Origin of the sequence: Clostridium sp., from assembly GCF_036643715.1 — a bacterium.
Taxonomy (GTDB): Bacteria; Bacillota; Clostridia; order Clostridiales; family Clostridiaceae; genus Clostridium.
In genome coordinates this window covers 108278-165948 of the sequence record NZ_JAVXRL010000001.1, presented here as the reverse complement: position 1 = coordinate 165948, position 57671 = coordinate 108278, and the positions used below count along the sequence as shown (strand labels likewise).

At 28.6% G+C, this 57671-nt stretch carries 51 protein-coding genes, 1 pseudogene and 1 other annotated feature (1 of these 53 cut by a window edge); of the genes and pseudogenes, 43 read left to right on the top strand and 9 right to left on the bottom strand.

The genetic code is table 11. The annotated features are described in order from the left end of the window. From RSF37_RS00790 to RSF37_RS00775, 4 genes are all read left to right on the top strand, one after another. On the top strand, positions 1-1249 hold the 3' portion of the coding sequence (locus RSF37_RS00790) for a tetratricopeptide repeat protein (protein WP_332562463.1). It extends 5 nt beyond the left edge of the window; only the last 1249 of its 1254 coding nucleotides appear in the window; the start codon falls outside the window, past its left edge; its stop codon occupies positions 1247-1249. A gap of 99 nt (positions 1250-1348) precedes the next feature. Continuing rightward, positions 1349-1792, top strand: coding sequence for a hypothetical protein (locus tag RSF37_RS00785; protein ID WP_332562462.1), 444 nt, complete (start codon positions 1349-1351; stop codon positions 1790-1792). Positions 1793-1910: 118 nt separating this feature from the next. After that, complete coding sequence (locus RSF37_RS00780) at positions 1911-2372, top strand: GNAT family N-acetyltransferase (protein WP_332562461.1); 462 nt, start codon at positions 1911-1913, stop codon at positions 2370-2372. Positions 2373-2410: 38 nt separating this feature from the next. After that, complete coding sequence (locus tag RSF37_RS00775) at positions 2411-4195, top strand: nitrilase-related carbon-nitrogen hydrolase (RefSeq protein ID WP_332562460.1); 1785 nt, start codon at positions 2411-2413, stop codon at positions 4193-4195. A gap of 53 nt (positions 4196-4248) precedes the next feature. Here RSF37_RS00775 and RSF37_RS00770 read toward each other — a convergent pair whose 3' ends face one another. Continuing rightward, on the bottom strand, positions 4249-4881 hold the full coding sequence (locus RSF37_RS00770) for a GNAT family N-acetyltransferase (protein WP_332562459.1): 633 nt from the start codon (positions 4879-4881) through the stop codon (positions 4249-4251). 122 nt (positions 4882-5003) lie between these two features. Here RSF37_RS00770 and RSF37_RS00765 point away from each other — a divergent pair, with 122 nt between their 5' ends. From RSF37_RS00765 to RSF37_RS00730, 8 genes are all read left to right on the top strand, one after another. After that, the gene (locus RSF37_RS00765) at positions 5004-5798 is read left to right on the top strand and encodes a MerR family transcriptional regulator (RefSeq protein ID WP_332562458.1); all 795 of its coding nucleotides are present in this window, start codon (positions 5004-5006) and stop codon (positions 5796-5798) included. A gap of 12 nt (positions 5799-5810) precedes the next feature. Continuing rightward, entirely contained in the window at positions 5811-6680 is an 870-nt protein-coding gene (locus RSF37_RS00760; RefSeq protein WP_332562457.1) for a protein kinase domain-containing protein, read from the top strand. Positions 6681-6707: 27 nt separating this feature from the next. Continuing rightward, complete coding sequence (locus tag RSF37_RS00755; RefSeq protein ID WP_332562456.1) at positions 6708-7490, top strand: GNAT family N-acetyltransferase; 783 nt, start codon at positions 6708-6710, stop codon at positions 7488-7490. A gap of 170 nt (positions 7491-7660) precedes the next feature. Next, on the top strand, positions 7661-8203 hold the full coding sequence (locus tag RSF37_RS00750) for a sigma-70 family RNA polymerase sigma factor (RefSeq protein ID WP_332562455.1): 543 nt from the start codon (positions 7661-7663) through the stop codon (positions 8201-8203). Positions 8204-8205: 2 nt separating this feature from the next. Further along, a complete protein-coding gene (locus tag RSF37_RS00745; RefSeq protein WP_332562454.1) occupies positions 8206-9519 on the top strand; it encodes a DUF4179 domain-containing protein in 1314 nt (437 codons plus the stop codon). A 13-nt stretch (positions 9520-9532) separates the two neighbouring features. After that, positions 9533-10030, top strand: a complete 498-nt coding sequence (locus RSF37_RS00740) for a GNAT family N-acetyltransferase (protein WP_332562453.1) — start codon at positions 9533-9535, stop codon at positions 10028-10030. A gap of 70 nt (positions 10031-10100) precedes the next feature. Then, positions 10101-10372, top strand: a binding site (T-box leader). 47 nt (positions 10373-10419) lie between these two features. Beyond that, positions 10420-11436, top strand: a complete 1017-nt coding sequence (gene trpS, locus RSF37_RS00735; RefSeq protein WP_332562452.1) for a tryptophan--tRNA ligase — start codon at positions 10420-10422, stop codon at positions 11434-11436. A 62-nt stretch (positions 11437-11498) separates the two neighbouring features. After that, positions 11499-12314 (top strand): nucleotidyltransferase domain-containing protein, encoded by an 816-nt coding sequence (locus RSF37_RS00730; protein ID WP_332562451.1) that lies wholly within the window; start codon positions 11499-11501, stop codon positions 12312-12314. Positions 12315-12360: 46 nt separating this feature from the next. On the opposite strand, the gene RSF37_RS00725 is transcribed toward RSF37_RS00730, so the two are convergent. Together RSF37_RS00725 and RSF37_RS00720 are read right to left on the bottom strand one after the other, a co-directional pair. Next, on the bottom strand, positions 12361-13047 hold the full coding sequence (locus RSF37_RS00725; RefSeq protein WP_332562450.1) for an MgtC/SapB family protein: 687 nt from the start codon (positions 13045-13047) through the stop codon (positions 12361-12363). A 131-nt stretch (positions 13048-13178) separates the two neighbouring features. Then, entirely contained in the window at positions 13179-13697 is a 519-nt protein-coding gene (locus RSF37_RS00720; protein WP_332562449.1) for a L,D-transpeptidase, read from the bottom strand. A 190-nt stretch (positions 13698-13887) separates the two neighbouring features. Here RSF37_RS00720 and RSF37_RS00715 point away from each other — a divergent pair, with 190 nt between their 5' ends. From RSF37_RS00715 to RSF37_RS00695, 5 genes are all read left to right on the top strand, one after another. Further along, on the top strand, positions 13888-14088 hold the full coding sequence (locus RSF37_RS00715; RefSeq protein WP_332562448.1) for a helix-turn-helix transcriptional regulator: 201 nt from the start codon (positions 13888-13890) through the stop codon (positions 14086-14088). Continuing rightward, positions 14088-14504: a hypothetical protein gene (locus RSF37_RS00710; protein WP_332562447.1), complete on the top strand. Its 417-nt coding sequence runs from the start codon at positions 14088-14090 to the stop codon at positions 14502-14504. The genes RSF37_RS00715 and RSF37_RS00710 overlap by 1 nt, the downstream gene beginning before the upstream one ends. Positions 14505-14614: 110 nt before the next feature. Beyond that, on the top strand, positions 14615-15964 hold the full coding sequence (locus tag RSF37_RS00705; RefSeq protein ID WP_332562446.1) for an FAD-dependent oxidoreductase: 1350 nt from the start codon (positions 14615-14617) through the stop codon (positions 15962-15964). Between the two features lie 181 nt (positions 15965-16145). Then, positions 16146-19241, top strand: coding sequence for an SNF2-related protein (locus RSF37_RS00700; RefSeq protein WP_332562445.1), 3096 nt, complete (start codon positions 16146-16148; stop codon positions 19239-19241). Between the two features lie 128 nt (positions 19242-19369). Further along, a complete protein-coding gene (locus tag RSF37_RS00695; protein ID WP_332562444.1) occupies positions 19370-20599 on the top strand; it encodes a polysaccharide deacetylase family protein in 1230 nt (409 codons plus the stop codon). Between the two features lie 54 nt (positions 20600-20653). Here the strand turns inward: RSF37_RS00695 and RSF37_RS00690 are convergent, their stop codons facing one another. After that, entirely contained in the window at positions 20654-21118 is a 465-nt protein-coding gene (locus tag RSF37_RS00690; protein ID WP_332562443.1) for a GreA/GreB family elongation factor, read from the bottom strand. 171 nt (positions 21119-21289) lie between these two features. Here RSF37_RS00690 and RSF37_RS00685 point away from each other — a divergent pair, with 171 nt between their 5' ends. The 10 genes from RSF37_RS00685 to RSF37_RS00640 all read left to right on the top strand — a co-directional run bounded on the left by RSF37_RS00685 (position 21290) and on the right by RSF37_RS00640 (position 29199). After that, entirely contained in the window at positions 21290-22003 is a 714-nt protein-coding gene (locus RSF37_RS00685; RefSeq protein ID WP_332562442.1) for a GntR family transcriptional regulator, read from the top strand. A 140-nt stretch (positions 22004-22143) separates the two neighbouring features. Further along, positions 22144-22566 (top strand): phosphonate C-P lyase system protein PhnG, encoded by a 423-nt coding sequence (phnG, locus tag RSF37_RS00680; protein ID WP_332562441.1) that lies wholly within the window; start codon positions 22144-22146, stop codon positions 22564-22566. A 2-nt stretch (positions 22567-22568) separates the two neighbouring features. Next, positions 22569-23168: a phosphonate C-P lyase system protein PhnH gene (phnH, locus tag RSF37_RS00675; protein WP_332562440.1), complete on the top strand. Its 600-nt coding sequence runs from the start codon at positions 22569-22571 to the stop codon at positions 23166-23168. Continuing rightward, positions 23169-24272: a carbon-phosphorus lyase complex subunit PhnI gene (locus RSF37_RS00670; RefSeq protein ID WP_332562439.1), complete on the top strand. Its 1104-nt coding sequence runs from the start codon at positions 23169-23171 to the stop codon at positions 24270-24272. Further along, complete coding sequence (locus RSF37_RS00665) at positions 24256-25119, top strand: alpha-D-ribose 1-methylphosphonate 5-phosphate C-P-lyase PhnJ (RefSeq protein WP_332562474.1); 864 nt, start codon at positions 24256-24258, stop codon at positions 25117-25119. The genes RSF37_RS00670 and RSF37_RS00665 overlap by 17 nt, the downstream gene beginning before the upstream one ends. Next, positions 25112-25957, top strand: a complete 846-nt coding sequence (locus RSF37_RS00660; protein WP_332562438.1) for an ATP-binding cassette domain-containing protein — start codon at positions 25112-25114, stop codon at positions 25955-25957. Before RSF37_RS00665 ends, RSF37_RS00660 begins: the two co-directional genes overlap by 8 nt. A gap of 13 nt (positions 25958-25970) precedes the next feature. Next, positions 25971-27155 (top strand): phosphonate metabolism protein PhnM, encoded by a 1185-nt coding sequence (gene phnM / locus RSF37_RS00655; protein ID WP_332562437.1) that lies wholly within the window; start codon positions 25971-25973, stop codon positions 27153-27155. Between the two features lie 12 nt (positions 27156-27167). Beyond that, a complete protein-coding gene (locus RSF37_RS00650; RefSeq protein ID WP_332562436.1) occupies positions 27168-27872 on the top strand; it encodes a phosphonate C-P lyase system protein PhnL in 705 nt (234 codons plus the stop codon). After that, on the top strand, positions 27862-28665 hold the full coding sequence (locus RSF37_RS00645) for a PHP domain-containing protein (RefSeq protein WP_332562435.1): 804 nt from the start codon (positions 27862-27864) through the stop codon (positions 28663-28665). The genes RSF37_RS00650 and RSF37_RS00645 overlap by 11 nt, the downstream gene beginning before the upstream one ends. A 192-nt stretch (positions 28666-28857) precedes the next feature. Continuing rightward, positions 28858-29199: a zinc ribbon domain-containing protein YjdM gene (locus RSF37_RS00640; RefSeq protein ID WP_332562434.1), complete on the top strand. Its 342-nt coding sequence runs from the start codon at positions 28858-28860 to the stop codon at positions 29197-29199. Positions 29200-29254: 55 nt separating this feature from the next. On the opposite strand, the gene RSF37_RS00635 is transcribed toward RSF37_RS00640, so the two are convergent. Beyond that, positions 29255-29899 (bottom strand): dUTP diphosphatase, encoded by a 645-nt coding sequence (locus RSF37_RS00635; RefSeq protein WP_332562433.1) that lies wholly within the window; start codon positions 29897-29899, stop codon positions 29255-29257. A gap of 238 nt (positions 29900-30137) precedes the next feature. On the opposite strand from RSF37_RS00635, the gene RSF37_RS00630 reads away from it, so the two are divergent. Next, positions 30138-31118, top strand: coding sequence for an FUSC family protein (locus RSF37_RS00630; protein WP_332562432.1), 981 nt, complete (start codon positions 30138-30140; stop codon positions 31116-31118). A 55-nt stretch (positions 31119-31173) separates the two neighbouring features. On the opposite strand, the gene RSF37_RS00625 is transcribed toward RSF37_RS00630, so the two are convergent. Continuing rightward, positions 31174-31494, bottom strand: a complete 321-nt coding sequence (locus tag RSF37_RS00625) for a hypothetical protein (protein WP_332562431.1) — start codon at positions 31492-31494, stop codon at positions 31174-31176. A 168-nt stretch (positions 31495-31662) separates the two neighbouring features. On the opposite strand from RSF37_RS00625, the gene RSF37_RS00620 reads away from it, so the two are divergent. The 4 genes from RSF37_RS00620 (at position 31663) to RSF37_RS00605 (ending at position 37656) form a co-directional block, all read left to right on the top strand. Further along, entirely contained in the window at positions 31663-35640 is a 3978-nt protein-coding gene (locus RSF37_RS00620) for an Ig-like domain-containing protein (protein WP_332562430.1), read from the top strand. A gap of 86 nt (positions 35641-35726) precedes the next feature. Further along, positions 35727-36386: a hypothetical protein gene (locus tag RSF37_RS00615; protein ID WP_332562429.1), complete on the top strand. Its 660-nt coding sequence runs from the start codon at positions 35727-35729 to the stop codon at positions 36384-36386. Between the two features lie 40 nt (positions 36387-36426). Beyond that, positions 36427-36993 carry a hypothetical protein gene (locus tag RSF37_RS00610; protein ID WP_332562428.1) on the top strand — a complete coding sequence of 189 codons (567 nt, stop codon included), beginning with the start codon at positions 36427-36429 and terminating at the stop codon, positions 36991-36993. Next, positions 36994-37656 (top strand): hypothetical protein, encoded by a 663-nt coding sequence (locus RSF37_RS00605; protein WP_332562427.1) that lies wholly within the window; start codon positions 36994-36996, stop codon positions 37654-37656. A gap of 64 nt (positions 37657-37720) precedes the next feature. Here the strand turns inward: RSF37_RS00605 and RSF37_RS00600 are convergent, their stop codons facing one another. After that, on the bottom strand, positions 37721-38641 hold the full coding sequence (locus RSF37_RS00600) for a deoxyribonuclease IV (RefSeq protein WP_332562426.1): 921 nt from the start codon (positions 38639-38641) through the stop codon (positions 37721-37723). 241 nt (positions 38642-38882) lie between these two features. On the opposite strand from RSF37_RS00600, the gene RSF37_RS00595 reads away from it, so the two are divergent. From RSF37_RS00595 to dhaM, 11 genes are all read left to right on the top strand, one after another. Beyond that, the gene (locus RSF37_RS00595; RefSeq protein WP_332562425.1) at positions 38883-39500 is read left to right on the top strand and encodes a hypothetical protein; all 618 of its coding nucleotides are present in this window, start codon (positions 38883-38885) and stop codon (positions 39498-39500) included. A gap of 243 nt (positions 39501-39743) precedes the next feature. Continuing rightward, entirely contained in the window at positions 39744-40535 is a 792-nt protein-coding gene (locus RSF37_RS00590; protein ID WP_332562424.1) for a sulfite exporter TauE/SafE family protein, read from the top strand. 40 nt (positions 40536-40575) lie between these two features. Continuing rightward, positions 40576-41199, top strand: a complete 624-nt coding sequence (locus tag RSF37_RS00585) for a DUF1847 domain-containing protein (protein WP_332562423.1) — start codon at positions 40576-40578, stop codon at positions 41197-41199. Positions 41200-41655: 456 nt separating this feature from the next. Beyond that, positions 41656-47496, top strand: coding sequence for an endo-alpha-N-acetylgalactosaminidase family protein (locus RSF37_RS00580; RefSeq protein WP_332562422.1), 5841 nt, complete (start codon positions 41656-41658; stop codon positions 47494-47496). Positions 47497-47574: 78 nt separating this feature from the next. Further along, positions 47575-51216, top strand: coding sequence for a sialidase domain-containing protein (locus tag RSF37_RS00575; protein WP_332562421.1), 3642 nt, complete (start codon positions 47575-47577; stop codon positions 51214-51216). A gap of 142 nt (positions 51217-51358) precedes the next feature. Next, complete coding sequence (locus RSF37_RS00570) at positions 51359-52522, top strand: class I SAM-dependent methyltransferase (protein WP_332562420.1); 1164 nt, start codon at positions 51359-51361, stop codon at positions 52520-52522. Positions 52523-52592: 70 nt separating this feature from the next. Further along, complete coding sequence (locus RSF37_RS00565) at positions 52593-53165, top strand: hypothetical protein (RefSeq protein ID WP_332562419.1); 573 nt, start codon at positions 52593-52595, stop codon at positions 53163-53165. Positions 53166-53295: 130 nt separating this feature from the next. Further along, positions 53296-53523 carry a small acid-soluble spore protein Tlp gene (gene tlp / locus RSF37_RS00560; protein WP_332562418.1) on the top strand — a complete coding sequence of 76 codons (228 nt, stop codon included), beginning with the start codon at positions 53296-53298 and terminating at the stop codon, positions 53521-53523. Between the two features lie 119 nt (positions 53524-53642). Continuing rightward, positions 53643-54641, top strand: a complete 999-nt coding sequence (gene dhaK, locus RSF37_RS00555; protein WP_332562417.1) for a dihydroxyacetone kinase subunit DhaK — start codon at positions 53643-53645, stop codon at positions 54639-54641. A gap of 30 nt (positions 54642-54671) precedes the next feature. Next, positions 54672-55295, top strand: coding sequence for a dihydroxyacetone kinase subunit DhaL (gene dhaL, locus RSF37_RS00550; RefSeq protein ID WP_332562416.1), 624 nt, complete (start codon positions 54672-54674; stop codon positions 55293-55295). A 28-nt stretch (positions 55296-55323) separates the two neighbouring features. Then, positions 55324-55713, top strand: a complete 390-nt coding sequence (gene dhaM / locus RSF37_RS00545; protein ID WP_332562415.1) for a dihydroxyacetone kinase phosphoryl donor subunit DhaM — start codon at positions 55324-55326, stop codon at positions 55711-55713. 61 nt (positions 55714-55774) lie between these two features. On the opposite strand, the gene RSF37_RS00540 is transcribed toward dhaM, so the two are convergent. Continuing rightward, positions 55775-56830, bottom strand: coding sequence for an amidase domain-containing protein (locus RSF37_RS00540; RefSeq protein ID WP_442878511.1), 1056 nt, complete (start codon positions 56828-56830; stop codon positions 55775-55777). Further along, a pseudogene (locus tag RSF37_RS14765) lies at positions 56816-57664 on the bottom strand (M15 family metallopeptidase); the annotation flags it as partial. The pseudogene RSF37_RS14765 and the gene RSF37_RS00540, both read right to left, overlap by 15 nt. Between the last annotated feature and the right edge of the window lie 7 nt (positions 57665-57671).

Genomic DNA, 57671 nt, shown 5'->3' with positions numbered 1-57671 from the left:
AATATTAAAGGGGATTGCTAGTATAGTACTATATATAATGTTAGGTGGTATATACATAGTTAGTTTGTTTACTGAGAATAAAAAGATATTTTATGGTGTAACTATATTAATACTATTTAATTTGATACATAGCATAATTAGAAATTGGCGTAAATTAAGGAAAAATAAAGACAAAAAAGTGCTTAGGATTGGAATAATAACAATAAACTGTATTTCGTTAATTCTAAGTGCTATGTGGATATATACTTTTAATAACATTGATGAATTTTATAAAATAATAAATGAAGAGTATTATGCTTCATTTGAAAATGATAAATACAATAGTGAATTTGTAGAAAGCAAACATGGAATTTATAAAATTATCCATAGAGAGAATATAGAATCAGCGTTACCAATGATTAATAAAATTTTAGATGAGATAGAATTAAAAAGTAAAAACATATTTGGAAGTGTAAAAGAACCAGTTACTATTAAATTTGATTATGATAATGATATTTTTAAATCTAGGCTTGATAATGGGAACCAGCTTGCTGATGGGTATTACGCACCTGGATCAAATACAGTTTATATGTATGCTGAGGATGCTTTGGAAATTTTATTTAAAGATAGTTTCTATAGAGGTACGTTATCTCATGAAATAGCACATCATTATTATTATAAATATATAAAAGATAATAATATTTCGGATGAAAAAATACCTCTCTGGTTTTCAGAAGGGGTAGCTGAATATATGTCTAGTGATGAAGTGTGTAATAATAATTATAATTTTAAATTCACTCAATTTACAAATATTGATGAATATGATGAATGGAATAGTATTGAAAGTGGAATGCAGTATGTTCAAAGTCTGTATACAATAAATAAGCTCGTTGATATAAAAGGTAAAGAAATAATTAAAAATATATTAGTTAATACAAAGGAAGATGGTTTTAGTAATTCATTTGAAAAAGCTGTTGGAATATCATTAAATGATTTTGAAAAAGAAATAAAAAAAGATATTGAAAGTAGTAAGGGTGATTGTAATACAGTTCATGAAAATGGATTTGAAGAATACTTTGATATAAAAATTGAAGGATTTGAAAATTATATAAAAAAGTATCCAAATGATATTGAAGCTTATACTATACTTTCAAATTTTTATTCTAATTATGGTAGAAAAGAAGAGGCTATTAAGCTTTTAGAGGAAGGAATTAGATTGAATCCTAATAACGAACAATTAAAGCATTTACTAAAATTACAACTAGAATAAAACATAAATTTATTTAGTATTAACTAGAAGTGGTATATAATATTACGTAAGATGGCAAGAATTCATTTATAATAAATGAAATAAGAGGAGATATAAATTATGAAAGTAAATTTAAGTGATGTAATAGAAGCAATCGAATTTGAGGGAGAATTATTAACTCATTATTATAATAAAGAAACAGGGATAATAATATATGTTGAAGATGAAAGTACTTCAAAGTATAAGGCGGAAGATTTTAAGAATATAGATAAATTTGAAGAATGGGAAAGAGAATTAATAATAGGGCTTAACCACTTAAAAGAACACCCAGAAGAATATATTCAGTTACCAAGTAATGAGGATATTAACGAAGATTCAATGATGATAAACTTTGTAAAATCATTAGGTGATGATATTGCAAGCAATATTCCTGAAGATAAATCTATGAGAAAGTATATTGAAGATTTAGGAAAGCTTAGTGAATGGTATGATTACAGAGAAAATGCTGAATACCAATTAGCAAAAGATTGGTGCATTAAAAATAACATACAGTTTGTAGAATAATATTAAAAGAATTACCTAATTAGAAGGTAATTCTTTTATTTTTTATATAGAGGTAGGTTTTAGTAGGACAAAAGTGGAACTTATATATGGGGACTTAATAGATTATGGGGAGATTAAAATGAAAATTAGAAGTTATCAATCAAAAGATTGTACAGAAATTATAGAGTTGTTTTATAATACAGTGCATTTTGTTAATTCAAAAGATTATAATGATAGACAGATTAATGTGTGGGCACCAAAAAATATTAGTAAAATTAAATGGGATAAATCACTTTTAGAACATTATTCTGTAGTAGTTGAGGAAAATGGAATTATAATAGGTTTTGGGGATTTGGGTAGTTATGGATATTTTGATAGGTTGTATGTTCATAAAGATTACCAAGGTATTGGAGTAGGAAAAACTATTTTAAATGAGATAGAGAAATATGCATATGAAAATGGTGTTAAAGTTATAGTGACTCATGCATCTATAACTGCAAAATCATTTTTTTATAAGTTTGGATACAAAGTAATTAAAGAACAATCAGTTGAACGGTATGGAGAAAGTTTAAATAATTTTGTTATGGAAAAAACTTTATAAATGTAGGTAGTAATATTTATAGAAGGAGATATTATAAAATGAATACTTTAAAAGTTGGATTAATTCAGCATAGAGCAATAGCAAACAATATAGATGAAAATTTAAAGTTAGGTTTAAAATATATAGATGAGGCAAAGAAGTTAGGTGCAGATATAGTGTTATTCCCAGAGATGTGGTCAAATGGCTATGAGCCACCGTTTAGTGATGCTTTTAATAATCCATTCAATGAAAATTATAAAGAAGAACGTAAAAAATGGATTGCTGAAGCTATTGATGAAGAGAGCAACTATATTAAATCATTTAGAGATATTGCAAAATCATTAGAAATAGGAATTGTTATAACGTATCTTTCAAAAGGGAGTTCTAGTCCACAAAATACAGCTTTAGTAATTGATAGAACAGGAGATATATTAATGAAGTACTCTAAGGTTCACACATGTGATTTTTCATTAGAAGCACTTCTTGAAGGTGGAACAGATTTTAAAGTCTGTGAGTTCTCTGGAGTGAATATTGGAGTAATGATTTGCTATGACAGAGAATTTCCTGAAAGTGCTAGAGTGTTAATGTTAGAAGGGGCTGATATTATACTTGTTCCAAATGCCTGTGATATGAATCTAGCAAGAATAAATCAGTTATCAACTAGAGCTTTCGAAAATATGGTTGGTGTAGCAATGACAAATTATCCTAAAGAAAATTGGGGTAACTCCTGTGCATATAGTCCAGTAGTTTTTGATGAGGATGGAAATTATGTTGATAATAAAATTGTTTCGGCAGGAGACATAGAAGAAAATATATTAATAGCACAATTTAATTTAGATAACATAAGAAAATATAGAAAAAGTGAGACTTTAGGCAATGCCTACAGGAAAGTTGAATCTTATAAGAAGCTATTAGATAAGACAGTTAAAGATCCATTTATAAGAGGCTTTTCAGAAATAGAAAGTATGGAAAATTGGAAAGAAATAAAGCAAATTGATAAAGGGTGGTCTAAAGATAAAAAGTTTTATATAAAAACAAAAGATAATGAAGAATTACTCCTTAGAATATCTGATATATCAGAATATGCTAAGAAGAAACGGGATTTTGAATTAATCAAAGATGTAAGTAGTAATGATATACTAATGTCTGTACCTATAGAGTTTGGAGTATGCAATAATGGAAAAGAGGTATATTCATTATTCACATGGATATGTGGAGAGGATGCTAATATTAAATTACTAACTCTCAGTAAAGAAGAACAGTATAATTTAGGTGTTAAAGCAGGATTATATCTTAAAAAAATTCATAAAATACAAGTAACAGATATAGATATAGACTGGTATACCAGATTTAATAAAAAAATAGACAACAAGATTTCAATGTATAAACATTGTGGGATTTTAGTAGATGGATCAGAACAAATAATAAGCTATCTTGAAAATAATAGACATTTGTTGAAGAATAGACCACAATGCTTTCAACATGGTGATTACCATATAGGAAATATGATTATAACACCTTTAAATGAACTTGGAATAATAGACTTTAATAGATGTGATATAGGAGATCCTTTTGAAGAATTTAATAGGATTACATGGTGTGCTGAAGTTAGTCCAGAATTTGCTTCAGGATACATTAATGGATATTTTAATAATGAAGTGCCAGATTTGTTTTTTAGATTAATGTTATTATATATTTCAAGCAACCAAATAGGAGCTATTGCATGGGCAAAGTCGTTTGGGAAAGAAGAAATAGATACAATGGTTGAACAAACTAAAAAATTACTAAAATGGTATGATGGATTTAAAAAATATATACCAAGTTGGTATATAAAATTTGATTAATGATAGTAAAGCAATAAAACCATAAGCTACTTTTAAATAGCTTATGGTTTTATTTAATTTAAATTATAGCCATAAAGAAACACATTAAGTTTAGCATCAACTGAATCAAAGTAAATCTCTTTTTCATTTAGACGACTAAAATTTTGACTATCATAAAATCCATAATTGCATCTAGTATCGGTATACAAGTAGATTGATGCTACATTCATACTTTTCATGTAATTAGATAAATAACTTACAAGAGTTTTTCCAACTCCAAAGCCCCTACATTCTTTTGATACTATAAATAATTGAATACAACCTTGAAATGAATCCTTTTTACCTTGAATAATTTCTTTATACGTCTTTGAAATTTTCGAGAATTCTTTAAGGACTGTTCTATTTTCCTTAGTAGATAGAACTAATTGGAGTCCGTTATAAGCAAGACTTAAAAAGTTATGAGGCTTCCTTAAACGATTCCTATCATTTTCAGCATTGCCTAAAATAAGACCAACGACCTTATTATTTTTCTCAGCTATTTTACTAAAGGAGCTATCAATAATACAATCTTGCAAGTAAATGGTCAAAACTACATCTAAAAACTTTTTATCTTTAATAAAATCATCAAAGCCAAAGGCTTCACAAATTAAATTTTTAATGGAATTATAATCATCTTTAACTAAATCTCTATACAATATTTCACTCATTTTTGCACAATCCTTTCAATTATTAATTGGTATTTTATTGAAAATACCTTATAATTATAATAAGGTGTACTCTAAGGGGAGAGTCAATAGTGTTAAATGAATAAATAAAGGAAGTAATTATAATGAAAAATTTATTTTCGATTGGAGAAGTATCTAAAATTAAAGATATTACAATAAAAACTTTAAGATATTATCATAAAGTAGGTATTCTTGTTCCTAGATATATTGATGAAGAAACTGGATATAGATATTATTCTATAGATCAATTTATTCATATAGATATTATAAAAGGGTGCAGATCTTTAGGTAACAGTATAGCTGAAATACAGGAAATTTTTAAAGACAGTAATACGGATACATTATTAGATTTCTTAAAAACTAAAAAAAATGAAGCAGAAGAGAATATAAATAAAATGAATGAGATAATTAAAAATATAGATATGATTAATGAAAGCGTTTATTATGCTAAAGAGATATTAAATAATGATGATATTACTAGTACACACTTTAAAGAACGATACATAGTAGTAGCTCCTTGCATGGAAGTCGAAGATTTTAAAGAGCTACTTTACTATTCAGAATTAGATAAAGTTATACAGCATAAAAACATAGAAATTTCTATAGATAGAGGTATACTGTATGAGATTAAATCAGATTACTCTATGGAACCAAAGTATGTTTTTAATGGGTTAGAAGGGGAAAATAGCATAGAGGAAGATAATAATATAAAAGTATTAAAAGAAGGAATATATTTAACTTTAACTTTTAGTAAAGAGAATGAGCAAGAGCGTATTGAAAAAATGCTCACTTATATAAAAGAAAATAATATTAATGCTAAAAATATTATAATAATTGATTTAATAAATGATTTTTTTAATACAGAATCATATAGTTGCCAAATCCAAGTGCTTATATAAAGGGGAGATTGAATGGGAAATGATTATATTAAAATACAGATTGATAAGGTATGTTTTAAATTAAAAGAAATGCATGATTTTGAATGGCTAAAAAGTTATGGGAAAGTATTTTGTGTATTTGATCAGCAGGATTCAGGTAATATATGTTTTGGCGTACAGAGAGACAATGAAAAAGTCTTTATAAAATATGCAGGAGCTAAAACTGTGGAATATGATGGAGATATAGAAAAGGTTATAAGTGAATTAATGAGAGTGAGTGAAATTTATAAAAACTTAAGTTGTGATCAATTAATTAAATTTAAAGATGAGTTTATAACTGAAGATGGATATGCAGTAGTTTTTGAATGGATAGAAGGTAATAATTTACATGAACATTGGACTTTTAATAAGTATCCTAAATATACACATGAGAAATCAGCATATTATAAGTATAAAAATTTAGATTTTAGTAAGAAGTTAAAATCTATAGATACAATATTTAGATTTCTTTGCAATGTTGAAGATAAGGGATATGTAGCAATAGATTTGTATGACGGAAGTATTATGTATGATTTTAATAAGGATATTACAAAAATATGTGACATTGATTTTTTTAGAAAGAAACCAGCTGTCAATAATATTGGTAAGGGATTTTGGGGTTCTGATAGGTTCAAATCGCCTGAGGAGTATGAATTAAATGCAATTATTGATGAGAGAACAAATGTTTTTAATTTAGGTGCTTTAATATTTGGTATTCTTGGAAGTGATACAGATTATTCATTTGAAAAATGGGAAGGTACAAAGAAATTATATGATTTAGTAAGCATAGCAACATCTTTAGATAGAGATAAAAGGTTTAAATCAGTAAGGGATTTTTATAATGAATGGAAAACATTATTATAAATTTAATGAAGAGGGAAGGTAGTATATATGATTTATAAAGTTGATAATAAAGTAAACAATAAAATAAAAGATAGATTATCAAATATATTTAAAGGAATGCATGATACGTGCATACTTTCAGCATTACAAGGATATATGGGAACTATTTGGGTTGATAATATAAAAGATCCAATGGCTGCACAAATTATTGTAGGAGATTTTGTATTTTATGCTGGAGATATTACTTCAGAAGAAGCTAAAGAGTTATTAGAAAATTTGCCTAATAATTCTTTAGTAATTGTTGAAAATGACAAATGGAAAGATAAAATAGAAAAAATTCATAAAGGACATATAGATAAATTTCAAAGGTATGCTTTTAAAAAAGATGTTGAAAGTCTTGATATTAATAAGATTGAAGCATTTATAAGTAAGTTACCAAAGGGATATGAACTTAAAAAGGTAGATTTTAATATAGCAAATAGTAAATCATTTAATGAATTATCAGAAGATTTTACTGCACAATTTAATTCAGTAGAAGATTTTATTAATAGAGGAACTGGATATTGCATTTTTCATGGTGAAAATGTTGTTTCAGGGGCTACATCTTATAGTATATATAATAATGGGATTGAAATTGAAATTGATACACATAAAGATCATAGACAAAAGGGACTTGCGACTGTAGTAGCTGCTGCATTGATATTAGAGTGCTTAAAGGATGGAAAATATCCTAGCTGGGATGCTGCAAATTTAAATTCTGTAAAGCTAGCAAAAAAATTAGGATATGTATTAGACAAGCCATATGATACTTATTATGTAAGTTATAAATAATGAGCATCAGAAGAAATTTGAATAACAGGGGGACTAAAATGAAACTTATTTTATGGTTTTCCATAGATAAGTTTCATTTTAATTTATTTGAGAAAAGATGAAATATTATATATAAATAATACGACTAATTAGTGAAGAAGAAAGTACTTTCGAAAAAATAGGGGGAAGATATGGTTACTAGAGAAAATTTTATACGGGGTTTAAAGAAGAAAAATTATAAGGCATTAGATTATGTAGTTGAAAATTATGCTAACCTTATATTTAAAGTTTCATATAGTGTTTTACAGAATAGAGAATTGGCTGAAGAGTGTATGAATGATGTTTTCTTGAAAATTTGGGATAATGCAATATATTTTAATAAAGAAAATAATCAGTTCGTTAAATGGATTATGGTAATTAGTAAATATACAGCTATAGATAGGTTAAGAAAAGAAATACGACAACCAGATAAAATTAATATAGAAACATTAAATGTAAGTGCTACAGAAAAATTGGATGAAAGCTTAGAAATAAAGGATGATTTATTTAAAGTAAAAAAAGAAATTGATAATATGAAGCCTTTAGAAAAAGAAATATTTCTCAGGAAATTTTATCTAGATCAAGATACGAAACATATAAGTGAAAGTCTTGGAAAATCGGAAAAATTTATTAATCTTAAAATATTTAGGGGTAGAAAAAAGCTTAGGGAAAAGCTAATAAATAAGGGGTGCTAATTATGAATCCAAAGGATATATTAGATAATTTAGATAACGAAAATATAGAGAAGATAGAAATGTCAAAAGAGAATTTATCAGAGATTGAAATTTATAGTATAAAGAAAAATATTAAAAAGAAACTTAAAAAAAGAAATAATAAGAAAAAGTTAGTAGCAAGTGCTGTAGCAATCGCATTAGTAGGGATAATAAGTACTCCAGCTATAGCAGATAATATACCTGTAATAAACAACATTTATAAGCAATTTGGATTTTTTCAGGGGTATGAAAAATATACAAATTATATAGGACAATCACAGGAGAGTAATGGGATTAAAGTAACAATAGAAAATATTATAGCTGTACCAAATCAATTAGAAGCTGTTGTGAAAATTGAAAGCAGAGAACCATTAAAGTTAAATCCAAAAGAAGATAATTTTATGTTTAACGTAAATATGGATATGAATACAATAAAGTCAGGTACATCAACTTCTTCAGGTTGTGACAGTTATTATATTGATAATAATACAATGATATTAAATTATAAAGAGACTTTGAGTGGAAGTACGTATCCTAAGAAAGGTGATTTAAGTCTCCAAATAAAAAAATTATCAGAAGATTTCAAAATAACGGAGTTAGAAATGACTTTTGATATAAAGGTTGATTTTACAACTGCTTTTAAAGATAAATATAATTTAGATATAAAACAGTATGTAAATGATTCAGTTAAGCTTAATAAGTTAAAATCTAATGCAATGGGTAGTGAATTAGAATTCACTGGTGAAGATGCAGAGAGTTTAAATGATGTATGGGGGCCAAAGTACTGTATTGAAGTGGATGGAAAAATATATACTAAGAAATTTGGAAGCAATATGGATTTTCCACAGTTAACTGCAGATATTATGAGGAATGCTAATAGTATAAACTTTATTATATCAGATATAAAAGAACCATTAAAATGGGGTGATGATTTAGATGATATACAGATTGAAATGGTACAGGAAGGTAATATTAAGTATCCAAAAATAATTACATCACAAAATGGATCAAAAGGTGAAATTTATAAGGTTGAATGGGAAGGTAATAAATTGAAATTTTATTTTAGAAGTGAATATGAGCCAATAAATATATTCCAAGGGTTATCACTATCAGCTTCTAATAATGATAAAGACAGGGACTTCAGTAGATATAGTAATAAGTATACTATAGAAAGAGTAGATGATGGATATGTTGCTATATTTGATGGTGTAGAGAAAAATAAAAATATTTTACTTGATTTTGGTGATCATATACCTTTAGATAATTATAAAGAGGCTAAAGTAATAAAAGTTAAATAGGAGATGGAAAAATATGATTATCCGTGAAATAAGAACTGAAGATGCTAATGACTATCTTAATATGATGTTAGGATTAGATAAAGAGACAAAATTTATGTTATATGAACCTAATGAGAGATCTAATAATATTGATCCAATAAAAAAGATGATAGAGAAAAATATAGAAGAAGAAAATTTGTTTAAAGTTGCAATTTACAATAATCAAATTGTAGGGTTTATATGCGCACAAAGAGGTTCGTTGAATAGAATAAGACATACTGCATATATTGTTCTAGGAATACGCAAACAATTTAGAGGAAAAGGTATTGGTAAAAGTTTTTTCAAAGAGTTAGACTTATGGTCAAAAGAGAATAATATAAAAAGATTAGAATTAACGGTAATGTGTAAAAATGATATAGCTAAGAACCTTTATGAGAAAAATGGATTTTTAATAGAAGGAATAAAGAAAAAGTCAGTAGTTGTTGATGGAGAGTATATGGATGAATTTTATATGGCTAAAATATATAAGTAACTTATATATGAACTTTATAATATTGTAATTGACAACTTCTACTAATAAAACTATAATAAGAAAAAATGTTAAAAATCTGATGATAAGGAAGAGTAATTAAATTAAGCTTCAATAAAGAGATCCTAGGATGGTGGAATCTAGGAAAGAAGAGATTTGATGAATGGGCCTTTGAGGAATGAAGAGAAATCTAGCAGAGAGAGAGAGAGTATCCGATTGGTGAGCCGCACCTTATAGCGGATAGAGTATGTTAGTACTTGATTTTGAGTGGTGTAGTTGATTTTATAATAATATTATTTTCTATACAATCTAGGTGGCAACGCGGATATTATCTCCGTCCTATTAATTTAGGACGGAGTTTTTTTTATATAAATAATTAAGGAGTGAGTTTAATGAAAAAAGAAATAATTTTAACAGGAGATAGACCAACAGGTAAATTGCATATAGGGCATTATGTTGGATCATTAAAAAGCAGAGTACAATTACAAAATAGTGAATTATATAATAGTTTTATAATGATTGCTGATCAACAAGCTTTAACTGATAATGCAAGAGATCCAGAGAAAATAAGAAATAGCTTAATAGAAGTTGCGTTAGATTACTTGGCAGTAGGAATAGACCCAAAGAAATCAACGATTTTTGTTCAGTCACAGATTCCAGAATTAAATGAACTTACTATGCATTATTTAAATTTAGTTACAGTTGCAAGATTAGAAAGAAACCCGACAGTAAAAAATGAGATAAAGGAAAAAGATTTTAATCTAAGTATACCAGCTGGATTTTTAATATATCCTGTAAGTCAAGCTGCTGATATTACAGCATTTAAAGCTGAAATTGTTCCAGTTGGAGAAGACCAAATGCCAATGATTGAGCAAACAAGAGAAATTGTAAGAACATTTAATGCTACTTATAAAACAGATATTTTAATAGAGCCAAGAGCAATACTTCCTAAAGAAGGACTTGGAAGATTACCTGGAATTGATGGGAAATCAAAAATGAGTAAATCATTGAATAATGCAATCTATTTATCAGATGAACCAGATGTGATTAAGAAGAAGATTATGTCTATGTATACAGACCCAAATCATATTAAAGTGACAGATCCAGGTGAAGTAGAAAATAATATTGTATTCGCATATTTGGATGCATTTTGCAATGATAAAGATAAACTTCAAAATATGAAGGAGCATTATAGAAGTGGTGGGCTTGGAGATATAAAAGTTAAAAACTATTTAAATGAAATATTACAAGCTGAGCTTGAACCTATAAGAAATAGACGAAAAGAGTTTGAGAAGGATAAATCATTTGTATATGAAGTATTAGAAAGTGGAAGTAATAATGCAAGAAAAGTAGCTGCAGAAACTCTTTCAGAAGTGAGAAGTGCAATTGGAATAGATTATTTTAAATAGATAGTCTTTTATGTTCTTTTTATATGAGATATAATTATTGTAAAATTAAGGGGGTATTTATAATGGATATTACTACAAATTTAAAAGATATGATTAGGGATTTTTCTGAGCTAGATGAAGTTTTAGGAATACTATTAGCGGGTTCACATGCTACAAAAACTAATGATGAAAATTCCGATTATGATATATATATTTATTTGGAAAATAAAATATCAGTTGAAAAGAGAAAAGAAATTACTAGTAAATACTGTAGCTATATGGAGAGTAATAATACTTTTTGGGAAACAGAAGATGATGGGATTCTAAAAGATTCTAACATACCAGTTGAAATTATTTATAGGGAAATAAAGTGGATTGAAGATTCATTAAATAGAACATTAGTAAAGTGCGAAGCAGATATAGGATATACAACTTGTTTTTGGTCAAATTTTATAAATTCTATTATTTTATATGATAAAAATGGGTGTTTAAATGAATTGCAACAGAAGTATAAAATAAAATATCCACAAAAGTTAAAAGAAAATATAATAAAAAAGAATTACCCATTATTAAAGCTACAAATGCCAGCATACTATTATCAAATAGAGAAAGCTTTAAAAAGAGATGATTTTATTAGTGTAAATCATAGAGTAGCTGCTTTATTTGCAAGCTATTTTGATATTATATTTGCTATAAATGATATGGCTCATCCAGGGGAAAAAAAGATTATTAAAATAATAAAAGATAATAGATTAAAGGTTCCAAATAATATGGATAAAAACATTAATAATATTTTAAGTTATTCAGCAAAGGGTAATTTATCTATATTATCTGAAATGGATATGTTAATAGAAAACTTAGATATGATGCTTAAAGATAATGGATTATATTTGTTTTAATACATGAAATAAGCCGATAACAAAGTGTTATCGGCTTATACAATAGTTATTCACTTAGAACTTTCCATCCTATAGAAACTACTCCAACTTCTAAGCTTAGAACTCCAATAATTCGTTCTATTATCATATCACTTTTTTCTATACTTATGATTTCTGCTTTAACTCGAACTTTACTTTCATTTTCAATTTCTATACTTTCAAGCTTTCTAAGGAGAATCTTTTCTTTAGAAACCATTTCCATAAGCATTGATCTTATATTAAACTCTTCATTTTCATCACACTTTATAGTTATTCCATAAATGTATTCATCATCTTCATCCTTATCTTTAACTCGATACATTTTCTTTGCAATTGGTCTTAAAATAATATTAGCTAAAACTATTATAAGTGCTGCAGTAGCTGCAAAAATAATTTGTCCTGAACTAGCAAGTACACCAACAGATGCAGTGCACCAAAGGGTGGCAGCTGTATTTAATCCTCTAACATTAAATCCTTCTCTTAGAATAACTCCACCACCAAGGAAACCAACACCAGTTACAACTTGACCTGCAATACGTGAACTATCACCACTACCTGCAATTGTGGCATACATTACGAATAAGCATGCACCAACACATACTAAAACATTTGTACGTATTCCAGCAAGAGTTTGCCTATATTGTCTTTCTAATCCTATTACAAACCCTAAAATAGCAGCTGATAATAGCCTTATAAGAAAATCAGTAAGTATCATAATATCACCTCTCAAAATAATTACTTATAATTAATTTACCATAAAAAGCAATAAAGATACTAGACATATGAAATAGATAAATTAAAAATATTATAAAGATGTAATAAATGTTAATGTGAATTTATAAGTAGTTAAGTTATTTTAACAGTAGTATGCAAAGGAATATTATCCCATATCCATTTTGCGTTTTCTAAAGATAGCCGTATGCAACCATCAGATATAGCTTTGCCTAGTCTTGGATCTTTTATGGAACCATCAAGGTTATAAATTATAGAATGAAATAAATAATTTCCTTTATATTGGGTATAGTATCTGCATTTATATCCCTTATTAACCCCAAAGTACAACCCTTTAACTCCTATATTAAAATTCCCTTTTGGAGTAGGTGTAGAAGGTTTACCTATTGAGCATAAATAACTGTGAACTAGAGTCCAGCTATCTTGTGAACCTTTAAATATGTTTGTTTTGAAATTTTTCGTATCTACCCAAATGAGATATTCAGTACTACTAGAAAGATTTGCTTTGTTAACAAAGGTTGTAGCGCTAGTTAAGTAGTTTTTATCACTTGCTAGTTTATCAGCTAGTATAGCTCTTTGATACTGTAATAAAGATTTAATGTTACGAATTTTATTGAAGAATATATTAGTCATGCAATTATCCTATAAATATTGTTTATATATACTATATTCAAGGAAAGTAATATGTGAGGATATAGTTATAATATTATTTAAATTCTAGCTATAAGGGTAAATAAAAAGGAAAGGGTACTTTACATTAAATGTAATTTATGATAATATATAGATGTAAAGTTAACTTTCCGTAAAGGGGGAGAAATATGTTTTGAAAAATAGGTTAGAAGAGATACGAAAGAAGAAAGGAATAAAACAAGAAGAACTTGCGAAAGCATTAGAAGTTTCAAGACAAACAATTGGATCACTAGAAAATGGACGATATAATCCATCAATTATATTGGCATTTAAGATTGCACGGTATTTTGGTATGAGTATTAAAGAAATTTTTATTTATGAGGAGGAAGAATAATGTTAAAGAAAAAATCAATCAATTTTATTTTGTTAGTTATTGGTTTATGTTTAGTTTCTGTAAGTTTATTCTTAAAACTAGAGGAGATGAAATCATTAGAAGGTATTATGATTGGCTTAGGTGCAGGATTAATTGGAATGAGTATTGCAAATATTTATATGAGACACTTAGAAGAAAGAAATCCTGAAATTTCAGAACAAAATAATATTGAATTAAAGGATGAGAGGAACATTATGATTCGAAATAAGGCAAAAGCAAAGGCAGCTGATGTTACTAAGTGGCTTATTATGGGTATTGCATATATAACAATAATTATAAATGCGCCTCTTTGGGTAACAGTTCTTACTGTAGCCGTATTTTTAATATACAATGTTGCTGGAGTATATTATATGAACAAGTATCAAAAAGAGATGTAATTTTCTAGTTTAAGCACAGCAATTTTAACAAAAAAATAAAGTAATCATATTTATATAATAGTATATAGATTTACTATAAGTAAAATATTCTATTACAAAGGATGATTGCAATGAAAATTGAAAAGGATTTGTGCTTTAATGGTGAAATTATAACACCTAATAATGATGAATATGAAGTTGATAGGCAAATTTGGAATAGAGCTATACAGAGATATCCAAAGGCAATAATATACTGCAAAGAAAAGGAGGAGGTTGTAGAAGCTTTAAAATTTTGTATTAGAAATAGTTTTAATTTTAGAATTCGTTCTGGTGGGCATAATTATGAAGGATTTTCAATCGGGAATGATATAGTGGTTATTGATGTAAGCAGAATGAAGAAAATAACGATAGATGAAGCTGAAAATAAACTGAAAGTAGAAGCTGGCGTACAAAATAGTGAGCTTTATGAATATGTAGGATCTAAAGGATATCCATTTCCTGGGGGTACGTGTCCAACTGTTGGAGTAGTTGGATATGCATTAGGTGGAGGTTGGGGATTGTCTTGTAGATTATTTGGACTTGGTGCAGATAGCTTAGTTGAAGCTGAAGTTATAGATTATGAAGGAAATGAAATAATTGCAAATAGAGATTGTAATGAAGAGTTATTTTGGGCATTAAGAGGTGCTGGTAATGGAAATTTTGGAATAGTTACAGCGCTTACTTTCAATCTTCCACCAAAATTTAATAATGTAACTTTATTTACTATGCACTATGAAAACACTTCAATAGTAGAGCAGGCAAATATAATGGATATATTCCAAAAAATATATATGACTTTAGATAGAAGAGTTAATATGAGGGCTAGTTTTTATAACTCTGTTAATGAAGGGATGGCAGTATATTTCTTTGGTCTATTTTATGGGGATGAAAGAGAATTAAAAGAGATATTACAACCATTTTTAGATATACCAAATTGTAATGCAACTTTTGAGAATACAACATTTTTAAATGCAATTAGGAAAGTTCAAGAGGGATATCCAGATAAGGAAAAATTTAAGTCTACAGGACGTTTTGTAAATGAGAGTTACTCAAAATATACCCTTATAAATCTAGCTTCCTTTTTAAAGGAAAGACCTGAGGGGGCAATATATACTGCAATTACTTTTTATGGGTTAGGCGGTGCGGTAAAAGACAAAGGTGAGCACGAGACTGCATTTTATTATAGGGATGCAAATTATATTATGGGTATACAATCTGTATGGGAAAATGATGTATATGCTGATATTAATAAAGAATGGGTAGCAAGTAAATTAAACTATATAATGACTATTACAGAGGGCTCATTTATAAATTTCCCATATAGTCCATTAAGTAATTTTGCAAGTGAATATTATGGATGCAACGTAGATGAATTGACATTAGTAAAAGGGAAATATGATCCATTTAATGTCTTTAAATATCCTCAATCGATAAGATATTAATATTATTAAAAGCCAAGGTAAATGTAATAAGAAAGTTATTACATTATATCTGGCTTTTTTATTTACTTATTTGCAAAAATAATAAGCAACTACTCTAAATGGTATAAGAACTCAAGTATATAGAAATAACAGTATGTATTATATGATATAATATTTTTATTAAAAAAAGGGGATGAGGATTTTGAACTTAGAAATTATTACAGAAAATTTATTAAAGATAAGTTCCCCTTTTACAAGAAAACAAGGTAAAGCTTTAGCGAAAGAAGCAGCTATAAAAGATTTGACTAGTAAAAGGATTGAAGGAACTTATCATATTTATGGAAGAGTATTAAATGATAATAAAAGTAATACATATAGTACACATATAAAAATTAATGCAGAAACAGATAAGATAATAGATACAAAGTGTACTTGTGAAGTATTTGAGGAGAATAGAAGACAAATAAGAAACTATGTTTGTAAACATATTATAGCAACAGGGTATACTTTTTATAATTTAGCAAAGAAAAAAGTCTGCACTAAAGCAAAAGTTGAAAATGTAGATAAAGACTTAAAAAAACTTAAAAGTAAGAGATTTTTAGCATTAGATTTAATGATTAGATGTATTAAAAATGATGGGATACCATCATACCAATGTGAATTTAGAATTGGAACTTTAAATACACATTTAATCATTGATATTAAGGATTTCATAAGTAGAGTGGAGTCTAAAAAGGGTATGAGACTTAACGGAGCATTTACTTATAATCCACTAAAGGATGAATTTCTTAATGAGGATAATAGTTTAATCGAATTTATAAAAGCAAACAAACAAAAAATTAGAGGGAAATACTTGAAGTTATATCAAAATGAAATAAGAGATTTTTTGAGTTTAATAGATAAAAATAAAAAAATTATATTTACTTATGATTCAATCAACTATGAAGTGAAAGTTAAGAAGGAAAATGTTCCCGTAGCTTTAACAGTTAAGTTAGATAATGAGGGGTTTGTTCTAAGACATCACAATAAGTTCCCAATATTATTAAGTAATGTTGGAGATGCTATGTTTTTTGATAGAAATATATATTTGCCAAGGAATAAACAGTTAATTTCCTATATTCCTTTCCATAAACAATTTCTAAAGAATAACAGTATAAGATACAAAGAATCACTAGAAAGTTTAAATGATTTATTAGCAAATTTAAAGGATATTACTAATAATATAGTATTAGATGAAAATACAAAAAAGTTTAAGTCAAGATTATTGAAACCTAGTTTTTATTTTTATAAGGAAAAAGGATATATTTATTGCAATGTAAAGTTAAACTACTGTAATTATATAATTGATTTGATTAAAGATAAGTCAGATAAAAGTTTTCTTAGAGACTATAAAAAAGAGAATTTAATTGATATGGAACTTGAAAAATTTAAGTTCATAAAAAAAGAGAAAGATTTTATGTTTATAGGTAATGATGAGGACATATATGAAGTATTAAGTTATGGAGTAAAAAGGTTAAAAGAGATTGGAATTGTAAAAGTTTCAAATGATTTTAATGATTTCAAACTAATAAATTCAGAGTCTATTATATCTGAACTAAATGAATTTGATAACTTCTATAGACTTAAATACAATATTTCAGATTTTACAATCAAGGAATTAAGAGAAAGTATTGATTCTATGAAAAATGGAGCGAGATTTTATAAAAATAAGAATTCTTATTTAGATTTAGAAGATCCAGGTGTAATACAGTTTTTAAATCTTATAGAGGACTTAGGGCTTAAGGAAAATGAAATTGATATTGATAAAAATAAAATTTTATATCTTCAAGAAAAACTAAAGGATAGAAACTTATCATTTATACGTGGTGGATCAATACTTCAAGAAATAGTTCAAAAGTTATTAGATAAAAAATATAAAAGGAAACTAGTCCCTAAAGCTCTAAATGCCAAACTTAGAAATTATCAAGTTGCAGGTTTTAAATGGATAAATGAAATAACAGAATTAGGTTTTGGTGGAATACTTGCAGATGATATGGGACTTGGAAAAACAATTCAAATAATAGCTTTTATAGTATCTCAAAAGAGAACAAAGACACTTATAATTACGCCAACATCAGTAATTTACAATTGGAAAGACGAGTTTGAAAGGTTTGCACCATCATTAAGAGTAGGATTAGTTCATGGAAGTAAAGATTCAAGGAAAAAAGTTTTGAAAGATTATAAAAAGTATGATGTAATTTTAACTACATATGGAACATTAAAAAATGATGAAGAAAACTATAATGATATGTCTTTTGATTACTGTATAATCGATGAAGCGCAAAATATAAAGAATCCAATAGCACAAGCGACGGTTTCAGTAAAGAGAATAAAATCAAGGTGTAATATAGCATTAACAGGAACTCCGATAGAGAATAATTTAATGGAATTATGGTCAATCTTTGATTTTATTATGCCAGGATATCTATTTACAAAGGAAAGATTTAAAGAAAGATTTATTATTAATGATAACATATGCGAATTAAAGGCTTTAATAGCACCTTTTATACTTAGAAGACTTAAAAAAGATGTATTAGATGAATTACCAAGTAAGGTTTTGAAGAAATATTTAGTAGAAATGAATTCAAAGCAAAAACAGATATACAAATCTTATGTAAAGGAAATTAAAGATAAGATTAACTATTCTAAAGACAAGGTTAATCTATTTTCGTATTTAACAAAATTAAGAGAGATATGTTTAGATCCATCCCTTGTAATACCAGATTATATAGGAAAGAGTGCTAAGCTAAATATAGTTAAAGAGTTAGTTAATGAATCCAGTTTAGATGGAAAGAAAATATTATTGTTCTCTCAATTTACTTCTGTATTAAAGAAGATAGAGGAGGATTTTAAATTAGAAGGAGTTAATTACAGTTATTTAGATGGAGGAACATCAGCAAAGGAAAGAGTGAGAAAAGTTAATGAGTTTAATGAAAATGAAGATATCAAGGTATTTTTAATTTCATTAAAGGCTGGAGGGGTAGGGTTAAACCTAACATCAGCAAGCGTAGTAATACATTTTGATCCTTGGTGGAATCCAGCTATTGAAGACCAAGCAACAGATAGGGCGCATAGATTTGGCCAAAAAAATGTTGTTGAAGTAATTAAACTTGTAGCTAAAGATACAATTGAGGAGAAAATTGTGCTAATGCAAGAGGAGAAAAAAGAGCTTATTCAAAGTCTAATGGACGGAAAAGTTATGGATGGAAAAGGCTTAAAAAGATTAAGTGAGGAAGAAATATTGAATTTATTTGAATAGTATATAAATGTTTGCAAAATGTAACATTTTTTTATTGAATTGTAAATCTTATGTAATTAAAAAAGATATTTATACAAATACTAACATTATACAATGAAAGTATAAATATTTTTTCATAGGAGGCTACAATGAAAAATCTTTTTAAAGTGTTGAGTATAATACTATTAGCTATGATTCCTGGAATTTTTATAGTAGTAAAATATAATGAGAAAGTTTATTATAATGAAGATATTTCAGTAAATAGTGAAATACTAGAGAAAAAGGAACGTATGTTAGATGAAGCAGAGTATTTAAAGAATGGATATTATATTGATGAGGCAATTAAGTTACTACTTTCAGATAAAGAAATTATAGATGAAGATATAAATTCAGTTGTAGAAGAATATACGAATTATAAAAAAAACTTTGTAAAATATGAAGGAACTATTAATCATATATTTTTCCATAGTCTTATTGTATATCCAGAGCTAGCTTTTGATAATGTAGGACATGATTCCACTGGATATAATATGTGGTTTAACACAACTAATGAATTTAAAAAAATGTTACCGCTTTTAAAAGAACAAGGATTTGTATTAATGAAAATTAATGATATTTATGGAAGCAATAAAGACGGGAATATGATTAGGAAGGAAATATATTTACCAAAAGGTAAAAAACCATTAATTATTTCTCAAGATGATGTTAATTATTATGAATATATGAAAAAGGATGGCTTTGCTGATAGATTAATCATTGATGAAAATAATGAGGTATCAACTGCAGTAAGGAATAAAAATAATAAATCAGAAATAACAAGAGATGGAGATATGGTGCCAATTTTAGATGATTTTATTAAAGATAATCCTGAATTTTCATATAGAGGTGCTAAAGGTATTTTAGCAGTAACAGGGTATGAGGGCGTTTTAGGATATAGATTAAACTCTGAAGAAAATATAAAAGAGGCTAAAGCAGTTGTTAACAAATTAAAGGAGACTGGATGGCTTTTTGCAAGTCACTCCTATACACATAATGGTAAAGGTTATTTTGGAGAGTCACCAGATTATAATAAATTATTATCAGATTTTAATAGGTGGAAAGATAGGATACAACCAATAATAGGAGAGACAAACATATTCATAGCTCCATTTGGAACAACATTAGAGGGAAAGAGTTTTAATTTAGCAAAGAAATTTGGGTTTGATATATATTGCAATGTATCAAGGGAAGAGTCCAAAGATAAATTTATAAATAATACTGTAGTTAATTCTAGATTTAATATTGATGGATTTTCATTTAATAAAGCCAAGGATGAAGTTAACAGCACATTCTTTAATGTTGATGAAGTAATAGATAAATCTAGACCTGTAATGAAATAAAAAAAGGAGCTGTAGCACTATATATTCAGTGCTACAGCCTCTTTTTGTAAAATATTATAATATTTCTAATATTTCTACTGTATATTTTTCACCTGGAGCATCAACTTCAACAATATCGTGAGCTTTCTTTCCAGATAATGCTTTTCCTAAATCAGATTCAATACTTATACACATGTTTTCAGGATCTAAATCTAAAGTAGTAACTAATGTTATTACAATTTCATCATTGTCCTCTACAAATCTAATTTTAGCTTTACTATTAATTCCTAATACAGATTTATCTAAAGTGGAATCATCTATTACAGTAGCTGTTGAAATCATAGTTAATAAATATTGAATTCTATTATCATTTTCTCTATAATTTGCACAAGCTTCCTTGTACTCTGCATTCTCTGATCTATCACCATGAGCAGCAGCAACTAATTTTTCCTTTGCAATCTCAGCTCTTTTTGTAGACATTCTATATTCTAATTCTTCTCTTAAAATTCTAATGTTTTCTTCGGTTAGCGTATTATTCATAAAAAACTAAACCTCCTTTGAAATATATTATATAACATATATGGGAAAAGACAAAATTGCATGTGGAAAAAAATTGAAATTATTGATAATATATAATATATAGAATTTAAGGGGGGATTGTATGGTGGATGGTACAAGTCGAAAGAAAGTGTGGAATAGGAAGTTTGAATTATGATGAATGATATAAGTGGGAAACAAATGATTATAGATAAAATAATAAAAGAGATTAAAAATGATAAATATTTAAAAGATGACAAATTGCCTTCTGATAATACCTTATCTAAAGAGTTTAACATTCCAAGAATAGAAGTTCGTAAAGGGTATGAAACTTTAGAAACAATGGGGTATGTGTACTCTTTACAAGGAAGAGGGCGATTTGTAATGGAGAGAAATAAAGAGATAAAGCTTACGTTAACTGGAGATGAAAGTTTTTCTAAAAAATTAGAAGAGTGTGGATATAATGTTGAGACTATAAATATATTTTGCGAAAAGATAGATTACATAAAAGAAATATACGATAAACTAAATGCAATAGAGGAAGAGGAAGTTTATAAGATTGGTAGGCTTAGATTAATTGATAATGAACCTGTTGCCATTCATATATCCTATGTGAGGCGTGAAATATTCAATGATATCAATGAAGTTGGACATTTGATTAAATCAATATTTGATTATTACAAAGAAAAAGGTTTTTCAGTTTTTAAAAGTGAAGAGTGTTTACTTTCAATAGATTATCCAGATTATTATGAGAGAAAATTTTTAGAAGCATACGAGTTGTCACCAATACTTAGGTTAAAAACAAACTGTATAGATTTAGAATCTAATACAGTATTAGAGTATACTGAGGCTATTTATCGTGGTGATAAATTTTCATACGGAATATAAAAAAATAATACAAAAGTTAGAAGTCTTAAAAATATTTTAAGGCTTTTTTTGCGTTGATTTTTAACACAAATTAACAGTGATTTATAAGTACTTAACATGGCACCGAGATACAATTAAATAAAAGATAGGAGGGATTCAATATGGATAGGAAGAGAAGAACCGAAATTTTGATTCGTGGAAGAAGAGAAATAGCATTATCTTTAAGTGAAATAATTGAAGGAAAATATAAAGTTATGAAAGTAAAATCAGCAGAGCCAGGGTTAACTATGATTAAGGTGAGAGAAGGAGCAAAAAATAGCTTGTTTTATATTGGAGAAGTTCTTATAACAGAGTGCAAAGTTTATATAAATGGAAATCTTGGTATCGGCATTATTGCAAGTGATGATGAAGAACTTAGTTACAAGCTTGCAGTTATTGATGCAGCTTATAAGGGAAGATTAGAGGAATGTGATTTGTTTTATGATGTTTTAAAAAGAGAAGAGAATCATATAAGGATTAAGGATGAAGAAGAGAAAAATAAAATACTTAAAACAAAAGTTAACTTTAATACTATGGAGGGATAATTATGGAAAATATTTTTGATATTGTACATCAAACTCAAAGAGGTTATAGAAAATTATTGAACTCAATGAGCAGACCAGGTGAGATAGAAAATTTAAGTTGTGAATGTGAGGATATGGAGTCCTATGTTACTTGTTTTAAAGGCACACAATTGCTTATGTTAATGTTATTAGATGGTGAAGTTAGCTTTAATATACAGTCTACTAATACTGAAAAAGATAAAAATATTATAAAGGAGCTTACAGGTAGTAAAGTAGAAGAATTTTCAAAAAGTGATTTTATATTTATATCAGAAGAAAATATAGAGATGTTAAATGAGATTATTTGTAATTGTAAAAATGGAAGCTTAATTAATCCTCATAAAAGCGCTCTAATTTTATTTGAAGTTCCTAATATATTAGATGGATATAATGTGGTTTTAAAGGGGCCTGGAATTAAAGATTATAAAGAAATAAGACTGCCAAAATATGATAAGTTTAAAACTGCTAGAGAAGATAAAAATATAGAATTTCCAAGGGGAATTGATATAGTTATTTTAGATAAAGAGAATAGGATTATGTGCATTCCAAGAACTACAAATATTGAGGATAGGAGATGTTTATAAATGGGTTATGTTGCAGTCAAAGGTGGGACTATTGCAATAGATGAGTCAATAAGAAGATTAAAGTATGAAAGACTTAAAAATAGAAATATAGTTGATGTTAAAAACGTAAAAAGTGGAATGCGTGGACTTATTGACATTGTAATGTCTGAGGGGAGCTTATATTCAGAGAGATTAGCATCTCTTGCGATAAAGCAATCAGAAGGGAATGTAGAAGAAGCTGTTTTTTTAATAAGAGCATATAGATCTACATTAGAGAGAAAGTATTATACAAAGACTGTAAATACAGAGGATATGCGAGTAGAAAGACGTATATCAGCAAGTTTCAAAGATATAATTGGTGGTCAAATTTTAGGTGCATCTTATGATTACACACATAGGCTTTTAGACTTTTCTTTAGAGAGAGAAATATTAAGTAAAAGTATTGATTGGCTTAATAGATTTAACTTAGATTGTAAAAAAATAGAAGGTCAGGTGAAGGGCATTCCTAAAGTATTAAATTATTTAAGAAAAGAGATGTTAATAGAGGATATATCAATTGACAATAGTGAGCCAGTTGATATAACGAAAAAATCAATGGAGTTTCCAACTAAAAGAAGTGAAAGATTACAAAGCTTAACAAGAGGGCAGACAGGGGCTGTAGTTTCGTTAGCTTATTCATCACTTAGAATGAGTGGGATAGAGCATCCAACAGTTGGTGAACTTAGAGTTGGATGTGTACCTTTATATATTGGAAATAGTGAATATGAAAATGATGATTATTATATAGGAGAAATAAAAGTAACAGAAGTTGAAACACTTATACCAAGTTCAAGAAAATTAGATAATGGAACGGAAGAGAGAATGTTTGAAATAGGATATGGTATGTGCTTTGGGCAGAATGAAACTAAAGCTATATCAATGAGCATATTAGATAGATGTCTTGAAGAGAGGAATAAGGATTTTCCAACGGGTAATGAAGAATTTGTATTATATAGTATTGATACAGTTGAAGCTTCAGGATTTATGTCTCACTTAAAGTTACCTCATTATGTTACATTCCAATCTGAACTTAATAGTGTGAGAAGGACTAGGGAGGAGAATTTTGAAAATGGATATAAAATATAACTTTGCTTTCTTTGATGAAGGTTCTAAAAAAGAAATTAGAAGAGCTTCTTTAAAAGCGATTGCAATTACAGGATATCAAGTTCCGTTTGCATCAAGAGAAATGCCTATTGGTAGAGGGTGGGGGACTGGTGGATTACAACTTACCCTTTCTTTAATAGGTAAAAAAGATATTTTAAAAGTAATAGATCAAGGGTCGGATGAATCAGTAAATGCAGTAAACATAAAAAAGCTAATAGAGAAAACTACAAATGTTCAAATAACATCAGAAACTTCAAAAGCAACCTTAATTCAGTCAAGACATAGAATACCAGAGCAACCTTTAAAAAAAGATCAAATATTAGTTCTTCAAGTTCCAACACCTGAACCTCTTAGAGTAATAGAACCAAGTGAATATATAACTAAAAGACTTCATGCAGATAGTGAGTACAGTGGTGCTTATTTAATGCTATTTGAACAAATAATAAAATATTCTAAGATGACAACGGGGGCAGACCATCCAGTTACAGTTGAAGGCAGGTATGTTATGGCTCCAAGTCCAATTCCAAAACATGATAATAAAAAATTGAATAATAGTGAAGCATTAATTCTTCTTGGAGCTGGCAGGGAGAAGAAGGTTTATGCGATACCGCCATATACTGAAGTGAAATCTCTAGAGTTTGAAGATTATAAATTTAGTGCAGAAAATTTCGAAGGTAAATGTTGCAAACTTTGTGGAGCTAATAATGTTTATTTAGATGAGATTCAAGATGATACTACAAAGGAAACATTCTATCAATGTAATGATACAATTTTCTGTTTAAATAGAATGAATAACTATGAAGAGGAGGCTCAAGTAGTATATGAGTAATTTTGATAAGGCAATTTTAAAAGTAGAAAACTTAAGAAAGCAATTTGGTGATGGTTGCAATAAATGTAGAGACTTAAAAAATGCTAGTTTAGAGAAAAATTATTGCAGTAACTGTGGAACTGTATATGCATGTCAGGACATATCTTTTGAAGTTTATGAAGGGGAGATACTTGGAGTAGTTGGAGAAAGTGGAAGTGGGAAGTCTACAATGATGCAATGTCTTTACTTTGATCAAGAAGTAAGCAGTGGAAGAGCGTATATGAGTAATTATAAAGATGGAGTTATAAATATATTTTTAGAGTCGACAAGACAAAAAAGATTTATAAGAAATAACGTTCTTGGTAAAGTATATCAAAATCCAATGCTTGGATTAAATATGGATTTTTCGTGTATAGCAAATATTGCAGAGAAACTTATTTGTGCCGGAGATAGAAATGTAGAGCTTATGAATAAGAGAGCGATGGAACTACTCGAATGTGTGAATATACCTATATTTAGAATGAAAGAAGCACCAAAAAATTTCTCAGGTGGAATGCAACAAAGAGTTCAAATTGCTAAAGCACTTTCAAATAATCCACCAATATTATTGCTTGACGAGGTAACAACAGGATTAGATTTATCAGTACAAGCTAACGTATTAGATTTAATAAAGAGGCTTCAAAGAGATATTGGAATAAGTATGGTTGTCGTATCTCATGATTTAGGAGTAATAAGAATGCTTGCAGATAGAACTATTGTAATGCTTAATGGGAAAATAGTCGAAGAAGGTTTGACAGATCAAATATTAGAAGATCCACAGCATGAATACACTCAATCTTTAGTGTATTCATTATTATAAGGGGGAGTACAATATGGCGTACTTAATTAAAAACGGAAAAATAGTAACTGAGAATGGAATATTAGAGGGATATAACTTAATTGTTGAGGAAGATATTATAAGTAAGATAATTAGAAGTGATAAATCTGTCCAATTATGGGATTACGAAATTATTGATGCAAATGGAGGCTATTTAACTCCTGGATTTATTGATATCCATTCAGATTATATAGAGAATATGGTTTCACCGAGACCAACAAGTATCATGAATTTTGGACTTGGGTTAAAAGAGTGTGAAAAGATATTATTAACATCTGGAATTACAACAATGTATCACTCACTTTCTTTTTATAAAGATGATGAATTTAGTTCAAATAAAGAAATAAGAAAAACTGAAAATGTCAAAAAACTTGTTAAGGAAATAAATAATACAAGCAATGAAGAACATTTAATAAGACACAGGTTTCATGCTAGATTTGAAGTAGATAATTTTAGAGATTTGAGTATTTTAGAGCAATATATTAAAGAAAAAAGTGTTCATCTAATATCATTTATGGATCATACTCCAGGACAAGGTCAATATAGAGACCTTGAAGTATATAGAAATACATTAAAAGGATATACTGAGAAAAAAGATGGAGAGATAGATAGAATTATTAAAGAACGCAAAGGTAGAGAAAAGTTAACTATAAACAATATGAGGGAAATAGTGAATATAGCAAGAGAAAATAATATCTCAGTAGCATCACATGATGATGATACTATAGATAAACTTGAGTTTGTAAAGGATATTGGAATGAATATAAGTGAATTTCCGATAACGATAGATGTTGCAAAAAAAGCAAGAGAAATGGGTCTTTATACAATAGCTGGAGCTCCAAATGTAATAATTGGTGGTTCACATTCAGGAAATCTTTCTGCAGCAGAAGCAATTATGGAAGAAAGTATAGATATATTATGTAGTGATTATTACCCACAAGCATTATTACATTCAATATTCATACTAAAAGATGAATATAATCAAAAGTTATCCGATGTAGTTAATATGGTTACTTTAAATCCAGCAAAGGCACTTAAAATAGACAAGCTTTATGGGTCAATTGAAGAAGGGAAAAAAGCAGATTTACTTATAATAAATGAAGATTATTTGGAGAGACCAGCACTTTCAAAAGTTTTTGTTGATGGTAAATTAGTATTTAGTATGAATTATAGAGTGTAAGGAGGGAGTAGTATGGAGGGATTATTAGAGATAAGAGGACTTAGTAAGTCATTTACATTACACAATTTAAAGAAATATATTAAAGCATCTAGTGATATAAATATATCCTTAAAAGAGGGAGAGTTTATTGGAATAACAGGAAAGAGCGGGAGTGGAAAATCAACTATTTTAAAATGTATTTATAGAACGTATTTGCCAGAGAAGGGAGAAATAATATATAACTCCAAAAAGTTTAGTAGTATTAATTTATCTACAGCAAAAGAGCGTGAAATAATATATTTGAGAAAGAATGAAATAGGATATGTGTCACAATTTTTAAATGTAATGCCAAGAACTACAGCTAAAGAAATAGTTGAAGGTGCTATGTTAGAAATGGGACATGATATAAATTATGCAGAGGAAAAAGCGATAGAAATTTTAAAACACTTTGAATTAGACAAGGAACTTTGGGATAGTTATCCGAATAACTTTTCAGGTGGAGAAAAACTTAGGTTAAATATTGCAAGGGCTATGGTTAAGAAACCAAGACTTTTACTACTAGATGAACCAACAGCCAGCTTAGACAATAGTTCAAAACTTAGAGTAAGAGAGCTTATAGAGAAATTGAAAAGAGAAGGAACAACTATGCTTGGCATATTTCATGATTTAGAATTTATGGAAGGTCTTTGTGATAGAACATATAACATGGAGGAGGGGAAGTTTTCAAATGGCATATAAAATAAGAGCTGATTTACATGTGCATACCAATATTTCAGATGGTTCATATTCATCAAAAGCAATTATTGATATGGCAAAGTCAAAAGGAATAGATGTTATAGCAATAACTAATCACGATACTACAAAGGGAATTGATGAAGCAAAGGAATACGGGAAGGAAATTGGGATTAGAGTAATTGGTGGCGTAGAGATTTCTGCATATGACTTTGAAAATAACAGGAAAGTGCATATCATTGGATTAGGTCTTAATAGTTATTCAAAAAACATTGAAAAAATATGTAAAAGAATAAGGTATGACAGAAATGAAAATACGAAATGGCAATTAAATAAAATAATACAATTAGGATACGAAATAAATTCTGAAAAAATATATGAAAAAAGCATTGAAAGTGGTGTTTTATACAAGCAACATATAATGGAGGAACTCATAAGAAAAGGTTATACCGATAGAATATATTCAGATCTCTATAGGAAACTATTCAAAGGAGATGGAATATGTAGTAGAGATATAGAATATGTGGATGTAAAAGAGGCTATTAAATGTATTAAAGCTGATTGTGGAATTGCAGTATTAGCTCATCCAGGTCAACTTAACTCTTATGGAATAATTAAAGAATTAGTACAATGTGGATTAGATGGAGTAGAAATTAATCATCCAAGTCATAATGAAGAGGATATTAAGAAAATCAAAGCTATAGCAAAGGAATATTCTTTAATGTTAACAGGTGGCAGTGACTTTCATGGTAAGTATGGAGATTGCAAAAATTATTTAGGAATGGAGCTTTGTCCATAGATTTTAGAATACTATTTTTAAAAAAATTAGAAATGGTTTGTAAATATAAAAAAATTATGATAATATATAAAAGCATAAGACATATAAGTAAATACCTATATGTCTTTTCCGATTTCAAAATTGTTATTTTTTAAAGTTACAAAAGAAGAAATCGAAATATAATTAACAATAATGAATGGAGGAATTTAAATAATGAGTACTTTACCAAATTGCCCAAAATGTAACTCAGAATATACTTATGAAGATGGAGCTCTTTTTGTTTGTCCAGAATGCGCTTACGAATGGAATTTAGAATCAGGAAGCGATAATAATGAGGATGAATTAATAGTAAAAGATTCAAACGGAAATATTTTAGCTGACGGTGATGCTGTAACAGTAATTAAGGACCTTAAAGTAAAAGGATGTTCATCAGCACTTAAAAAAGGTACAAAGGTTAAAAATATACGTTTAGTTGATGGAGATCATAACATTGATTGTAAAATTGATGGATTTGGTGCTATGCAATTAAAATCTGAGTTTGTTAAAAAGTTATAAAATAAAATTTAGATAATATATAAAGCTAGGCTTAATTGCCTAGCTTTTTTGATTATTAAAATCCAGTATGCCCAAATCCACCACCACGATTAACTCCCTTTATGTCAGCAACATTAGTGCTATCTATAAAGTTAGCTTTATAGTATTTTGCAAGAACCATTTGAGCTATTCTATTCCCCTTTTTTATATAAATAGTTCCATAAGGGTTTCCTTGTTTATCTAAATAAATAAATGTTTTTAAAAGCTTTCTATAAGCTTTTTCCATATTATTTATATCTTCTAATGTATTTCCTTGTTCTTCTAAGTAGTCTTTTAGCATAACTTCTCTATAATTGTCTTTTAAATCTTTTAGAATATTTATATCGCTTGCTATTTCATATGGTAAATTTGCTATATTATAATTATTTTCTAATATAACAGAAATATTACTTACAGAGTCAGCATCTATAGTTCCTATTGAATTGGATATCTTTAAATATGTTTTTAATGATAACCCACTTCTTGCTCTAATTTGAATTTCCATATTATCCGGTATAGCAAATTTTAAGTTAAGAGGTAAGGCAACTTTATCAAATGGTTTTATAATCATATCCTCAGCTGCAAATAAATCTGCACCAGCAGCCAAAGGGGTTTCGTATTTGGGAATTGTGGCAGTTTCATCATATTCAATGTATACATCTCTACTATTGTTCTTTTTCATGTAAAAATCCTCCTTAAAAAATAAATCTAACAATGTATTTATTTACAGTATAACATTAAGAAATTTTAGTATTATTTTAAATAATGATAATTAATAAATTATATAAAGTGTTCATTATAAAGACTTATTTCCCTAAATTAATATAATAGCTTGAGATTTTTTAAAATGAAGAGTATAATTTCTCATTGGTAAAAACATATGGGATTATATGCTATTTTAAAATTAGGAGTGAAGAAATTTGATTAAGAATATTAATAAGAAAATATTATTTGAAAAATTAGTTTTAATTTTATTTATAATTGGCTTTGTTAATGTATATGTGGCCATCTTTGGTAATGAAAATATTTTAATTGGAGTAACAGTAATAACAGGATCTTTAATGTTTTTAAAGATGGATTTAGGTTACAACATAAAGGAAACAGTACTGTTAGTAATAGGATTAGTTACATATATAGGCTTTATTGCATCATTAAATAATATAAATATATTGTTAGGCTTTATTATCAATGTTATATCAATATTTTTTATAATGTATTTAACAACAGAAAATGTAGAGACTAAAGCATTCCTTCCATTTATTTTAATGTTTGTATTTGTTGAAGGAAATAGTGTTAATACATCTAAATTATTTATTAGACTGATAGCTTCCTTGGTTGGAGGAATTATTATAGCATTAGTACTATATTTAACTAGAAAAAATAAGGAAATCAAAAATAAAACAATCTTTGATTTATTTAAAGATGGTTTTGAAATAAAAGATGATAGATTAAGGTTTTCAATTAAAATGGCAATAGGAATTGGATTAGCTGTATTAATTGGAAAAATAATCGGAACAGAGAAGGGAATGTGGATAAGTATAGCAGTAATGTCTCTTACACAACCACACTATGAAGAGACAAAAAATCGTATGAAGAAAAGACTAATAAGTACAATTATAGGATTTGGAATATTTATATTATTATTTAAGATAATAGTACCATATAAGTATTTTTCTTTACTAACAATTGTATTAGGATATATTTATACTTTTATTGAGGAGTATGGAATAAAAATGATATTTGTAACAATTAATGCATTAGTTGCATCTATGTCAGTATTTACAACACCTACAGCAATGACATTGAGATTAGGATTCTTATTGATAGGAATACTGTTAATTTATCTAATAAGCAAGATAGAAATCAGAATTATGAACTATAATTTAAAAGAGTGTTTATAATTAAAATGGACAGGCTTAGATTACACTAAAGCCTGTCCGTTTAATTATTTGTTTCTTACACTGAATGCGAGTGTTTATTAAATAATCTTTCTTTAATTTTAAAGCTAATAAAGCCAAGTATTATATAGATTAGTAATAATTCAATGCAACTACCCATTTTGAAAAATAAATTTATAGGTATAATAAATGCTAATGAAGATAATATAAATCCTAAAGCTAAGTCTTTCTTTGGATTATAATGAAGTAATCCTTGTACAATAAATGTGATGGGGAATAATAAATATATTCCGAGTAAAATACCTTTACCATCTCTATTTAAGAGCATAAATGATACTATTATTAAACTTGGTAATATTATAGATAAAATTTTTTTCATAAACTTAACTCCCTTATTTTTACTTATATGTTTTATTATACATAATAAGACGGGGGAATACTAGCTTACATAGGAAATAATATATATACGAAAATAAAATAATATTGATAACGTTTAAATGGTATTATATAATAATATATGTAAAATTTTATAAGGGGGATTAAGATAATGAAGAATGCTACTATTAAAAATGACTTTAAGAGAAAAATAGCTAGATTAGTATCCTGTATATTCATATTAAACTTACTTTTACCAAGTGAGTTTGTACAAGCTGTAAGTAATAGGGAAAATGATAATCTAATTAAAAATAGTTCCTACTTAGATGATAATTTAGATGGTAAACCGGATTACTGGCAATTTTATGGGAAGGGCAATAATTATGAGTCATCAATTTCAAAGATAGAGTATAAGAATAAACCAAATTCTTTAGTAGTAAATGTTAATGAGAAGGATAGCAACTCAGTAATTATTCATCAAACAATACCATTAGCCAAAGAAGAATTAAATAAAAGATTTAAGTTTACTCAATGGATAAAAACTAAAGATTTCAAAGGTAATGGAGCATATGTAAGATTACAAATAGTTAATAAGAGTAATCAAAAATTAGAAATTTTTGAATTAGAACCTAGAGTAACAGGAAACTCTGAATGGAAAGAATTAAGTTATGAATTTGATATACCAAATAGTATAGGCGGGGTGGAAGTATTTGGGTTAAAGGTAGAAAATTATATCTCAAATAATAGCACTGGTTTAGTATATTTCAATGATCCTAAACTTATATGTATTGGTGATTCTGAAATGAATCCAGAAGTACCAGAAGATAAAAAAAGTTTTGTTGAAAATGGATATTTCGAAAAAGGTAAGTCAGATGGAACTCCAGATAAGTGGGGGAAGTGGCAAAGTGGAAGTAATAAATTTAATATTTCAATAGATAATAAATTTAAATATGAAGGAAATAGTTCTGTTAAATTAGAAAATGGAGAATTAAATAAGACAGCAAGGGGGACATTAAATCAGACTATAAGAGATATACCAGATGAAGTTCAAGGAAAATCATTAAAAGTTAATCAATGGATTAAGACAGAGAATTTTAGTGGAAAAGGATTAATATTACGACTTCAATATAAAGCTCCAAATGGAGAGAAAATTGAACCCATGGGAATGGTTGATTTGAATTTGAAAGAAAATATGGAGTGGACAAACATTAAGTATACAATAGACTTACCAAAAGAAAACGTAGGTAGTATTGTCTTTGAATATTTATATGATGATGCTAAGGGAAGAGTATGGATTGATAACTTAGAAGTGGATCCGTATATAAAGCCAATTAGTATAGAAGCTACACCAAGTATTGTAAAAATAAATAAAGGTAAAAGTGATAATATAAATATTAAGATGAAACCTGAAAATGCTACTGTTAAAAATGTAATATATGAAAGTTCAGATGAAAAAATAGCAACAGTAAACTCCACAGGTACTGTAAAGGGAGTGGATAATGGCGCATGTAATATTATTATAAGGCATGAAGAAGAGAACATTAAGGTTGAAGTTCCAGTAATTGTTGGACAATCAGATAAAATAAGTATAAAAGAAATAGGTACATTAAAAGGTAAGGAGAATAATATTATAAAAGGAAAAATAGAAGCTAAATCATTAACCGGTTTACCTTTGAAATACTCTTGCTTAACAAGTGCTAAATTTGGTACAGTCAACGTTAATTCAAATGGGGATTTTGAATATTATCCAAATAAAAATTATTATGGAAATGATACGTTTGTATTGAAGGTTGAAGACAAAAATAAGAATATTGCTGTTATTAAAGTAAATGTTGAAATTGAAAAATTAAATAAAGCACCTTTATTTGAAAATTTCAATATTAAGTTAAATGAGAATGAGATCATTAAGGATAAACAATTTAATGCAAAGGATCCAGAGGGTGAAAGTTTAGAATTTAAAGTAATAGATGAAGCAAAGAATGGTAAATTAGTTTTAAATAAAGATAAGTATAGTTATACGCCTAAAAAAGATTTTAATGGATATGATTCAGTAAAAATAATGGTTAAGGATTCATTCGGAAATAAGACTATAGCAGAAGGAAATATATTTGTAGCTCCATCAATAGAAAAGATTGATGATTTAGTAATTAATGAGCATCCAAGATTATTGGCATCAAAGTCAGAATTCTTGGAATTACAAAAACTTGTGAAGAACGATAAAAATGCTAAAGAATGGTTCTCTAAGCTAGAGAAGAAAATAAATAAAACATTAAATTCACCTGTTATACCATATAACAAACCAGATGGATTAAGGCTTGATACTACAGCATCAAAAAATATTGTGGATCTAGCTTTCATGTATCAAATTACTGGAGAAAAGAAATATGCTGATAGAGCATGGTTGGAGTTAGAAAATGTTAGTGTTAATTATCCAGATTGGAGTCATGAACATTATTTAGATGCTACTATGACATCATTTGGTGTAGCAATTGGATTTGACTGGTTATATTCTTATTTAAATAAGGATCAAAAGGAAATTATCGAAAAAGCATTAGTAAAAAATGCTCTAAGTATAGGGTTAAAGTATTATAAAAATAATTCTCATTTTTTTGTTGAAGATAAGTATAATTGGAATTTTGTTTGTAATACAGGTTTAACTGCTGGTGCATTAGCTATTATGGGTGAAAATAATGATCCTATGGCAAAAGAAATAATCCAAGAAGGATTTAAATCAATTCAAAGTGGATTAACGCAATATTACCCAGAGGGGGATTCAATAGAAGGGATATCATATTGGGATTATGGAACTAGATATTTAGTATATTTCTTATCATCAGTAAGTTCAGCAATGAAAGGAGAAAATCCATTTATTAATGCACCTGGTATTAAGGAGACACCTGAGTACCCAATGTTTATGACAGGTAAGGATGGATCATATAATTATTCAGATAATGATAAAAATTTAGCTGCTGGATATTTGAGCCTTTGGTTTGCAAATGAATTAGATAGAGAAGATCTTACTTGGTATCACAAATATTATATGGATCAAGATGAAGCCGTTGTTAATGTATACGATTTATTATGGTATAAGCCAGAACTATATAAGGGAGAGAGTCCAAGGGAGTTAGATAGAGCATATAAAGAGAGACAATCAGTAATAACTATGAGAAAAGATTGGGATGATAAATTATCAAGTTTTGTTGGATTTAAAGGTGGTTTAAATGGTGCACCACATGGAGATTTAGATATAGGATCATTTGTTTATGATTCATTAGGTGTAAGGTGGGCATTAGATCTTGGAAAAGAAAATTATAATTTACCGGGATATTGGGAAAAAGAAGAGGGCGGTAGAAGATGGAATTATTATAGAAAGAGAGCCGAGGGACATAATACATTAATAATTAATCCCGGAAAAGGATATGATCAGGAAGTCGATGTTTTTTCACCAATAATAGATATGAAATTAAATGAGAAAAAAGATGGGTATGGAATAATAGATATGACTAATGCATATTGGAAAGAGGCATTAGATATAAAGAGAGGTTTTAAATTTATAGATAGAGAAGAACTTCTTATAAGAGATGAATATATGTTGAAAAATTCAGGCGAAGTTGTATGGCAGATGCATATAGATAAGGATGCAGAAATAATTGAAGATGGTAAGGCAGTTATACTTAAGGATAATGATAAGAGACTATATATAAAACTTCTTACAGAAGGTAATAATAAATTTGAGATAGTTGATGCTAAACCATACGATGGTTCACCTAATCCAGATGGACAAAACCTTAATAAAGGAATAAAAAAATTAGTAATAAGAAATAAAGGAAAAAAAGGAACAGTGGATGTTTGGATGGCTCCATTTATGGAAGGTGAGAGTATCCCAAATAACTTACCTACTATTTTAAACTTGAATGAATGGAAAAATGAAGTTGAGAATCCATCAGATCCAAATGAAAAACCAGACAGTAAACCAGATGAAAAACCAAATAATAAACCAAATAATAAACCAGATAGTAATCAGAATAATATACCAAAAGATGAGATGCTTATAAAAGATAGATTACCTAAAACAGGGAAGGATATTGGTTTGATAAGTATAATTGGTGTAGTTACTATAGCTATAGGAATATATTTGAAAAGAAAGTAGTTTAAAGGTGCTAATCCTAAAGTGGATTAGCACTTTTAATATATGATATAATTGTTCTAACATATTTTACAAAAGGAGATGATTGTATGTCTATAATTGCAACAGTATTTTTACCAGAAGGTATTGCAATGGCAGCAGATAGTAGATTAACTGGGATGACAACACATGCAGATGGTACGAAAGATAGACGTACTTTAAGTGATAACTCACAGAAACTTTTTTTAATAAAAAATAATTCTATTGGTATATCTTGTTGTGGTGATGCAAGAATTGCTGGTAAGTCAGTAGGAGACTTTATAAGAAGTTTTGAAATAGATAAAGTTACTGAAAATGACAACATTAAAGATATAGTTAGAAAATTAGTAGATTACACAATGGATAAGCATGGAAAAGGTGTTATTTATCATGTTTGCGGATATTATAAGGACGAGCAGTACGTTTATAATATAAAAGACGATGAGATAATAAGACCAAATTTAAATAAAGACAATATAGTAGCTGGTGCATCTTGGGACGGAGAAAGCAATATTTTGATGAGTCTAATTGCATCTGATAATGGAATGAAAATAGATTGGCAATTCATGCAATTAAAGGATGGAATAGATTTTTCAGAATTTATGGTGGATTTAACAATTAAGACTCAAAGGTTTGGAACTGGACTTGCAACCTGTGGAGGACCAATAGATATATTAGTGATTACAAAGGACTATTCTAAATTCATAAAGCATAAAATATTAAATCCGTAGTAGGTTTAATAAATAATTAATATGGTGGGGTTAGTATATTATGAAAAATATTTTGGTCATTATAGATGGAAATGAAAAGGATTTAGAATTAAGAGATGAAATTATAGATTCAATAAATAGTTATTTTAGTATAGATTTTAAGAAGAATCTTTTATATTTAGATGAAATGAATTTAAGAAGCTGTTTAGGATGTTTTAATTGTTGGGTTAAAACACCTGGGAAATGCATTATTAATGATAAAAATGAAGTGAAAAATGAGTTATTTGTAAAGTCAGATTATATAATATTTGTATCTAAAATAAACTATGGAATGTATTCATCTACATTTAAAGTTGCATTAGATAGATTAATACCAAATTTAGCTCCATTTTTTAAGATGATAGATGGAGAGATGCATCATAAAAGAAGATACAAGAAAGACTTTAAAATATTTACTATAGGATACAGTACTAATTTATTAAGTGATGAAAAGATAACATTTGAAGATATAGTAAAACGAAATATGATTAATCTTCATAGCACAGAAAACAAATTATTAATAATAGAAAATAATAATTTTAAAAGAGAATTATTTAGTAAATTAGATTTATTCTGTGGAGGTAAGTAAATGAAAAACGTAGTTTTAATAAACGGAAGTCCAAAAAGTAAAAAAAGCTGTAGTAAATATTTATTAGATACAGTAAAGAAAAGTATTTCTGATGGAAATGCTTTAAAAGAAATAAATATTACGGACAAGGCCATAAGGAATGAAGATAAATATGATATTGTATTAAATTCAGATATAATACTTTTAACTTTTCCTCTGTATGTTGATTCATTACCGTCTACAGTTATAAAATTTTTAGAAGAATTAGAAATCTATGCTAAGAACTTTATTATAGATAAAAAGATAGTATTATATGGGATAGTTAATTGTGGATTTTTTGAAGGAGAACAAAACAAATACGCTTTAAAAGTACTCAGAAATTACACTAATCACATAGTTAATTTAGAGTACGGAGGAGGAGTAGGAATTGGTGGAGGGGGCTTCTTAGGTGGAAGTGAAAAAATACCATGGGAAGCTAAAATAAAGTCTAATGTTAAAAAAAGTTTAGACAGATTAAGTGAATCAATAAATTATGGTGATAGACTTGATGTGGATATATTTTCTAATATAAATATGAGTAAGAGGCTTTATTCAATTGCTGGAAGTTTTGGGTGGATAGCTAGTGGTGCTAAAAATAAGATTTATATAAAAGGTTTATTTAATAAACCATATAGTAATAATTAATGCAAAAATAAATATAACGTGAGATATTAAAAATCTAAATATCTCACGTTATATTTTTTAGAAGTTACTTTTTCATTGATTCAATAACATTTTTAACGAATTCTTCGTTAGTAATTGAAATATCATCATTATTTAAAAGTAATTCAATTTCATACTTATAAGGTGGTACAGATTTTTTATCATTGTCTGGTAATTTAACATATGGTGTTTCTAATATTTTTGGCACATTCACAAAGTCAGGATGGTGAACAACATATTTTAATGCTTTAAATCCAACATTACCAAAACCTATATTTTCATGACGATCCTTTTTTGCACCACGTATATTTTTACTATCATTTAAATGGAATGCAGCTATATTATTTTTACCGATTATTTTATCAAATTCATTCATAACTCCATCAAAGTCATTAACTATATCATAACCGCTATCATTTGTATGACAAGTATCAAAACACACTTTAAGTTTATCATTATATATAACACCATCAAAAATTCTAGCAAGTTCCTCAAAGTTTCTACCTATTTCAGTACCTTTTCCAGCCATTGTTTCAAGTGCTATATTACATTTAGTATCTTTAGTTAATACTTCATTTAAACCATTAACTATTTGATTAATACCTGCATCTGTTCCAGCACCAACGTGAGCGCCGGGATGTAAAACAATAGTATTACTTCTTAAAGCCTCTGTTCTTTGAATTTCTAAATTTAAAAAATTTACAGCAAGTTCAAAAGTTTCAGGCTTTACTGTATTAGCAAGATTTATAATATAAGGTGCATGAACTATGAATTCATCAATATTATGCTCCTTCATAAATTCCCAGCCAGCATCAATATTAAGCTCGCTTACATCTTTACGTCTTGTGTTTTGAGGGGCTCCAGTATATATCATAAAAGTATTTGCGCCATAAGATGCAGCTTCTTTAGCTGATCCAAGTAGCATATCTTTTCCGCTCATTCCAACATGAGATCCAATTTTTATCATAATGTTTCTTCCTTTCTTAAAAAAATATACTTTTTAACTATTATACTTCGAAATACGGGCTAATTAAAAGTCTTTATTATAAAATAAATAAAATCTTTTAATAAGACAAGTCATGATTTTTTAAAAAATTGTTCAAAATAATGTGTGATTCTAATCAATTTTTTTAATAACTCTAAGGAGTATACTTAAAATAAAGTATTTTATATAAGTTTTATAGACTATATAAAAAGGAGGTAGTTTTATGAAAAAAGCTATGTTAGTAGCATTAATTGGAATTATTGGCGCATCATTATTAGTCGGATGTGGAAATTCAGATAAGAATAAAAATGATACTTCAAAAAATCAAACTCAAGTAGAACAAACTAAAAAGGATGATAAAATAATTGAGTATAAGAGTGGTATATACGAAGTAGGTAAGGATTTGCCAGCAGGAGAGTATTTAGTTGCTAGGGATAAAATAGATAAGGAAGTTGAAACATCAATTTTAGTTGCAAAGGATAGTAAGAAAGAAGATGCAATTTATGATGAATCAATAGATGGGGATGTTTATGTAACAGTTCAAAATGGTCAATTCCTTGATGTACAAAATGGAAATATATTTGAAATGGAAAAAGCTCCAACTAACACACCAAAAGATAAAGTATATAAAGATGGAATGTATAAGGTTCCAAGAGATATAAAAGCTGGAACTTATGAAGTTAAAGCTGTTAAAGATGATGGAACAGTGGAAATTTATAAAGATAGTAAACATACTAAAGATAGTTTAGTTTCAAAGAAAGAATTTAAAAAGACTGAAAAGATAACTTTAAAAGATGGTGAATACGTAACTTTAGATGATGCTGAAATTACTGTAAAATAATATAATTTAAAGAAGGGTTACTTTGTATAAATTACAAAAAAATTATACAAAGTAACCTTTTTTTTAGATATATACAATTATTAAGCATAAAAACAATAATATGTATATTATTCTAAATTATGCATAAGACATTATTATACTTATCATAAGCAATAGCTATTTCAAAATTGATAATTACAGTGGTATGATAAATTTATAACAATGATAACGTTATAAATAGTTTATGGAAGGAGTCTGGTTTGTATGAGTATTATTTACTTTTTCGTATGTCTTTGCTCTTGCATAGTTGGTGCAATTAGTGGTATCGGCGGTGGAGTTATTATTAAACCTGTACTAGATGCATTAGGAACATTAAATGTATCTACAATAAGCTTTTTATCAGGGTGTACAGTTTTAGCAATGACTAGCATGACTTTGTTTAAAAGTAGGAATTCTACTGTAAAGATTGATAAAAGGAAAGGAACGCTATTAGCACTTGGAGGCGCTATAGGGGGTCTCATTGGAAAATACATATTTGACATTATAAGGACAAGTTATGGAAATGATGCTGTAGTAGGTGCAGCACAATCAATGTTACTGGCTGTCGTAACAATTGGTGTACTTATATTTACATTAAATAAGAGCAAATTCAAAATATATGATGTAAATAACAATATTGCATGTGTGGTTATTGGTTTACTTTTAGGATCAATTTCAGCATTCATGGGAATTGGGGGAGGACCTATTAATTTAGCGATATTATATTTATTCTTTGCTATGGATACAAAAACAGCGGCCCTTAACTCAATTTATATTATATTCTTCTCACAATTAGCAAGTTTCCTATTTACTATATTTAGAGGTAAGGTTCCATCATTTGAATTAGCTGTTTGCTTATTTATGTTAGCAGGTGGATTACTTGGAGGAACTATTGGACCTATGATATCTAAGAAATTATCTTTAAAAGGGGTAGATAAAGTTTATACAACACTCGTAGTAGTTGTAATAGTTATAAGCTTATATAACTTCATGGGATATGTTGGGAAAATCGCATAATTAGTATTATTAATAATTAAATGAAAGAAGGTAGACTAATATGAGCATATGTGCAAAATGTCAATTAAGAGGATGTACAGAAAAAGATGAAAGTAAAATGCCAAAGAAGCTTTGTCCAAGTAGAAACAAAGAATTACAAGAAAAAGCAAGAGAAATGTATACAGGTGAAAACCTTAAAATAGAGAAAGAAGCTACTTTAGTTGAGGGAGAAGGAAATTGCAACTGGACTCGTGTTAGAGAAATAATAGAGTTTGCTAAAAAAATGGGTTACAAACGTGTAGGAGTAGCTTTTTGCATGGGACTTCATGATGAAGCTAATACATTTGTTAAAATACTTGAGAATAATGGACTTGAAGTTGTATCTATAGGATGCAAAAATGGTGCAAATTTAAAAGGTATTCTTGGAATAGAACAAGAGGAAAAAGATCATTATGTTAAAAATGATATGATGTGCAATCCAATAGGACAAGCACTTTTTCTAAATGAGGAAGAGGTTGAACTTAATATATTGCTTGGATTATGTGTAGGTCATGATACTTTATTTATGAAATATGCGAAAGCACCGATAACAGTATTTGCAGTAAAAGATCGTGTATTATGTCATAATCCATTAGGAGCAGTTTACCAAGCTAATGCTTACTACAAGAAAAAATTATTTAAATAAAAATATTTTATAAGATTATAAGGAGTTATATTAAAAGACTAAATTTAGTTTTTTGATATAACTCTTTTTTCTTGATAAATTTATCATAAAAACATGTAATATTTCCATAATATTATGTAAAATCTTTACAACAATTTAATGGGAAATAATTTAAAGTTTTAATAAAATATGAAAAAACAAGGTTAATTAAAGTAAAAAAGAGTAAAAATAATCAATATTATAATTTGATTAAAATATTGATTAAATTATGATAAATAGCTTATTTACATAAGTTCTTAAAAATAAAATATATATTATTTTGCATAGTAAAATACAGAAAAATATGAAATTTTTATTACCTAAAAATCATTGAAAACCCCTGAAATAAGTGCGTTGACAGCTATATGGAAAAGAATTACAATTAACGTGATATGAGAAAAAGGAGCGGTATTACTCATTAAATTAGGGGGAATGAAAATGAAAAAAAGAGGAACCATGAACAGAAATATCTCGCTTATTATTGCTGGAGCAGTAATAATGGGACAAATTCCTATTTCTGCATTAGCAGATGGATGGAAAGATGTAAACGTTAAGATTACTCAGAAAGCAGAAGATAAACTAACGTATGATCAAGAATATAGTGATCATGATAGTAATTCATGGAAAAGACTAGAAGGTGATGGTGAAGTAAAAGAAAACTTTGATTTTGCTGATGAAGAAAATGGTGTTAAGGGTGCATTAGAAATTAAACGGAATAAAGATAAAGGCAATAAATTTGTTTTTGTTGAAGATCAAAGTCCTAAATTAAAGGATTTTGAAGCTGAAACAAGATTTCAGCTAAATCCTGCTGAAGGTGAAAAGCCTGGCAGATTTGGACTTGTATTTAGAGGGACTTCAAAAGAAAATTATGGATTTGTAGGATATAATGGCGGAGAATCTCCTGGAACATGGTTAATAGAATCATCAACTGCATGGAAAGATAATATAAAAGGTCCAGAGATTAAAGCTGGTGAATGGGTGAAAATGAAGGTTATCGTTAAGAGGAGCAACTTAACATTAATTGTAAATGATAAAGAAATATTTAGTGAAAATATCACATTAGACAATTTCCCAACTGAGGAAGGTCAATTTGGATTTAGAACTTGGTTTGATAATAAAGATGTAAAGGTTGACTATTTAAAAATAAAGTCATTAGACGGAGCATTAGTTGATGATATTACTGAGGTCAAAAATGTAAATGTAGAGACATTATCAAAGACAAAACCAGAACTTCCTTATAGAGTAGATGTAACATACAGTGATGGTACAACAGGAAGTGAAGTTGTAATTTGGGATTATATTGATCCTTCAAAATATGCAGAGGAAGGAAATTTTGTTGTAGAAGGTAAGATTAAAGGAGCAACAGATAAAGCTCCAAAAGCAAAGGCAAATATAACAGTAAGAGAAAAACATTCTTATAGCACAGATTTTGAAAGTGAAGAGAATAGTGGTGACTGGAAAATATTAAAGGGATCAGGAACGCCGTCAGTTACAAATGGTGTTTTAAAAGTTCCTATGAATGGTGTCGCAGTTGCAGCGGATATGAAATCACCAAATGTAAAGAACTTTACTTATGAGACCAACTTTAAAGTAGATAATGAAAGTGGAAGAATTGGACTTGGCTTTAGAATAAAAGACAAAGATAACTGGGGAGCTGTATGTTATGATGCTGGCTCTTGGGTATGGAAGGCTATGAATGGAGCTAAAGAAAGTTATGGTTCATTCCCAGGTTCATTAAAACTAGAAGCTAATAAAAACTATAAAATGAAACTTAGAGTTGAAGATAATAATATATCATTATGGATTGATGATATTCTTCTAGGAAACGCAACTTCAGGAAGTTTACCACAAAGTGGGGGTAAGATAGGTTTAGTTGGGTGGTTTGGAAATAAGAATATTACATTAGATAACCTATCAGTTGATGAAATCACACAAGAGAGTGAAGGTGAATTACCAGAAGTACAAGCTAAGACTATAGAATCAGATAAAATGAAGGTTCAACTAGATAATACGTTCCCAAGAGTAATCGGATATGAGTGGAAAGATGATAAATCTAACCTAGTTGGACAGGAAGATAGATATAATAAAGTTGAACTTAATAATGTTAAGTATACGCCAGAAGTTACATGTGAAGTAAAAGATAATGTAGCAACTTATACACTTAATATTAAAGAAAAAGATGTTACACTAACAGTTAAAATGTCAGTTGAAGGCAATAAACTTAGAATGGAAGTAACTGATATTAAGGAAGGTGGAGACTTTAAAGTACAAAAAGTTAACTTCCCAAATCATAGTTTTGCAACTGTTAAGAGTAGCAATGGTGGAGCAATTGCAGCTACCTTATCAACAGGTGCATGGCATGAAATAACTGATGAAATAAAAAATGTAGAAGATATTGACCCATCAGTTAAAGGAAAGACATATGCTTTTATAAATGATAATGATTTTGCTATAACTATGGATAATAATGTTGTTGAGTATTCAAATAGAATAACTCTTAATACTCAAAATAAAAATGGCTATAAGAGTACAGGTATGGGAACAGGCACTTGGACATATAGAGAAGTTTTAGACTCAGAAACTGAATTCTTTGATGATGAAGGAAAGTTATGGTCAGAAGTAATGATTACAAAAGATATGAATGATGATAAGAAAGTTACATGGCAAGATGCAGCAATTGAATATAGAAGAAATATGAAAGTTCCTATGGGTGGAGAAGATATTAAAAACAACTTATCATATGTAGCATTTAATATTGCTTATACTCAAAATCCATTCTTAAGATCATTAGATACTGTAAAGAAAATATCTAATTATACTGATGGATTTGGACAAATGGTTCTTCACAAAGGATATCAAGCAGAAGGCCATGATGATTCAATTCCAGACTATGGTGGACATATTGGAATAAGACAAGGTGGAAAAGAAGATTTTAATACTTTAATAAATGAAGGTAAGAAATACAATGCTAAAATTGGAGTTCACGTAAATGCTACTGAATATCAAAAAGATGCATTCCAATATCCTCAAAATGGAAGTGTAAATGAGAATGCCGCTGGATGGAACTGGCTAGATCAAGCTTATTATGTTGATCAAAGAGCAGATGTAGTTAATGGAGAATTATTTAGAAGATTAGATATGCTTAAAAAGGATGCTCCAGATTTAGGATGGGTATATGTTGATGTTTACACAGGTAATGGATGGAATGCACATCAGCTTGGTGAGAAGCTAAATAGTTTAGATTACCAAGTAGCTACAGAATTTCACAGTCCACTTGAAGAACATGTAACTTGGACACATTGGGGAGCAGATCCAGCATATCCAAACAAAGGTGGAACAAGTGAAATTTTAAGATTTATAAAAAATGATACTAAAGATGGATTCTTATCAGATCCATTATTAAAAGGAAATAAACATCTTTTATCAGGTGGATGGGGTACAAAGCATACAATTGAAGGTGAATATGGAACAGAGGTATTCTACAATCAAGTATTACCAACAAAGTATATGCAACACTTTGAAATTATGTCAATGACAGAAGATGAAGTTAAATTTAATGAAGGCTTAAAGGCTGTTAGAGAAGGTGCTGATATTAACTACTATAAAGAAGGTAGATTAGTTGCAACAACACCTGAAAATTCTATTGGAGAAACTGGAATTGGTAAAACTAAATTATTCTTACCATGGAACCCAGTTGAAGAAGATGAAAAGATATATCACTGGAATCCACTTGGAACTACTTCTGATTGGGAACTTCCTAAGAGCTGGTCTGGACTTGCAAATGTTGAACTTTATGAATTAACAGATGTAGGTAGAACTAAAGTGAAATCAGTTGAAGTTGTTGATGGAAGAGTTAATTTGGATGTTAAAAAGGATACACCATATATTGTTACTAAAGGAGAAGTTAAAGAAGAGAGAATTGATTCATGGGGACAAGGAGCACAGATAAAGGATCCTGGATTTGATTCTCAAACATGGAATGTATGGAATAAAGAATCAAAAAGTGGAAGTACTGACCATATTAGTTTTGTAAATGAAGATAGAAATACAAGAAAAGGTAATGATGTTGTTTCAATAAAAGATAAAGATGGTAAGATAAGTCAAAATATAGATGGATTAGATCCAGGAAAAACGTATTCTATATCTGCATGGGTTAGAAATGATGGAAATAGAGAGGTTACATTAGGAGTTAATTCTGGTGATGAGAAAGTTACTAATGTAATAACAAGGGCTGGAGTTAAGAGACAAGGTGAAGGTCATAAATGGATTGATGATCCATTTGTAAGAATGGAAGTTGAATTTACAGTACCAGATGGAGTTAAAAATGCTGAAATATATCTTCAGGCGAAAGAAGGAACTGGAGATGTGATAGTAGATGACTTTAGAATATGGGATCATCCAGGACATACTAATAAAGATGGATATGTATTCTACGAAGACTTTGAAAATGTAGATGAAGGTATTACACCGTTTTATTTAGCTCCTGGTAGAGGACATTCAAATAGAACTCACTTAGCAGAAAAGGACTTATATGGAAGACAAAAAATGAGTTGGGTACTTGATGGAAGATTCTCATTAAAGAGTAATCAACAAGATGGAGAAACTGGTCAAATGTTTATAACTGATTCATCAACATTTGATTTAGAACCAAATACTAAATATGAATTAGGATTCTTATATTCATTGAAAAATGCGAAGCCTGGATATTCATTTAATATTAAATCAAAATCAGGTGGAACATTAGTAAATATACCGCTTGGAGACACAGCTGTTGAAAGTGGAAAGTACACTAATTCAAAAGAAGTTACAAAGACATTTACTACAGGGGATAAAGATGATTATTATATATCAGTAGATAAAGGTAGTGGGTATTCAGAATTAATTTTAGATAATGTTTATGTAAAAGAGGTAAAAGAAGATACAAATTCAAAACTTTCCAATGTTAATTTGAATACTGTATTAAATCAGTTAGAAGTTAATTTAGCTGCTGACTTTAGCGTAAATGCACTTATGGGTAATGGAGAGAAAGTTGACTTATCAAAGGCAGAAGTAAATTATATTATTTCTGATGAAAGTGTCGTTTCAATTGAAGAGGGAAAAATAAAAGGACTTAAAAATGGAAAAGCATCAGTACAAGCTGAAGTAATAGTGAATGATACAAGTGTTAAATCCAATAAGGTTATTATAACAGTTGGAGAAAGTGATTCAGGAAATCCAGAAGATCCAGAAGTTAATAAGAATGCATTAAAGATGGCTATTGACTATGCTAAGGATGCAGAGAAAAATGGAGCTCTTGAAGGAGTTGTTCCTAAAGTAGTTAAAGAATTTAAAGACGCATTAAAAGAAGCAGAAGAAGTATATGGAAATGCAAGTGCAACTACAGCTCAAGTTGATATTGTATTCAAAAAGTTAATGAATGCAATCCACATGCTAGAATTCAAGCAAGGAGATAAGAAAGAACTACAAAAGTTAGTTGATATAATTGATTCTTTAAATAAAGAGGAGTATATATCTTCAACATGGACTCCATTAGAAGAACAACTAGAAAATGCTAAGAAAGTATTAGAAGATGCCAATGCTATGCAAGCAGAAGTAAATGAATCTTTTGATAAGCTTATGAAATCATATTTAGATTTAAGATTAAAGGCAGATAAATCTAAACTTGAAGATTTGATTAATGAAATTGAAAATATGGATTTATCAAAATACTCTGAGAAGAGTGTAAAGAAGCTAAAGGCTGAACTTGAAAAGGCTAAGAAAGTATTAGGAGATGAAGAAGCTACTCAAGATCAAGTTGATAATACAGTTAAAGCATTAAAAAAGGCGATTGATAACTTAGAAGAGGTTGAAATTCCAGAAGTTGATGGTGTTAATAGAGCTGAACTTGAAAAGGCAATAACAGCAGCTGAGAAACTTAAGGAAGAGGATTACACTAAGAAAACATTTAAAGAGTTTAAGAACGCTTTAGATAAAGCTAAAAAAGTTCTTTTAGATGAAAAAGCTACACAAGAAGATGTAGATTTAGCGCTTAAAGCATTAAATGATGCTCAAAGTAAATTAGAACTAAATAAAACACCAGAAAAACCAACTGAACCAAACAAACCAGGTGATAACAGTGGTAAGCCAAATAAACCAAATAAACCAACAAATCCAACAACACCAGGAGCAAATAATGGTAATGGAAATATTCCTGCAACTGGTATGAATACTGGAGCAATGGGACTTATTGGAGTAATAGCATCAGCACTTGGAATAACATTCTTAAGAAAGAAAAAGTAAAAGTCAAAATAAAAATATGGGGACATAGTATATGAGCTATGTCCCTTTTTATAAAAAATTATTAGGGGTGATAACTAAATGAAAAGAGAGAAAATAATAGCAATAACTTTAGCTACCGTTATCCTAAGTGGAAATATTACAAATATGGTTTTTGCAAGCCAAGGTGTTGGGGTGAAAAAGCCAGTTATTGAAAGAGAAATACCAAGAGGAGAATTAAGTGTTAAGGCAACATCACAGCAAAGTTCAGATCCGGCAACTAATGCTATTGATGGAAATCTTGAAAGTATATGGCATACACCTTGGGATGGAAGTGAAAAATTACCTCAGAGTCTAGAATTAAATCTTGGAAAAGAAAGGAATATTTCGTCTATAAAAATTAATTCAAGAACTTCAGGAGATAATGGTAAGATTAAAAAATATGAAATTATATCAGCAGATAAAGTTGTAAAGAGCGGTACTTTAAAAACTTCTGAACTAAGCCATGTAATCAGATTTGATGAGCCAATAAAATCTGATAATTTAACTATAAAGGTTTTAGAGGGGGTTTCAGGATATGCAAGTATTGCAGAGGTAAACGTTTATGAAGCTGAAGGTATTGCAGAAAAAGTTGTATCATATGAAAATTTAAGAATAAAGGATGGCAATGGTGGAGCGTTTAATGGCGATGCAGAAAAGATTAAAACATTAGAAGAAGGAACTGTAATTGCAAGGTTTGACAATAAAAATGATGGAATACAAACTATTTTAGGGGTAAGTAACAATGCAAGAGGTGCAAGTCACTTCCATATATATGTAAGTGGAGGAAAGCTTGGATATGAAATAAGAAGTGATGATGGAACTTCATTTAATATAAATGGAAGCGCTAGTGTAACTTTAAATAAAGGTATAAATACTGTAGCATTTAAAGCGCAAAAGGGTGTTGGATATACAATATATTTAAATGGTGAGAAAGTACATTTTAATAATAGAGCATCATCAGAGTTTATTAGTAGTATTAAAGGAATAAATTCTGTCAATGTTGGAAGGACAGACAGATCAAGTGGTAATGAATATAATTTTACTGGAGATATTGACTTTGTTAATGTATATGGAAAAGTGTTATCAGATGATTATTTAATTAGAAAGACCGGAGAAACAAAGCTAGATAAGTTGCCACTTCCAGATGGAGCATATTTAAGTGAGCCAGTAGATGTTTTTAAACCTAATGATTTAGGTTCTAAAGCTTATAGAATACCATCCCTTTTAACAACTCAAAATGGAACATTAATAGCAGGTATTGATGCTAGAATAAGTCATGGAGGAGACTCTCCAAATAACATTGATGCGGCAGTTAAAAGAAGTGAAGATGGTGGAGCTACATGGATTGATGGAAAGAAGATAATTGATTATCCAGGAAGCGCATCTGTAATTGATTCAGCATTATTACAAAATGAAGATGGAAAAGTATTTTTATTTATAACAGCATTTCCAGAAGGTTATGGGTTTGGAGCTTCAAGAAAGGGAACTGGATTTGAAGAGTTTCAAGGCGAGAACTGTATGCTTTTATATGATGGAGAAGGAACAACTGGACAGGCCGCAAAAGGAAATAAATATTATATAAAACCAGGTGGAAGAGTATATGACTCTAATGGAGGAGTAACTAAGTATCGTGTTGATGCAAATAATTATTTGTACGAAGATGGAAAGGCTGAAGCAATAGGAAATACATTTTTACCGTCATCAAAACTTAAAGCGTTTGGAACAGCATATTTAGCTTTAGTTGAAAGTATAGATGATGGAAAAACATGGAGTGATCCAAAATTAATATCAGGACAAGTAAAGAAAGATTGGATGAAATTTTTAGGAACAGGTCCTGGAAGAGGAATACAAATAAAAACTGGAAGTAAAAAGGGAAGGTTAGTGTTCCCCGTATACTATACAAATCCTAGTGGGTTCCAATCAAGTGCAGTAATATATAGCGATGATAACGGAAAAACTTGGGATATTGGAGAATCACCTAATGATAGTAGAAGTGATCATGCACAAAATTCAGATACTATAACAAATGGAAACCAATTAACGGAATGCCAAGTTGTGGAAATGCCAAACGGTCAGTTGAAATTATTTATGAGAAATACAGGAAGCTATGTTAGAATAGCTACAAGTTTTGATGGTGGAGAGACATGGCATGAAGAAGTTTCAGAAGACAGAGATTTAAGAGAACCATATTGCCAACTAAGTGTTATCAATTATAGTAAACTTATAGACGGTAAACCAGCAGTAATTTTTGCAAACCCAAATGCTGATAATAGAAGCAACGGTACAGTAAGAATAGGATTGATTGAAGAAAATGGAGTTTATTCAAATGGAGAAAAAAAATATACGTTTGATTGGAAGTACAATCAATCAATAGTACCAGGATATTATGCATATTCATGTTTAACAGAACTTAAAAATGGTGATGTTGGGGTATTTTATGAAGGAACTGGAAGCGAAGAAATGTCTTATAGAAAGATGAATACTGATTTTATTAAGGCTAATTTAGTTGAAAGTGCAGTATCTGCCAAAGTAGATAAAGTAGAACTTATAGATAAAAAAGAGAGCTACGCTAAAGGAGAGGAATTTAAAATAAGCGTAAAATTCAATCAAGCTGTTAGTTTAATTGGAAATAGAGATATTAAAATTGGAATAGGTAGTAGCGAAGCAACATTAAAAATGACTGAAAACAAAGATGGAAGTACATTGATTTTCACAGGTACTATACCAGAGTCAATAAAAGATGGTGACTACAAAATGATTATTAAGGCACAGGACAATTTAGAACTTGTAACAACTACTGGCAAGGTAAGTACTTTAAATAGTGATATTGATACAAAAGTAAATATTAATATTAAGAATGATTCAGTAGTTGAAGTTGATAAAACTTCTTTAAAAATGGCAATTGATTATGCAAAGGATGCAGAGAGAAATGGAGCACTTGAAGGTGTAATTCCTAAGGTTGTTAAGGCATTTAAAGGTAATTTAAAGGCAGCAGAAGAAGTGTTTGAAAATGAAAATGCAACAGCTGAAAATGTAGATATTGCATTTAAAAATCTTATGACATCAATTCACATGCTAGAATTTAAGCAAGGTGATAAGAAAGAACTACAAAAAATAGTTGATATAATTGATTCATTAGAAAAGGATAATTATATACTATCAACATGGAGTAAATTAGAAGAGGCTTTAGGAGAAAGTAAAAAAGTTATAGCAGATGAGAATGCTATGCAAAAAGAAGTTAATGATTCATTTAATAAATTAATGAAGGCATATTTAGATTTAAGGTTAAGTCCAGATAAATCAAAACTTGAGGAACTTATTAATGAAGTGAAAGATATTGATTTATCTAAATACACAAAAGAAAGTGTAGATTTACTAAATGTTGAGATAGACAATGCCAAAGAAGTATTAAATGATGAAGAAGCTACCCAAGAGGAAGTAGACAATTCAATTAAATCTTTAGAAAGGACTGTAAAAAATTTAAAAGAAAAGACTGATAAACCAATTGAAGATGAGAAACCTTCTGATGAAAAGCCAAAAGATGATAATATTGAAAATCCATCAGATTTAAATAAACCAAAGGAACCATCAAAGTTTGAGAATAATAATATACCATCAACAGGTATGAATACAGGATTGATGAGTTTATTTGGAGTAATAACATCAGCAGTTGGTGCAACATTCTTAAGAAAAAAGAAGTAGAATAAAAATATTTATATAGGAGTTGTAACTTATGGTGTTACACTCCTATTTCTTTAATAAAATATAAAAAATATTTATATGATATGCTATAATATATTCACAAATAAAATGATTATTGAAATAAATGATAAGGTGTGAAGATATGGAAGATTTAAAGAAAGCAATTAATGAAATTATAAAAGAAGACATTATAAAAGTAGTTATTAGTAATACAATGAATAAAGATGTTGAATATAAAAAGATAGTATGTGGATTAAAAGAAAATAACGGAAAAGAATACTACCAAATAGAAAAGTATACAGAAAAGCAAGTGTTTCATGAAAATATTGATAAATTAGATTTAGAAGAGAAAGTTTTAGAATACGTAGCTAACAATTATAAGCAAGTATCAGCTTGGTCAAAGGAAACTACATTTGATTTAAAAATATCTAAAAAAGGCAAAGTGTTTTTAAGCAAGAAGAAAAGTTGTAATGATTGTGTAGTTAAAAAAAGTCATAATAAAGAGAAAAATTACATACTTAAAGAAGGAATGATAATAGAACCTCTAATTGATTTAGGGGTATTTACAAAAGAAGGCAAGGTCGTTAATTCAAAATATGATAAGTATAAGCAAATAAATAGATTTGTAGAAATAATTGATGATGAAATTAAGAAAAATGATTACAAAGAACTTACTATTTTAGATTTTGGGTGTGGTAAATCTTATTTAACGTTTGTATTATATTATTACTTCGTTGAAATTAAAAAGATAAATGTAAATATGATTGGGCTTGATCTTAAAGAAGATGTAATTAAAAAATGTAATGATATAGCAAAGAGATATAAGTATGAAAACCTTCATTTTGAACTTGGAGATATAAATGGATTTAAGTATAACAATAAAGTAGATATGGTAATTACATTACATGCCTGTGATACTGCAACAGACTATGCTCTATACAATGCTATTAAGTGGAATAGTAAAATGATATTCTCTGTTCCTTGTTGTCAGCATGAATTTAATCATCAAATGAAGACTGATAAATTATCATTACTGACAAAATACGGAATAGTTCAAGAGAGAATTGCGGCACTTATGACTGATTCTGTTCGTGCAAACCTTCTTGAAACAGCAGGGTATAAAACGCAACTATTAGAATTTATTGATATAGCACATTCTCCTAAAAATATTTTAATAAGAGCATCAAAAGGAAAAGTAACAAAGGAGAAAAAGGAAAAGGCATTAAATGAAGTAAAAAGTTTAATGGATGAATTTAATTTTAATCCAACATTGTTTAATTTATTAAAAGAAGATAATTTAATATAAAATACTGTTGTTTGAATGATAATCTATATGATATAATAATGATTATTAATTAAAAGTGAGGTAGAGTTTTATGAGTAATAAAGTTACTTTAATATATGAAAATGGTGAATTTACAGTATCAATGAATGATCAAATAATAAGTGTGAATAAGCATATGGAAAATGCAGTAGAAAGGTTTACACAAGTTATAAGTGATAACGCAATTATACAAGGAACTTCATTTGAAAACATGCTGAAGGATCTTGAAAGTATAAGTGATGAAAGATTAGTAATTGATAGAGAATACAAAACATTAACTTTTGAAAATCTTAAGTTCTTCTATAGTACAGGAAAAGTATTCAATATGGAAAATGGAAAGATGCAAGCATTAATTGGAGGATATAATTTATTCTTCTTTATAGTAAACATGGTTAAGGGTGGATATATTGAAAACTATTTAGAAGTATTAGATTTTTGTAGAGAAGTATTAGAAGAAAAGGTACCTTATAGAACATCAGAGACTAGCTTAATAATTGCAGATCCAGGGTTTAACTATGGGTCAGCAGAATATAATTTCGTTAGTGGTAAGATAAATAAAGGTGCAACTATAGAAAAAGCAAGCTTTAATACATTTAGAGAATTTGTATTAAATACAATTAAATAAATTTGATTTAAAAGGGATTTATTAATTTATATTGATTAAGTCCCTTTTTTGTAAGTTATTTCAGAGGATAAAGATAATCAATATACACATAATAAAAATGAAATTTATATATGTGAAGGAGCGATAAGAGATGAAAAATAAACCCGATGATAGAAGAGATAATGTAGATAGAATCCAAAATAATATTAGTAATACAATTGAGAATATTCATCTTGCTGAAGAGATGATTGAAGTAACTGATGATGAAAAGATGAAAGAAACATTAAAAGAAAAAAACAATAGAAGATCAGAAGCATTAAATGGTATGAGAAAAGAAATAAAAGAAGAAGCTCTTGATAAAGAAAATGGATATAAATAATTAATATAGAACAGAAAAGCACTAACCTTTAATGATTAGTGTTTTTTTGGTATAATTAAACTATAAATAGTAAACGAATACACAAAATAATCTTTAAGGAAATTTAGGAGGAATTAATTATGAAGAAATTAATCAATAATCCAGATAATGTTTTAGAAGATATGATAGAAGGAATGCTTTATGCACATGATAACCACTTAAGAAGAATAGATGGTTTTGATGTATTAGTAAGAAAAAATAGTAAAGATAAAGGAAAAGTTGCTTTAGTAAGTGGTGGTGGAAGTGGACATGAACCAGCTCATGCAGGATATATAGGATACGGAATGCTTGATGCTGCAGTATGTGGAGAAGTATTCACATCACCAACACCAGATCAAATTTATGAAGCTATAAAAGAAGTTGATAATGGAGAAGGTGTACTTCTTATAATAAAGAATTACACTGGTGATGTAATGAACTTTGAAATGGCACAAGAGATGGCTGAAATGGAAGGAATAAAGGTTCAATCAGTTGTGGTAAATGACGATGTTGCTGTAGAAGATAGCCTTTATACTGCAGGTAGAAGAGGTATTGCAGGAACTGTGTTTGTTCATAAAATTGCAGGTGCAAAAGCTGAAGAAGGAGCATCTCTTATAGAAGTTAAAGATGTTGCAGAAAAAGTAATTAATAATGTTAGAAGTATGGGGATGGCATTAACATCTTGTACAGTACCTGCAGCTGGCAAACCAAATTTCAAATTAGCAGAAGACGAAGTTGAAATTGGTATGGGGATTCATGGTGAGCCTGGAACTCATAGAGAAAAAATTTTAACAGCAAATGAAATTGCAGCTCAATTAGTTAATAAAATTCTTGAAGATATGAAATTAGATGAAAATGATGAAGTAGCAGTTATGATAAATGGTCTTTCTGGTACACCACTTATGGAACTTTATATAATAAATAAGAAGGTTAGAGAAATGCTTGAGGATATACAAGTGAAGGTATATGAAACTTTTGTTGGAGAATATATGACATCACTAGAAATGTCAGGATGTTCAGTATCATTATTAAAGCTTGATGATGAACTTAAAAAATTATTGGATGCAAAATCTGATACACCTGCGTTAAAGACATTATAAGAGAGTTAATAGCTAGGAGGAAATGCAAATATGGATGGTAAAAAGGTAATAGAAATATTAAATAAAATATATATAAAATTAGATAACAATAAGGCTTACTTAACAGAACTTGATGCAATTATAGGTGATGGAGATCATGGTCTTAATATGAGCAAAGGTTTCACTGCAGTTGTTGAAAAATTAAAAGATGATAATGGAGATAATATAGGGGATATATTTAAGAAAACAGGAATGGCATTAGTTACAAATGTTGGTGGTGCATCAGGCCCTCTTTATGGAACTGCGTTTATGAAAGCTGCTATAGCAGTTAATGGTAAAAAGGATATTAATATAAATGAATTTGTAAATGCTTTAAAAATGGCATTAGATGGCATTAAACAAAGAGGAAAAGCTGTGGAGGGAGAAAAGACGATCATAGATTCATTAGCACCAGCTATTAAAGCTATGGAAAAGGCTATAGAAGATGGAGATGATGATATAACTGTTTTAGAAAAAGGAAAGGATGCAGCACTTAAAGGTGTTGAGTTTACTAAAACAATTAAAGCAACAAAGGGAAGAGCAAGTTATCTTGGAGAAAGAAGTATAGGTCATCAAGATGCAGGAGCAACTTCATGCTACTATATTTTAGAAACTATTTATGAAGAAGTAAAGTAGATACTAGTGAAAGGTGATGAGCTTAAAGATGGTAGGAATAGTTATAATATCACACAGTAGTAAAATTGCAGAAGGTGTTGTTGAAATGGCATTACAAATGGCACCAGAAGCACCAATTGTAGCAGCTGGTGGAACAGATGATGGCAGAATAGGAACTGACGTAGAAAAAATATCTAATGCAATAAAGGAAGTTTATTCTGATGAGGGTGTATTAGTATTATTTGATTTAGGCAGTGCTTATATGAATGCTGAAATGGCTGTTGACTTCTTAATGGGAGAAATTGATACAGAGAAAGTAGAATTGATTGATTGTGCACTTATTGAAGGGGCTATAACAGCTGCTGTTGAAACAAGTATAGGATCAAGTATAGAAAGTATAAAAAATACACTTGAACCTTTAAAATTGAATAAAATTTAGAAAGAATCCTGAAAGGTGTTAGAAATATCTTTCAGGATTTTAATTTTATTAATGTTAAATTTTAATAATAACCAACACGAACAAGCCAAAATTTAATACCTTTATTACTCCAACCTAAGTCCCAAGGTACATCATTTCTATCAGTATTGTGGCATGTTACTAAAGGATAACCTTTTGAATCAATACCAGTAACCATTGATATATGAGTTATATCTCCTTTTTTTTCGTAAGCTACATAGTCTCCTGGAAGTAATTTAAATGAAGATTTATAAACATTATCGTAACTTCCTTTAGCGATTACATAAGCTCTTCCACTAGAAATCATATAATTATTAAAGCTATCAGCATTAATCCAAGGGCCAGTTGCACTACCTTTTTCATAATTCCAAGCAGTAGTCTTTTTAAAACCACCACCTTCATGAAGTATTTGAGAAGCAAAGTTTGCACAATCTCCACCTTCACAGTTAAAATCTCTATATTTTTTATTATAGTTAAATCCAATATCAGGAGAAGCAGCTGAACCACAATATTTTTTAGCGTATAAAACAGCAGACTTTCTCTTTTCATGAATGTTAGACAAATCACGTTTTTCTTTACTTGATATAAATTCTTTTATATCACAAGCCTTAATTTGTTCTAGTTTTAATGAATCAGCAAAGGGGTCTGTATACCACTCTTTTGTTATAATCCACGTATTATCTTTTTTAGATAATTGAAGTGAATGATATGTACCTATTCTAGAGCTATTTATTTCAGTTGGACTGTCTTTATAAATGTACTTATATTCAGTATTACACATTACATAAAATGATGAGGAATTTTTTGAAGTAACTCCTTTACGAATAATTACATTAGGTATTATATCTATAAATTCAACTCCTTGCTTGTTTGCCCAGTTATTAATATACTTTGATTTACTTTCTTCATATTCGTATGCCCATTGTCCGAATTTGATATTAGTATCATATAGGGACTTAATAACTTCTAAGTCTTTATTTAATATTGCTTTACTTTTAGTTAAGAAAATATTTTCAACAAAAAGTTTCCATTCGTTATCTAAAGTAGTTTTGGATAATATATTGCTTGAAACTGTTGTATCACCAAGTACGGTCTCAATTGTATTAATGTACTTTAAAGTTGTATCATTTAATGGGACACCATCATACCAATTATTTTCATTTTTCCAATTAGTAAAATATTTAGCTTTTATAATTATTTCCGGTCTATATTCAAAATGCAAAATATCAAAATGATTCCATTTCCCGCCCCAAACAAAATTATTTTTTTCAAAGATTTCAACTAATTCTTTTGGATATTCTGATACTCTTTTAGAACCATCTTTTTCAGTAGACCACTTCCAGTAATCACGTTTATCACTTTTTAAATCTATAGCAATACCATACGCGTGTGGACTAAGCCTTTCAGTACCAGATATAACCCTATAGTTGTAAGTTCCACTTCCGGGATAAAGAAGATTACTAATATCAGATCTGTTTTTAGAAAGGGATATTAGTTCTCTTAGGGACAAGTCTAAAGCATTACTACAATTATTTTGGCTGTTAAACTGATAATTTGGATAACAATACTTTAAATTAGTTAAATTTTTTTCAACTGATTTCTTTGTGCTTCCATAAACTTCATTTAAAAGATCATAATGTCTAGCTCTACCTGGATCAAAGTTTTTAGGCATAATAGTACTATTTTTACTAAGGGGATAAAAATCTTTTAGCATATCTTGGAGGTCTGGATTTAGTAACATCTCTTCATAGCTTTTCTTTTTCTTGTCGTCATAAACTATTTTTCGTCCAGATTTCATAATACAATATACTTTATCGCCATTTTTTTCTATGTTAGTAATATAGCCTGGGTAGGCGAGCATTAAGGTTAATAAATCTTGTTTCATTATTGTTTCGTAAGTTTTATCATTCATTGATAAAACAGGTAACTTAATGTTTGTA

Coding starts and splice junctions, on each gene's coding strand:
- RSF37_RS00785 (WP_332562462.1), top strand. CDS start 1,349: ATGAAAGTAAATTTAAGTGATGTAATAGAAGCAATCGAATTTGAGGGA.
- RSF37_RS00780 (WP_332562461.1), top strand. CDS start 1,911: ATGAAAATTAGAAGTTATCAATCAAAAGATTGTACAGAAATTATAGAG.
- RSF37_RS00775 (WP_332562460.1), top strand. CDS start 2,411: ATGAATACTTTAAAAGTTGGATTAATTCAGCATAGAGCAATAGCAAAC.
- RSF37_RS00770 (WP_332562459.1), bottom strand. CDS start 4,881: ATGAGTGAAATATTGTATAGAGATTTAGTTAAAGATGATTATAATTCC.
- RSF37_RS00765 (WP_332562458.1), top strand. CDS start 5,004: ATGAAAAATTTATTTTCGATTGGAGAAGTATCTAAAATTAAAGATATT.
- RSF37_RS00760 (WP_332562457.1), top strand. CDS start 5,811: ATGGGAAATGATTATATTAAAATACAGATTGATAAGGTATGTTTTAAA.
- RSF37_RS00755 (WP_332562456.1), top strand. CDS start 6,708: ATGATTTATAAAGTTGATAATAAAGTAAACAATAAAATAAAAGATAGA.
- RSF37_RS00750 (WP_332562455.1), top strand. CDS start 7,661: ATGGTTACTAGAGAAAATTTTATACGGGGTTTAAAGAAGAAAAATTAT.
- RSF37_RS00745 (WP_332562454.1), top strand. CDS start 8,206: ATGAATCCAAAGGATATATTAGATAATTTAGATAACGAAAATATAGAG.
- RSF37_RS00740 (WP_332562453.1), top strand. CDS start 9,533: ATGATTATCCGTGAAATAAGAACTGAAGATGCTAATGACTATCTTAAT.
- trpS (WP_332562452.1), top strand. CDS start 10,420: ATGAAAAAAGAAATAATTTTAACAGGAGATAGACCAACAGGTAAATTG.
- RSF37_RS00730 (WP_332562451.1), top strand. CDS start 11,499: ATGGATATTACTACAAATTTAAAAGATATGATTAGGGATTTTTCTGAG.
- RSF37_RS00725 (WP_332562450.1), bottom strand. CDS start 13,047: ATGATACTTACTGATTTTCTTATAAGGCTATTATCAGCTGCTATTTTA.
- RSF37_RS00720 (WP_332562449.1), bottom strand. CDS start 13,697: ATGACTAATATATTCTTCAATAAAATTCGTAACATTAAATCTTTATTA.
- RSF37_RS00710 (WP_332562447.1), top strand. CDS start 14,088: ATGTTAAAGAAAAAATCAATCAATTTTATTTTGTTAGTTATTGGTTTA.
- RSF37_RS00705 (WP_332562446.1), top strand. CDS start 14,615: ATGAAAATTGAAAAGGATTTGTGCTTTAATGGTGAAATTATAACACCT.
- RSF37_RS00695 (WP_332562444.1), top strand. CDS start 19,370: ATGAAAAATCTTTTTAAAGTGTTGAGTATAATACTATTAGCTATGATT.
- RSF37_RS00690 (WP_332562443.1), bottom strand. CDS start 21,118: ATGAATAATACGCTAACCGAAGAAAACATTAGAATTTTAAGAGAAGAA.
- RSF37_RS00685 (WP_332562442.1), top strand. CDS start 21,290: ATGATGAATGATATAAGTGGGAAACAAATGATTATAGATAAAATAATA.
- phnG (WP_332562441.1), top strand. CDS start 22,144: ATGGATAGGAAGAGAAGAACCGAAATTTTGATTCGTGGAAGAAGAGAA.
- phnH (WP_332562440.1), top strand. CDS start 22,569: ATGGAAAATATTTTTGATATTGTACATCAAACTCAAAGAGGTTATAGA.
- RSF37_RS00670 (WP_332562439.1), top strand. CDS start 23,169: ATGGGTTATGTTGCAGTCAAAGGTGGGACTATTGCAATAGATGAGTCA.
- RSF37_RS00665 (WP_332562474.1), top strand. CDS start 24,256: ATGGATATAAAATATAACTTTGCTTTCTTTGATGAAGGTTCTAAAAAA.
- RSF37_RS00660 (WP_332562438.1), top strand. CDS start 25,112: ATGAGTAATTTTGATAAGGCAATTTTAAAAGTAGAAAACTTAAGAAAG.
- phnM (WP_332562437.1), top strand. CDS start 25,971: ATGGCGTACTTAATTAAAAACGGAAAAATAGTAACTGAGAATGGAATA.
- RSF37_RS00650 (WP_332562436.1), top strand. CDS start 27,168: ATGGAGGGATTATTAGAGATAAGAGGACTTAGTAAGTCATTTACATTA.
- RSF37_RS00645 (WP_332562435.1), top strand. CDS start 27,862: ATGGCATATAAAATAAGAGCTGATTTACATGTGCATACCAATATTTCA.
- RSF37_RS00640 (WP_332562434.1), top strand. CDS start 28,858: ATGAGTACTTTACCAAATTGCCCAAAATGTAACTCAGAATATACTTAT.
- RSF37_RS00635 (WP_332562433.1), bottom strand. CDS start 29,899: ATGAAAAAGAACAATAGTAGAGATGTATACATTGAATATGATGAAACT.
- RSF37_RS00625 (WP_332562431.1), bottom strand. CDS start 31,494: ATGAAAAAAATTTTATCTATAATATTACCAAGTTTAATAATAGTATCA.
- RSF37_RS00620 (WP_332562430.1), top strand. CDS start 31,663: ATGAAGAATGCTACTATTAAAAATGACTTTAAGAGAAAAATAGCTAGA.
- RSF37_RS00615 (WP_332562429.1), top strand. CDS start 35,727: ATGTCTATAATTGCAACAGTATTTTTACCAGAAGGTATTGCAATGGCA.
- RSF37_RS00610 (WP_332562428.1), top strand. CDS start 36,427: ATGAAAAATATTTTGGTCATTATAGATGGAAATGAAAAGGATTTAGAA.
- RSF37_RS00605 (WP_332562427.1), top strand. CDS start 36,994: ATGAAAAACGTAGTTTTAATAAACGGAAGTCCAAAAAGTAAAAAAAGC.
- RSF37_RS00600 (WP_332562426.1), bottom strand. CDS start 38,641: ATGATAAAAATTGGATCTCATGTTGGAATGAGCGGAAAAGATATGCTA.
- RSF37_RS00595 (WP_332562425.1), top strand. CDS start 38,883: ATGAAAAAAGCTATGTTAGTAGCATTAATTGGAATTATTGGCGCATCA.
- RSF37_RS00590 (WP_332562424.1), top strand. CDS start 39,744: ATGAGTATTATTTACTTTTTCGTATGTCTTTGCTCTTGCATAGTTGGT.
- RSF37_RS00585 (WP_332562423.1), top strand. CDS start 40,576: ATGAGCATATGTGCAAAATGTCAATTAAGAGGATGTACAGAAAAAGAT.
- RSF37_RS00580 (WP_332562422.1), top strand. CDS start 41,656: ATGAAAAAAAGAGGAACCATGAACAGAAATATCTCGCTTATTATTGCT.
- RSF37_RS00575 (WP_332562421.1), top strand. CDS start 47,575: ATGAAAAGAGAGAAAATAATAGCAATAACTTTAGCTACCGTTATCCTA.
- RSF37_RS00570 (WP_332562420.1), top strand. CDS start 51,359: ATGGAAGATTTAAAGAAAGCAATTAATGAAATTATAAAAGAAGACATT.
- RSF37_RS00565 (WP_332562419.1), top strand. CDS start 52,593: ATGAGTAATAAAGTTACTTTAATATATGAAAATGGTGAATTTACAGTA.
- tlp (WP_332562418.1), top strand. CDS start 53,296: ATGAAAAATAAACCCGATGATAGAAGAGATAATGTAGATAGAATCCAA.
- dhaK (WP_332562417.1), top strand. CDS start 53,643: ATGAAGAAATTAATCAATAATCCAGATAATGTTTTAGAAGATATGATA.
- dhaL (WP_332562416.1), top strand. CDS start 54,672: ATGGATGGTAAAAAGGTAATAGAAATATTAAATAAAATATATATAAAA.
- dhaM (WP_332562415.1), top strand. CDS start 55,324: ATGGTAGGAATAGTTATAATATCACACAGTAGTAAAATTGCAGAAGGT.